The organism is Pararhizobium sp. PWRC1-1, from assembly GCF_049897905.1.
GTDB lineage: Bacteria > Pseudomonadota > Alphaproteobacteria > Rhizobiales > Rhizobiaceae > Pararhizobium.
On record NZ_JAFCXE010000020.1, the window covers coordinates 57,672 to 114,128 of the forward strand.

Genomic DNA, 56,457 nt, shown 5'->3' on the forward strand with positions numbered 1-56,457 from the left:
CCGGAATGCGATCGGCGGCCGCCCGGTCGAAGATGCGACGGCGAGAGGAAAGTGCCGTCTCCTTGTCGCGGTCAGGGCCTGGAAGCCAGGGATTGTCGACGTTGACGAGCGGGTGGTAGGCGAGGTCGGCGGTCAACAGCAACTGGTCGGTTCCGGAGTGAACGAGGAAGGTCGCCATTCCCGGCGTGTGGCCGGATGCAACAATTGTTATCAGCCCCGGTACGATTTCGGCGCCGGCCTCATATAACTCGACATCGTTCATGACCGGTTCGAGGCTGCTCTTGATGGCTGCAGCGAAGCGCAAACGGAATTCCTCCGGGACCGGCATGTAGGACAGATCCGGATCTGTGTGGACGAAGAAATCCCAGTCCGCCTTCGGCAAGAAGACAGTGGCACGGGGGAAAGCCTTGCTGCCGTCAGCGGTCCGGAGATTACCGACATGGTCGGGATGGGTGTGTGAGATGACGATCGTATCGATGTCCGCCGCACCAAGCCCAATTGCTGCCAGGTTTTCGAAAATCCGGCCGCCATTCGGACCCATCGTGGCGCCGGCGCCAGCTTCGATGAGAATCCGTCGGCCGCCGGTTTCGATCAGAAGGGTATTCAGGTTGAGCGTCATATGATCACTGGGTAGGAATGCACGTTGCAGTACGGCCTGAAGCTCTGCTTCAGGCGCATCACTTGCATAGACCCGGGGCGGGCCACCGATGACACCATCGCTCAGGACCGTTGCATTGATTTCGCCGACCCGAAAACGATAGTGGCCGGCATTGCCGCTCATAAATGTTGCTGCCTGCGCATGTGCGACACCGCGACTGCCTGCAACAAACATGCTCGATGCGCCAACGACAGCGGAGAGCATGACAGCGCGCCTCTTGAGAGTGAACGCGTTCATTGGAGTTCCCTTCCTTCATAATGGCTCGTGCCCGGTCCGCCACGTGCCGGACGGCATCTAAGAAGGACCGGCACCAAGGACGCCGATCAGCGCGTTAGAGTTGACGACATATTGAGCATGACACGGGGTCGTCGCGCTGATAAGGCACATAAATTCGATCAGCTTGATTAGGTAAACTTCGCAATGAGCCAGCTCCGTCTCGATAGCTTTGATGTTTTCGCGACCATCGTGCGCTGTGGTGGTTTTCGCGCTGCGGCGCTTGAGCGTGGCGTTTCGTCGTCCGCCTTAAGTCAAACGATCAATGCCCTGGAACAGTCACTGGGCATTCGCCTCCTCAATCGAACAACGAGGAGCGTATCCCCGACGGAGGCAGGGCAGCGCCTTCTGGATCGCCTCGCTCCGGCTTTGGGCGATATCCGGCTTGCGATCACGGAGGTCGATGAGCTGAGGGACAGTCCATCCGGAACGTTGCGGATCAACGCGCCGGCCCCCGCGGTCGATCACCTCCTGTGTCCCCTCCTGTTTGACTTCATGCAGACCTACCCTGCGGTCAAAGTCGAAGTCGTGAGTGACGCCGCGGTGATCGACATCGTGGAACACGGTTTCGATGCCGGCGTCCGTTTTGGCAAGCAGTTGGCGCAAGACATGATTGCAGTTCCATTGGGTCTGCCGCTCCGATATGCGATCGTCGCCTCACCGGACTATATCGAGAGACATGGGCGACCGGTCACGCCACAGGATCTCATTCAACACGACTGCATACGGCGCAGGTTTCCGGGGGGCACGCTGGTGTCTTGGAAATTCGGCAACGGAAACGATGAGATGAACATCAGCCCCGAAGGGCGTCTTACACTCAGTACAGCTCATAACGAGCTTCAGGCGGCACTGGCTGGCAGGGGGGTCGCGCATGTTTTGGAAGACTATGCGAAGCCTCATATCAGCGCTGGAAGACTGATAGAGGTTCTTCCCGATTGGAGTCCGACATTGCCTAGCTGGTTTTTATATTATCCCAGTCGCCGCCTTCCAGGCGCCGCCATGCGAACGTTCCTGGATTGTGTAAAGACCTATAATTGGCGCGCCAACGCGGACGCAATATACCTGGCTGGAGCTCCGCATTTGAAGACCTGAGTTCCGGTAATCGTTAGCCCCAGGACAATATCTGGACCTACGGAGCATGTATCAGATACCGGATTGCTCGCAAGTTGGGCATCGACGTTGGGCTTGATATCGGGCGGGGGCCAGAAGATACGGATTTCTACATCCAGTTCGGCCATGCCTGGGCGCGGACCATGGATTGAACCGGAGTCCGCATTCTTCAAGTAGCTCCTCGATCATCGGCGCTCGGAAATCTGCGGTCATCCCTCGACACAAACGCTCACGGTGTGAAGATCTTTCTGACATTTGAAAGAATCTCGGGCTCGCAATTTGACGATCAGATAAAGCTTACCGATCCTGCACATAATGAGCTTTCCGGTAATGCTGGCAACGACATCCTATTGCTGGCCGCGGGTGCCAATACCCTCGATGGTGGCACTGGCAATGACAGGCCTAAGGGTGGAGCGGGCGCCGAAAAATTCGTCTCCACCGAGGGGACAGATACCCTCGAAGGTGGAACCGGCAGCCGTTGGCGGTGAATGAAGTCTCATCGATCCATCGTGCTGCCCCCCAGAAAGTCATATCATAAAGGTTCAAAAGTGATCGTGAAATTCGTTTTGGGCGGTTGTAATTTCTGCCTGCTCCGGTCCGTAAAGCGGGCCTATGTCCCCGTGCTGCCAAACTGTGCCGGAAAGACGGGGTGACGTACGCGATGCCCGCGCCGATGACGGCAAGTCCTACGCCTTCGAGACTGGAATCCGTTCAGCGGCTTCCAGGGATGGTTCGCGAAGCCGCACGCGTCGCCGGCCGGTACCGCAGCAGTCCCCAAAACCGTTCCAGATCCGCAGAGACAGGTATCATTGCTGCGATGCTGCAGCTTCCAGATCAAGGGCAGCTTGATCGCCAAAGGCAACCAAGTCGCAAAAATGGCCGCCAGTTTAGCCGATATTCCCGGCACAACGAGGCGCCGGCCGGATTTGAATCCGCGCCATGTGCATTGGGCGACGTACTCTGAATCAAACTTAGGCAGAATTTTAAAGAGCGCGACACGATTGGCGCCGGACTTCTGGAGGAATTCCGTCGACACCGGTCCGGGCGCCGCACAGGTAACAGTCACACCGGTACGGCGCAGCTCCTGGTGCAGCGCTTCCGAAAAGGAAAGCACGAAGCTTTTGCTGGCGTAGTACAGCGCCATGTTGGGTCCCGGCACGAACCCCGCTATCGAGCCGAGATTAGTCACCCCACCGCGCCTCCGCGCCACCATGCCGGGCAGGAACCGTAGCGTAAGCGCAGTGAGTGCCCGAATATTGAGATTGATGATCCCGAGCTGATCGTCGACGGGAAGTCAGCAAATCTCCGACGAGACGTCGCGGTGCCGAAAGCTTGAGGGGGCGTCCTCGCATATGCCACCTCTAATAGAGATAAGGGACGAGCCGCTTGGTCCTCGCCATGTAGTCGCGGTACTGGGGGCCGAAAATTTCCAGCATCATGCGCTCTTCCTTGTCCACCCGTAAAAAAAACAGGATTGAGAAGCCGAGGAGACCTGCCAGACCCCCGACCCAATTTGACAGTAAAAAGGCCTGCCCCAGTCCCATTAACATAAAAGACGTATACATGGGGTGTCGGATGAACGCATACGGCCCGCCAGTGACCATCTTGTGCTTGTCGCGAATCTCAAGGGTAATTGACCAGTTTCGACCGAGCGCTTTGTGGGTTCGACGAAATACCCATACTGCGATAGCGAATATTATCCCTCCAACAACCACCGCCCACAGAGGGGCCGGATGGTCCGCGACCTCCGGGGTGCCGGTGGCAACGTAACACCCTGGTATTACCGCAAGTCCGAGGAGGGCCGACACGAGACCGAAAATTTCGACACGGGAACGCTGACTGCTGACAACCTGCACGCGTTTGGCGCGGCGCTCGAAGGGATAACGAATCACATACCACGCGACGATACCCAGCACCCACACGATCTTGCCGAGAGCAGCTACCGATATGCTCACTTAATCACCGGCCTTTCAGCGACCGCGCGATCGACCCGCAGACCGCGCCAAAGCGCATTCAACCACCATTAATCTGTCGAAGCTTTGTAATGAATTGCTGCGGCCTCATCCAGATAACGGGAGTCCTATAGCCCATGGAGCGTGCGATGTCCGCCACAAATGCGTTGCAATTGTAAATCGACGCCTGCCAGACACGGGATTTGGCTTGGAGTTGCCGGATATATGCCACGGTTTTCCTGTATTCCGCTTCTCTCAGCAAAACACGCCAGCTTGCCGACCGGTATGCCTCTTCCAAATCACCGTCGCTTGCTCCAGTTTCAGCCGGCACCGGAACCAAATGACCAAGAATGTAGGGGGTTGTGCTCGTTCCCGCAGGAGCAAGGCCCGCGACTTCGGGGTTGACCATCGCTCCGGCCTTGTCCAAACGTCCGAAGATTACGTAGGAGTGCCCGTAGCTTAGGGCGTAGCGCGAGCGAAATTCGATAAAATAGCGGCCGTCGGTGTTTGCTTTAAAAGCAGCCTTTGGTGCGCCAAATTCGCGTGCGTCCGAAACGAACCGGGGCTGGGGCTTGGAGTCGCAGGATGTCACGGCAATTGCAAGCACGACCATCAATGACAAATGACGTAGCACACGTGTCATCACCACGCTCCATTTCTTGAGCTTATACGAGAACAGAGCTGAAGCGAGCCTTTATCCGACCATTCGGGGACATTGCAGCTTCAAGCTGGCCCAGCGGTGATTGGACGACGTGGGGAGGCGCTCTCCGCCTCTCCACGAATCCCAAGCATACGTCACTTATAGACGGGCGCTTGTTCAGTTTCGACGGCCGGCGGCGGCGCCTTGCCCTTACCTTTACCAATCATTCCGCAGGCGCTCAAACTGGCAACGGAAACCAAGGCGACTAATACGATCAGAGTTCTGCTCATCAAGAAGTCCTTTCCTCAAACGTGGAGATAGGTTATCGAAGGCAACGTTACAGTAATACGAACGATCTACCTAATCGCCTAGTGCAAAAAAACCACACTTGGCATAACTACTGGGAAAACTCTGTCAAAGGACCAACACATCTGTCCCCACGGGTGTGCGCTTGTAGAGGTCAACAATGTCCTCATTCGTTAACCGGATACATCCGCTCGACACTGCCTGGCCTATAGTCCATGGCTCGTTTGTTCCATGAAGTCGGAACATGGAATCGTACCCGTCACGGTAGAGGTAAAGCGCAGCTGCGCCAAGCGGGTTGTGAGGTCCGCCGGAGACGCCGCCGGCATATTGCCGCAAGTGGGGCTTGCGCTGCATCATGTTGGCGGTAGGTGTCCAGGAGGGCCACTCTTCTTTACGACCAACGGACGCTGTACCTTTCAGCGTGCGCCCCTCCTCGCCCACGGCAACGCCGTATCGCATCGCCCAGCCGGCATCCTCAATGGAATAGAGGTACCGTTGGGATGTGTCGACAACGATTGTCCCGACGGGTTCGTTTCCGCTATAGCGTACATGTCGACGTCGGTAACGAGACGCTGGCTTTGCAGCGAATGGGGAATAGATGGCCCCGCCCCATGGCTGTGCCGTCCAACTGCATCCAGATGCCGTTATAGCCAGACAGGCGAGCACAAGCGCTCGACGGGTTATGCGGTCATTGTCCATATCCACCTGCTAGCGATTGAAGAGCTCCATTCGTATTAACAGTCCAGAGCCTCCCGGCCAAGATACGGGTTTTGCTGAAGATGACGGGCCGGACCGAGACCATGGGAGCTGTCACAGTTGTGCTTTGGCCTCCCGGGCGCGCAGCCTCCAGGGCCCCGCCGAGGAAAATCTTTGCAGTTATCGTCTGTCTCTGCTCGATTAGGTAGCAATGCCAACAAGGATTGAAAACCGATGGATCCTTGCCCTGGGATTGAACCCGGCGCCATACTATCTTCCCTTGCCACCACGCAAATAATATGACACGTCGTGTCAACTTAACGTGACGGGTGAGAACGGTGCGTTGAAACTGCCAACCTTGATAATCATCGGCAGCTTCGAAGGGCGGGCGATCTAGCAATGAGCTTCTGGCATTCGATGTCCTGGAAGACTGAAGGAATTCAGGTCGCAGCTCCGGTTCAGTGGCGGCAGTTGGATGGACTGGTCAGCGTCCTATGGGAGGCGGAAAGCCAGGCGGGCGCCAGCGGCTATTATCTAGCGGATGATCCGCGGATCATGTTCTTCTTCAGTGATGTGTCTTCGAATGTCCGGATTTCCAATAGGAATGACGACTTCGCCTGGAATTCGCGATCGATGGCGCGCGCGGTTTACGTGCCCGCCGGGGTTCCGATGTGGACCAGCAGCAATAGTGCGCATCGCTTCAGCCATCTCAATCTTCATCTGCACAAGGACCGGGCGCTCCGTTATCTGACGCCATCAGTCGGCAGTTCGGCAGCGCAGACGGCGATACGCCGTCCGGTGGAACTGCAGGATGTTTCGGCGATCGAAGCGCTGGCGAAGCTGCTCGCCGACGAAATCAGAAACCCGTCGAAACATGCCGTCTATGCCGAGAGCCTCGCCGGGAGCATTGTAGCCGGCCTGTTGGATATTCCCGCAGAGACCGATGAAAAAGCCGCAGGAAGGCTCACACAGGCGCAGATGAACAAGTTGCAATCCCACATCGAGAGGCGTGGCGACTATCGCATGACCGTCGCCGATATGGCTGCAACGGTTGACCTCTCGGAAAGCTGGTTCGCCAGCGTGTTCAAGCAGACGACGGGCAAATCGCCGCTGCAATGGCAACTTTCCAAGCGGATCGATCAGGCAAAGCAGTTGCTCGGAGAAGGCGATCTCCCGGTTGCCACCATCGCCGCGCAACTCGGTTTTTCCGACCAAGCGCACCTGACACGGGTGTTCCGGCAGATTTCCGGCGAAACACCGGCCGCCTGGCGCAAGCTGCACCAGGGCTGAAATTTCCCGCCTGACACTTTTGGCGGGAGGGCGAGAGGTCTCACCAGGTCTGGCGAAGCGTGGCCAGCACTGAGCGGCCGGGATTATAGTACACTGCGCCGGTGTCCTGGCTTGCCACATGCTTTTCGTCGAACGCATTGTTGACATTCAGCTGAAATGTCGTGTTTTCCTGGATCTTGTAGGTGAAAGCCACATCGAAAACGACCGCGCTTTGCGAAGATGTGGTGTTACTGATATTGGTGAAATAGGAGTCCATATAGCGGGCCCCGACCCCGAATGTCATATCGCCGCGGGCGCCCTGGCCCTCCAATGTATAGGTGCCCCAGATCGACGCTAGATGCTTGGGCACGCGCATGAGCCGATTGCCGTCATTGTCGCCGCCGGGCTCATCGATTTTGGAGTCGATATAGCTATAGGCTGCGATCACATTGATGTTGTTCATCACTTCCGCCTTGGCTTCGAGTTCGAAACCGCGATGCCTGACCTTGTCGACCGTTTGCGGCAGGTACGTCACCTGATCAAAGACGGTGATATTGCCCTTGGTCAGGTCGTAGACGGAAGCGGTGATCAGCGCCGGGAAGCCCTCGGGCCGGTATTTGATCCCGGCTTCGTACTGTTTTCCGGTCGTCGGCTCGCTCCCTGAGGCAGGCGGTGAGGCGGACTCGGCGTAGCTGATATAGGGCACCAGTTCCTCGGTCAGCTTGTAGCTCACACCGAACCGCTTCGTGAATTCGCTGTGGTTACCCGAGACCGTAGACCCTGCGATGAGATTTGTCTCGCTGAGATCGAGCCAGTCGTTACGCAGCCCAACGCTCACGGTGAGCTTATCGAAGAAGGTCAAATCCTGCTGCAGATACAGCGCATTGGTCTGCTGGTCGTTGTTCGTGCTGGCATAAGGCACCAGCGAACCAGGCCCACCGGAATAGATCGGGTTTTCCCAGTCGATCGGCGGTGCCGATGTATAGAAGTTGTCGCTATCGGACTCGTATTTATTGTACTCGGCCCCGAAAAGCGTGCGGCTCTCCACGTTGTCGAAATTCGTTTCGTAAACCAGATGCGTGTCAATGATGAACTGCTCGGTTGATTTATCATTGCCGAAGAAATAGCGGTCCGCCACGGTCGACCCGTCGGTCGGCGTGCTGCCGATATACGCACTGCCGAACCCGTCATTCAAATTGCTGTAGCGGGCATTGGAATGGAAACTGAGGCCAGTGCCGAAATCGTGGTCGAACAGGACGCTGTACGTGTTGCGGTTCGTCTCGCTAAAATAATAATCCGGTTCGCCAAAGAACTTGTCCCGGTCGAAATCCGTACCAAGCGGATGGCCACCGCTGCCGGGAACCCCGTCCTTGTCGAGATGATCAAAGACGAATGTCAGGCTTGTCGCGTCGGTGGGGCGCCAGGTTAGGCCGCCCATGATGAAGTTCTCGTCATCCTGCGAATAATCGTACTGGGCGTCCGACCGCTGGAACTTGCCGGTCAAACGATACGACAAGGTGTTGTCCTCGGTGAAATTGTCACCAAAATCGAAGCCCAGTTCCTTATGTGCGAACGAGCCGCCGGTGCCATAGACTTCGCCGAAGCGCTCTTTCTTCGGTGTTTTCGTGACATAATTCACCGATCCGCCCGGCTCGGCCGCGCCGAAGCCTGCGGAACTGGCGCCCTTCAAAACCTCGATACGTTCGAAAGCATAGGGTTCTTCCCGCACGCCTGCGAAAGTCCGGCCAATCGCCAAGCCGTCGCGATAGGTATATGGCGTGAAGCCGCGAATATCGAAATAGTCATAGCGGTCGTCCGAACCGTAGAAATCGGTGGTCACGCCAGCCGTATACTGTACGACCTGCTCGACAGTATCGGCAGCGCGCTCCTGGATTTCCTTGGAGGTGATGACGGATACCGAGGCGGGTGCCGTCAAGATATCTGTCGGCATCTTACCGGCGCCGGTCGTTTCCGTGGCGACGATCGAGCGGGCGTCGTCATCCGTATTCAAGACGCCAGAGGCGGAACTGCGTTGGACTGTGAGCGTATCGAGCGCCGTGGCGCCTCCATCGGCTTCCTGGGCAATCGAATAGCCCGGACCCAGCGCAACGAGTGCCGTGCATGCGAAAAGCAGCGCTGTGCGGTGGCGGATCAGAGCCTGCCGTGATCGAGCGCTTGTTTTATCGATGTCCATTTTTCACAATCCAAACTGACGTAACTGCTGATGACCGGCGGCGCCGATACGGTTGCAGGTGTCGATCGGCATCGCGTCCGGCGCAAGCGACTCACATCGCCCACGTGCCCGGCCAGATAGCATCATACCCGCTGCTCCTATTAACTGGAGCCGCGTTGTCCAGTATTGTACAATTCCCCGGTTTTGTAGGATCCCACGGAAATCTATGCGCAGTTTCCACATCAACGCTGCTTTGCCGTTGACGCCGCCCATCTAAGCTGAGAGTTCAGGTCAACTTATATAGAGTTGAATGGAGTATGGCGATGAAGCTGTTTCGTTTCTGCGTGCAGGCCATGATAGCCTTTGCCTGGATAGTCACGCAGGGTTCCGCGCTGGCTGCAGAAAGCATGTTGTATCCGATCAGCATCAGGCATGCCTTCGGCGCGACGATTATTCAGAAGAAGCCGGAGCGGGTCGCTACTGTCGCCTGGGCGAACCACGAGGTTCCGCTCGCGCTCGGCATCATTCCCGTCGGCATGGCTCGCGCCAATTTTGGCGATGACGACGGTGACGGCATCCTGCCATGGGTGGCGGAGCGTCTGGACGAACTCAAGGGCGAGAAGCCCGTGCTGTTCGATGAGGGTGATGGCATCGATTTCGAGGCTGTGGCAGCGACCCGTCCGGACGTGATCCTAGCCGCCTATTCCGGCCTCAGCCAGGCTGATTACGATACGCTGAGCCAGATCGCCCCGGTAATCGCCTATCCACAGGCACCATGGTCGACCGACTGGCGCGCAATGATCCGGTTCAACAGCGCCGGCGTGGGTATGCGTGCAGAGGGCGATGCGCTGATCGCCGGTATCGAAGCCGACATCAAGAGCACGCTTGACGGACATCCCGAACTCAAGGGGAAGTCGGCCATGTTCATCACACACCTGAGCGCATCCGACCTCAGCATCATCAATTTCTACACCACCAACGACACGCGGGTGAAGTTCTTCGCCGATCTGGGCCTCGCGTCACCGAAGAGCGTCCTTGCCGCATCGCAGCCTGGAAAGTTCGCGGGCTCGGTCAGCGCCGAGCAGATCGATGCTTTCGACGACGTCGACATTCTTGTGACCTACGGCGACCAGACGCTGTTTGATTCCTTGAGAACCAATCCCTTGACCACCCACATGCCGGCCGTCGCGCATCAATCCCTGGTGATGCTCGGCAACAATCCGGTCGGAAATGCGGCCAACCCGACGCCGCTTTCGATCAGATGGGTGCTGGAGGATTACGTGGCGCTGCTGAGCGAGGCGGCCAAGAAATCGCAATGACCGCAGGTACCTTCAATGCATCGGACCGCCGCTGGGTGTCCGCCGCCCGGTCAAACCGGGTGAGAAGCCTCTGGCTTGCCGGACTTGTCGCGATATTGGCGCTTTTGCTCGCGCTCTCGGTCACGATTGGCACGCGCAACGTTGCATGGAGCGATATCTCTGCGGCGCTTGGCGGCATGCTGGACAATATCGGGCAAGCAGCGATAGCGCTGCGCATTCCACGAACCGTGCTGGCCTTGCTCGCGGGTGCTTCGCTCGGGCTTGCCGGTGCGATCATGCAGGGCGTGACCCGCAATCCGCTTGCCGATCCGGGCATTCTCGGCGTCAATATGGGTGCCTCGCTCGCGGTCGTCATCGGGGTCGCCTGGTTCGGGATGTCCTCGGCCCATGCCTATATCTGGACAGCTATCGCAGGCGCTGGGTGCACGGCTGTCTTCGTCTATTCGATAGGGTCGCTCGGAAGAGGCGGCGCAACGCCGCTCAAGCTTGCACTGGCAGGTGCCGCGACCTCGATCGCGTTTGCGTCTCTCGCCATCGCCGTTGTGCTGCCGCGGGGCGACATCGCTGGAGGTATCCAGTCCTGGCAGATCGGCGGCGTCGGCGGCGCGACATACGGGCGCATTGTTCCCGTGCTGCCGTTTCTTGCCGCCGGGTTCGCGATCAGTCTCTTGTCTGCACGAAAACTGAATTCCCTCGCTCTGGGCGACGAACTGGCAGCAGGTCTCGGTGAGCGGGTCGCCGTAGCGCGTGGGGTCGCTTCGCTCGGAGCCATCCTTCTGTGCGGCGCAACGACTGCCGTGTGCGGACCGATTGGCTTTCTGGGGCTGGTGGTGCCGCATCTTTGCCGGACGCTGATCGGCGTCGATCATCGCTGGTTGCTACCGTTTTCCGCGCTGGGCGGTGCGGGCCTGTTGCTCGGCGCCGACATTCTCGGCCGGATCGTCGCCCGGCCCGGCGAGATCGATGTCGGGATCGTCACGGCGCTGATCGGGGCTCCGTTCTTCATCTGGATCGTCCGGCGCCAGCGGGTGAGGGAGTTGTGACGATGCGCTCACCGACAGTCGAATTTCTTGTCACCAACCGCCGCCGCCGTGCTGGCAGGCACGCCGTTTTGCTCGCCCTGCTTTGTGCGCTCGTGCTCGCCGTCTTCGGGATCACCCTGTCGGTCGGGCAATCTTTCACGCCGCCGATGGACGTTATCCGCGTCCTGTTCGGAGAGGATGTACCCGGCACATCCTTTACTGTCGGACAGTTGCGATTGCCGCGCGCCGTCATGTCGATCCTTGCCGGCATGTGTTTCGGGCTGGGCGGCGTCGCATTCCAGATCATGCTGCGCAATCCGCTCGCCAGTCCCGACATCATCGGCATCACCGGGGGCGCTGGAGCCGCCGCCGTTTTTGCGATCGTCGTCCTGTCGATAACCGGGCCGATGGTCTCGATCCTGGCTGTTGCCGCAGGCCTGGGCGTTGCCGTTCTAGTCTACGGACTGGCGTTCCGCAACGGTATTGCCGGCACACGCCTCATCCTTGTCGGGATCGGCGTATCGGCCATGCTGCAGAGCGTGATCGCCTACATCCTGTCGTCTGCGCCCGCATGGAGCCTGCAGGAGGCGATGCGCTGGCTGACCGGCAGCGTCAACGGCGCGCAGCTTTCCCAGGCGCTGCCGCTTCTCGTCGCTCTTGCTGTGTTTGGCGGGCTTCTGCTCAGCCGCACCCGCGATCTCGAAGCGTTGCAACTGGGTGACGATACGGCCGCCGCCCTCGGGGTCCGGGTCGGCAGAACCCGCATGCTGGTCATCGTCTCCGCCGTTGGCATGATCGCGACCGCAACAGCCGTCACGGGACCGATTGCCTTCGTCGCCTTCCTGTCGGGGCCGATCGCAGCGCGCATCGTCCGTGGCAATGGATCGCTCCTCCTGCCATCGGCGCTGGCCGGTGCCATCCTCGTGCTTGCCGGCGATTACGCAGGCCAGCTTCTTTTGCCGAGCCGCTATCCGGTCGGCGTGGTAACTGGCGCTCTTGGCGCGCCCTACCTGATTTTCCTGATCGTCCGCGTCAACCGGACTGGAGGCTCCCTGTGACTGCTCATCTGCTTGCCGCCAACGGGCTATCGGCTGGTTATGACGATCGGGAAATCCTGCGGGATCTGGACCTGACGATCCCTGCGGGAAAGATCACCGTGATCGTCGGGGCCAATGCCTGCGGCAAGTCCACGCTCCTGCGCACCATGTCGCGTCTCATTTCGCCAAGGCAGGGACAGGTGCTCCTGGATGGCAAATCGATTCATCATACTCCCTCGCGCAAACTCGCCCGGACATTGGGGCTTTTGCCGCAGTCACCGGTAGCGCCCGAAGGGATCACCGTCGCCGATCTCGTCAGCCGTGGCCGGCATCCGCACCAGAGCCTGTTTTCGCGCTGGACGCGACAGGACGACGAAGCTGTGGATAGTGCACTTGCGGTGACGAAAACATTCGATCTTGCTGAGCGTCCGGTCGATGAGCTTTCCGGAGGTCAGCGCCAGCGCGTCTGGATCGCCATGGCGCTGGCCCAGCAAACCGACATCCTGCTGCTCGACGAGCCGACGACCTTTCTGGACATCAACCACCAGATCGAGGTGCTCGATCTTCTGACGGATTTGAACCTGGCGCGCGGCACGACGGTGGTCATGGTGCTGCATGATCTCAACCTGGCGGCACGCTATTCGGATTACCTCGTCGCCATGGCGGACGGGCGCGTGCATGCGTTCGGCACACCTGAAGATGTGCTGACGGAGGAGATGGTCCGGCAGGTCTTTGGATTGGAGAGCCGCATCATCACGGATCCGATGTCCGCCCGGCCGATCATGCTGCCGGTCGGCCGCCACCGGATGGCCAGTATTGAAATTGCCGCCGTGACTGGGCAAAAGGAGAAGTGCCAATGAATTCCATTCCATCGTTCAAGCTCTCGGGTACCGCCATCCCCGTCAGCACAGACCATATGCTTGACGAGATCTGCGAGCATTTTGTCGAACATGCCGATGTTGAGCGCAACAGCCACCTGGCAGTTTTGCGAAGCAAGGCTGGGATTGTCAGAATTCGTGCAGACAATGGTACATTGCTGATCGAGCTGGATTGTCCGACGCTGGAAGCGCTTCAGGCGGCCCGCACCGACATTGCGGAACATCTCTTCTACTTCGCCGGTGAGGAACCGCTGGAGTTAAACTGGACGCCGCTGCAATCCCTGCCGGCTCTGCCGAATCTCCATGAAATTACGGTGGTTTCCGCTGTGGATGTGACCCCGCACATGCGCCGGGTCATCTTTTCCTGCGCCGATGTCACGCCTTTTGCCGGCGGTGAAATGCATGTCCGCCTACTCGTTCCACCAAAAGGCAGACTGCCGGTCTGGCCGGGGTTCCGCGAGGATGGGCGCATCGCCTGGCCGGAAGGCGACGACGCGCTTCTGGTCCGGGTTTACACGATCCGCACCGTCGATATCGAGCGCGGGGAAATCTGGATAGACTTCCTGCAGCATCCGATGCCCGGCATATCCACGCCGGGCGCCGATTTTGCACGCAACGCCCGGACCGGAGAGAGGGCGGCACTTCTGGGGCCAGGCGGCGGCGGTCTGCCATCTGCACAATCCATCATTCTGATCGGCGACGAAAGCGCGCTGCCGGCCATTGCCCGCATCGCTGCCGAAGTCCCTGCGGGCACGCAAATGCGCGCTATTATCGAAGTCGAAGACAAGGCAGAAGAGCAGCCTCTCCCGACAAATGGGGAGCTTAAGGTTCGTTGGCTGCACCGATGCGATTATCCAGATCGCCAGGATCGCATTCTTTTGTCGCAAGCCAAAGCCGCTATTGCCTCCAGCGATGCCGAAACGTTCGTCTGGGCGGCCTGTGAAAAGGACGACGTCCGTGCGATTCGAGCTGTCCTCAAGGGTCGGCGGCATGACAACAAGAAAATATACGTTGCTTGGTACTGGGAACGTAGCCTCAAATGAGAACTGAAGATGCGCGCTCACTTCGCCCAGGGGCAATGCAGGACGTGAGAACCGTTCGCCAACCAAATGTGATGCTGTCTGACTTTCCGTCGACTGGATTAAGGACTGGAGCCAATCACGTTTCCATCATCATCAATTGATATCGAGCAGCGGAGTGGAGGGTTGTTGCGACGGCCCAGTACTAAGGTGACGTCTGCACGAGAGAGGCTTCAGAGGTTCGCTGAGGGTGGTCACCGATGGGCAACCCGGAGCCGGCGTGCCGATCGCCTCTGACTGACCGAAATTCAACGCGTCCCCCTGGTCGTCTGGTCTGATCGATCATTCCATACTCCCTTGATTGTCGCTGACTGTGTGAATGATCCGCACGGTTCAATGCAAATGAAGAAGCATTCGCAACTGTCAATTGTCAGAGTTATTGCGCTTGGCTAGCGTCCAGCCATTAATCAGAACAAGAATCTCGTTGTGAAACTGAAAGGCGTCCTGAGGGACGGGGCGTACACGGGACGCATCAGCCCGCCGCGAATCTAAAGATTGTCGCCATTGCCGAAGACCACCCGGATGCACGCCAATTGCACCGCCGGGCAAGGAAATCAACGCTACGGTCTCGCTCTCGACAGTGTCCAATCGCGCTGCGCTGGAACAGCAGGGCGCCGCGCATCGCCACGCCTTTGAAAGCGCCACGGCCCGATTTACCGCAGTTCCCCGCACCACGATCATCTGACTGACATTGATGCCGGCATGGAGGCGTCTGCGAGCGTGGAAGCAAACATGTCGTGCCACCCCCGATGAGATACTTAAGGAAGCGGAAGCGACGCGCACAAGTAGCTAAGGACGGCGTCCGAGATCAATTTCTTGTGCCTGTTGTATGTTCCCGGCTCCGACAGATCTCGGCGGAAGATGGTACCGAAGGTGTGACGGTTGGAAACGCGAAAGAAACAGAACGCACTGATTAGCATATGCAGGTCGATAGGGTCGATGTCGCGCCTGAAGCTTCCATCCTCCTTGCCACGCTGTAGGATCTCCTCGATGGTGCGAATGATCGACACGTTTAGGTCTTTGATCTCGCCAGACCGTTGCATGTGCGCTGCCTGGTGGATGTTTTCGATACTGACCAGCCGAACGAAGTCTGGATTGTGCTCGTCGTGATCGAAGGTGCTTGCCACCAGCGTTTTGAGAGCCGCAACCGGCGCCATGTCGCTGAGTTCGAGGTCCGCTTCAAGGGAGCGGATCTTTCGATAGGCTTTCTCCAAGACGGCAAGGTAAAGATCCTCCTTGCTGCCGAAATAATAATAGATCATTCGTTTGGACGTGCGCGTGCGTTCTGCGATCGCGTCAACGCGCCCACCAGCGAGGCCGTGGGCCGCAAACTCTTCTGTAGCGACGTTAAGAATGTCCTCCTTCGTCTTCTCCGGATCATTCTTACGCGCACTGGGCTTTAGGTTTGGCATTTTTCACAGCATCCAGATCGGCGTTCAGTAAGCAGCGCGCATACTCACCCTGCGGGTATGCGAACCATTTCACCGTCATAGGCGGATCGAGGGTTTGTTTCAACGGGTGGGTATTTGACACGAACTAGTTAGTACAATACCGTTGTTGCCGGAGTGACGATCCGGTCTTGGCCGGAACAACGGGGAGGGCCGCAGGATGCGCCGGAGTGTACGCTGCCCGCGCGGAGCGCGGTGGTAAGGATGAGCAACTCTGCCACGATCCTACGAGCAGGACTGATTGGCTCTGGTATTCAGGCGTCGCTGACGCCCGCCATGCATGTGGCTGAGGGGCACAGCCATGGCCTTGACTACCGCTACGACAAGTTCGACCTTGATCTTTTGCTCGGGGGAGCGGACCATCTCGCAGGATTGATCCAGCAGGCGGAAATTGACGGCTTCACCGGGCTTAACATTACCCATCCCTGCAAGCAGGCTGTCATACCGTTTCTGGATACGCTTTCAGACGATGCTGCCACAATCGGCGCCGTTAATAGCGTGGTGCTTCGCGCTGGCCGCCGCCATGGTCACAATACCGACTGGTGGGGTTTTGCCGAGGCGTTTAGGCAGCGACTTCCAAATGCTGACCTTAATCGCGTCGTTCAACTTGGTGCTGGAGGGGCGGGAGCGGCGACTGTCTATGCGATCCTGACACTGGGTGCCGACGCCGTCACCATCTTTGATCCCGATGTTGGCCGCGTCTCAACGCTCGTTGCCGCCATGGCTGCGCGTTTCCCATCGGCCTGTATTTCTGCCGGTAGTGATCTTGCGGCCGCGATGGCGCAAGCGTCAGGCCTGATCCATTCAACACCCACCGGCATGGCGAACTATCCCGGCCTCCCGTTAAGCGCTGAACTCCTGCACGCCCATCAATGGGTTTCGGAGGTCGTCTACTTTCCCATGGAGACCGCGCTCCTTGCTGCGGCGCGGCGGCGCGGGTGCCAGGTGGTCGATGGCGGTGGCATGGCTGTGTTTCAAGCGGTCGGTGCCTTCCAACTTTTTACGGGCAGAGAAGCGAATGCCCGGCGGATGATGCGCCATTTCATGGAACTCACCGACACTCCAACAGTAAATGAAAATCACCCGGGGGCTGCAGGATGAAGACTTCGATCGCCACGGTTTCGATCAGCGGGGAACTGCCGGACAAACTGGCGGCCATCGCAGCAGCGGGCTTCGACGGCGTCGAGATTTTCGAGAACGATTTCCTCGCCTTCGACGGTAGCCCCGCTGACGTCGGCAAGATGGTACGCGACTTTGGGCTTGAGATAACGCTGTTCCAGCCATTCCGCGACTTCGAGGGTATGCCTGAGCCGCACCGCTCTCGGACCTTCGATCGTGCAGAGCGCAAGTTCGATATTATGCAACAACTCGGTACCGACCTGGTTTTGGTGTGCTCGAACGTATCGCCGGTCGCGCTCGGCGGCATCGATCGGGCCGCTGCCGACTTTCACGAATTGGGTGAACGGGCGGCCAAACGCGGGCTGAGGGTCGGCTATGAGGCCTTGGCTTGGGGACGGCATATCTTTGATCATCGAGACGCCTGGGAGATCGTGCGCCGCGCACAGCATCCAAACATCGGCATCATCCTCGATAGTTTCCATTCGCTCGCGCGAAAAATAGATATCAATTCGATCCGATCGATCCCAAAAGAGAGCATTTTTATCGTCCAACTCGCGGACGCTCCACTGATCGACATGGACCTGCTTTACTGGAGCCGGCATTTTCGCAACATGCCGGGCGAGGGCGATCTTGCGGTCGCGGATTTCACCGCGGCAGTCGCAGAGACAGGTTATGACGGCTATTTCTCACTCGAGATCTTCAACGACCAGTTCCGCGGCGGCTCAGCGACTGCGATCGCAGTAGACGGCCAGAGGTCGCTTGTCTATCTCGGCGACCAAGTGCGTCGGCGCCCGGCATCTTCCGGCCTGACCGTGGCATCAATGCCGGAACGCATTGCTGTGACGGGCGTCGGTTTCATTGAGTTTTCCACTGATGCAGACAACGCGGCCGAGCTCACCGCGATTTTGAAAACGTTAGGCTTCCGCCGCTCCGCGCGGCATCGCTCCAAGCAGGTCGATCTCTACGAACAGGGCGCTATCCGAATTGTCGTCAATACCGAGCACGTCGGCTTCGCCAATGCCGCCTATGCTGTGCACGGCACTTCTGCCTATGCAATCGGCCTGTTGGTGGATGACGCTTCGCAAGCGATGGCGCGGGCGGTGGCACTTGGCGCGGAACCATTCAGCCAATCGGTAGACCAGGGCGAGGTCGAGGTTCCAGCGATTCGCGGTGTTGGCGGCGGGCTGCTTTATCTGCTCGACGCCAAGGCCGACCTCGGTCGCGTCTGGGACATCGAGTTCGTGGCCGTGGACGACGGCAGTGACATCGCGCCCGCCGGGCTTTCCCATGTCGACCACATCGCGCAGACAGTTGCGTATGACGAAATGCTGACCTGGCTTCTCTTTTATACTTCGATCTTTGCGGTCGAAAAGTCGCCGGTCGTCGACATCGTCGACCCATCCGGCGTGGTGCGCAGCCAGGTGATCCAGAACGGGGAGGGGTCTCTGCGCATCACCATGAATGGCGCGGAGAACCGCCGCACACTCGCCGGTCACTTTATCGCAGAGAATTTTGGTTCCGGTGTTCAGCATATCGCCTTTTCCACCAACGACATCTTCGCGGCGGCCGCAGCGCTCCGTGCAAACGGTTTTCAGCCGCTTCATATCTCGCCCAACTATTACGACGACGTCGAGGCGCGCTTTGGTCTCCATCCAGACCTAACCGAGCGGCTAAAAGCCGAGAATATCCTATATGATTGCGACGAGCACGGTGAGTATTTCCAGTTCTACAGCCCGACCTATGGCGAAGGATTTTTCTTCGAGATTGTGGAGAGGCGCAATTATCGCGGTTACGGCGCTGCGAACGCAATCTTCCGCATCGCGGCGCTGAAGAAGGACATGCGCCCCGCCGGCCTGCCGAGGAGCTGAGCGGCGGATGCCATGGTAACAAGGACGATCAGCAACGAACGGGTGGAATGCATCCTGCGCGCCGCCGATCAGCTCGGCGAGACTCCGCTGTGGTGCGACCGTGCGCAGAAACTCTGGTGGATCGACGTCGAGAAACCAAAACTCCAAAGCTTCGATCCGTCCTTTCAGTTTCACGAGATTTTTCCGGATCGTGAGGCAGCGTTTGTCGGCAGCCAGGCGCTGACGCAATCCGGCGGACACCTTTTGGCGCGGGATCTGTCGCTTGTCCTGCGCGCGCCGGATGGCACACTGGCGCCCTTTCTCGATATCGAAACCGGTCTGGACAATCGGCTCAACGACGGTCGGGTGGATCCTTGGGGTCGGCTCTGGATCGGCACGATGGACAACCAGTTACACCGGCCGAGTGGTGCGCTCTATCGGGTTGAACCCAACCGGATCGTGGAGCGCATTTTCGGCGACGTCATAGTCAGCAACGGTGTCGCCTTTTCGCCGGACCGGCGACGGTTCCATTTCACCGACACCCGGCGGTATCAAAGCTGGGTCTTCGATATGGACCCTGACGACGGAACGATTACGAACCGGCGTCTCTTCGCCGACTATTCGGCGACGGGGGAGCGGCCAGACGGTGCCTGTTTCGACGTAGACGGAGGGCTCTGGACAGCTTTTTTTGCTGGTGGCCGAGTGGTTCGCTATGCGCCGGATGGGCACATAGACACCGTCATTCCGCTGCCCGTGAGTAATCCAACCTGCGTTTGTTTCGGGGGGGCAGACTTTCGCACCCTCTACGTCACTACCGCGGCGAAATTCTTGACCGCGGAGCAACGCGGCGCCCAACCCCTAGCCGGAGGATTGTTCGCCGTCGTGGGTGTTGCACAGGGTTTTGCGGAGCATCGCTTCGCCGTCTAAAAACGATTGAAGAGCGCGTATCGCGCCATCTGGGAGGATGATCATGCTGATAACGAAACGGAATTTTCTGACAGGCTCTGTGGCAGCGCTGGCACTGTGTGCATCCGCTTTACCGGCATTCGCTGCAACGAGACTGCGCTTTGCCGATGTGACGACAGCGGATGCGCCGCGCTCGGTGGCCCTTGTCGATATCTTTGCCAAAGAGATTGGCGCGGAATACGAATTCCAGCCGTATTTCAATTCGACGTTGTTTAAGCAGGGGACCGAACTCGTCGCCGTGCAACGTGGCAATCTAGAAATGGCGATGCTGCCTCCTTCTGACTTTGCCAAGCAAGCGCCGGAGTTCGACATTCTGGGCGCGGCCTATGTCGTGCGTGACGCGGCGCACCTCAATGCGATCTTCGAAAGCGACATTGGCGAGGAATTTCGCGGGATCGCCCGAGAAAAGCTGCGTGTCGAGATTCTCGCGCCAGCATACTATGGCGCGCGCCACGTCAACCTCAAGGGCGACCGCAAGATCATGAGGCCCGAAGACCTGGCGGGCGTGAAACTGCGCATGCCCGGCGGCGAGAGCTGGCAGTTCCTGGGACAATCGATCGGCGCCAATCCGATCGCGATGGACTATGCCGAAACCTACACCGGCCTGCAGACCGGCGCGATCGACGCGCAGGACAATCCCCTGCCGAACAACAAATTGATGAAGTTCCACGAGGTGACGAACCAGATCGTGCTGACCGGCCACAATATAGGTTTCGGTCTGCTGCTGGTCAGTTCTGGGGTCTTCGACGCTCTTTCGCCCGAGGCACAACAGCGCATGCGAGATGCCGCGAAGAAAGGTTTTGCATGGAGCACCAAGGAGTACCTGAAGCAGGAGGCCGAACTGGTCGGTTTCTTCAAGCAGCAGGGGCTTGACGTCTACGAGCCTGACGTCGCCGCTTTCCGTGCGTATGCGCAGGAACAGTATCTGAAGTCTTCGCTCTCGGCCTCCTGGCCGGCGGGCATGTTAGACCGCATCAATGGCCTCTAACATGCAGCCGGGATCTCAGCAAATACGACCGCTCTTCATGACATGGTCTATGCCGCTCCTGACATGATGCTTCAATGTGGCGCGCGCGCCGTCGGTGTCGCGCAACATCGCCAGTTCGAAGAGTTGCCGGTGGTCGTCCGTGACCGGCTTGCCGCGGAAGCTCCGGGCCAAAAGGTGATAGCGCAGGAAGCGGTCGAAAGTGGAGGACAGGGCATCCATCAGCACGGCCGAACCACAGGCGGAGGCAAGAGACTGATGAAACTCCCAGTCGTAGCGTACCCAGTCGACGGTCCGCTGGAGATCACCTTCCAAAAGCCGTCGCTCAACTGCGGATAATTTGTGGTGGGCGGAGACGACGCGTGCCTCCCAATCGAGGTCGCCTGCCTCGAAGGACAAGCTGATGGCGTGAGCTTCGAGCAGTAGACGAAGGTCACCGAGGTTTTCCAATTCCCCAACCGAGACCGGCGCCACCTCAAAGCCACGCTGCCCCTCGGCAACGACAAGATTTTCGGAGGCGAGACGCGACAGCGTTTCGCGCAGGGTGGAGACGCTAACGGCATAGCGGTCCTTCAATTGCTCCAGCTTCAGTTTCTGCCCGGGAGCGAGAGAGCCGGCAATAATGTCCCGACGGATAAGACGAAAAGCGAGTTCGCCGGCGGTTTCCTGTCGATCGATTTCGTAGCGGTTCATAGCACCTCCTTCTACGCGATCTATATCTGATAAACAAAGAAATCTATGACAAAAGTTATTTGACAGGGCATATTTGAACAGCAACATTCCCTGGAGACCAATAGACAAGGCGCATTTGACATAAACGAACTATTTCGTACAATATTGGAGATGCCGTGTTCCGGGAGGGAAAACGGTTTGGCGGAGAGCCGACGGCAGAGCCGGACGGCCAGTGGAGGACAATCACATGACGTTCGAATTGACACGACGCTATTTCTTGGGCGCGACAGTCGCCGTCTCTATGGCGTTGGGCCTGCCGGCATTCGCGCAGGACAAGCCGACTCTCAAATTTTCTGCGGTTTTTTCAGAGCAGGACATCCGCGCAGAGATGACCAAGTCCTTCGCCGAAGCGATCAAAGACAATTTCACGCTAGAACCCTTTTACGGCGGTACGCTATTCAAACAGGGTACTGAACTCGTCGCGCTGCAGCGTGGCAACCTGCAAATGGGTAACATCGCTCCGCAGGACATTTCCAACCAGATACCGGAATGGTCGGTCCTGACATCCGCCTATCTCTTCCGCGACGCGGCCCATGTGACGGCGTTCTTCAACAGCGAGACAGGCGCGCAATTCAAGAAAATGGCTGAAGACCAGCTCGGCGTACACATTCTCGGCCCGACTTATTTCGGAGCGCGCCAAGTTGGCCTAAAGTCGGACAAGAAGATTTCCACTCCTGCGGACATGGCCGGAATCAAACTGCGCATGCCAGGTGGTGACGCCTGGCAGTTTCTTGGTACGGCACTTGGCGCGAACCCGACACCGATGGCCTATGCGGAAGTCTACACCGGCCTTCAGACCGGCGCGATCGACGGGCAGGACAACCCGCTTCCGAACGTCAAGAACATGAAGTTTTATGAAGTCATGTCGCAGGTCGTGCTCACGTCGCACCTCATCGGTTACGACCTTCTGACGATTTCCAGCAAGGTCTGGAATGACATGACGCCAGTACAGCAGACTGCCTTCCAGGCCGCTGCCGATAAGGCGATGGCCTGGAGCCAGGAACAGCACCTTGCCCAGGAAAAGGCACTGATGGATGAGTTCAAGGCTGCTGGCCTTAAGATCTACGAGCCGGATGTCGCCGCCTTCCGCAAATTCGCACAGGAAAAGTACCTTGCCTCCGAACTTGCCAAGTCGTGGCCCAAGGGCATTCTTGAAACGGTTGCCGGCCTTTAAGCTGGACAAATGCCCTGCTGCGAGGAGTTGGGCACGGCCACAGGTTTTCTGCCCGACCGCGCATATTCGGCCGGGCAGGACCATGCGAACTAAGGGGGGATCCCATGTCCGAAAGATACAATGCGCTCGGCCAATGGCTGCGGGGTCGAGCGGAGAACATTCTTGCCTTCATGCTTTTCGGTATGTTCGCGGTGTTCCTGCTGCAGATCGTCTTTCGGTACGGCCTCAACCTGTCGATCGGCTGGACGCATGAGGTCAGCGTGGCGCTGTGGATCTGGATCGTGCTCTTCGGCTCAGCTTTCGTCGTGCGCGAAAGCGAGGAGATCCGCTTCGACTTCTTTTGGGCAGGCGCATCTGACCGGGCACGCCGCGTCATGACAATCATCATTGCGGTTGCATTGATCGTGGCGTTCGGTGTCTCGCTGCCGGCGGTCATCGACTATGTGAGCTTTATGAAGGTCGAGAAGACGGCCTATCTGAAGATCCGCTTCGACTATCTCTATTCCATCTACGTCGTTTTCGCCGTGGCGATGATCGTTCGCTACATGTGGCTCGGCATACAGTCCATCCGTGGTAAGGCTCCCGAAGCCTTTGATCCCACCAAGGCGAGCTCCGGCGTATGAACCTTACCAGTCCTTTCTCACTCGCCATCGTCGCCATCACGGCGCTGGCATTTCTTGGCCTGCCCATCGGGCTGTCGATGATGGTCGGCTCCATTTTGTATCTCTTCATGAGCGGTGCGGACATGGGCACGGTCGCCGAGCAATTTCTGAACGGCATGTATTCGAATTATATCATCCTCGCCGTTCCACTTTTTGTGCTGGCAGCCGAGTTCATGAACATCGGCTCGATGACCGAAAGACTGCTGACCTTCTGCAACGTGCTGGTCGGCCGGTTCCGTGGGGGCCTTGCCCAGGTAAATGTCGTGCAGAGCATTGTTTTTGCCGGCATGTCCGGCTCGGCGATCGCCGACGCAGCAGGAAGCGGCAAGATGATGCAGAACATGATGACCAGGGATGGCCGCTATACCCCAAGCTACGCGGCGGCGCTGACGGCGGTAACATCCGTCATCGGGCCGATCATCCCGCCATCAATTCCTATGGTCATCTATGCGCTCGTGTCCGATGCCTCGATCGGATACCTCTTCCTCGCCGGCATGGTACCCGGCCTGCTGATGGCTGCGTTGCAGATGATGCAGGTGGCGATTACAGCCCGCCGCAAGAACTTCCCCGTCGAGGAAGCGGTTCCGCTTCGTGAGATCCCTATGATCACCTGGCGGGCGTTTCCGGCTCTGATGATGCCGGTGGTGCTGCTCGGCTGCATCTACAGCGGCATTACCACGCCGACCGAGGCGGCCGCCCTTGCCTCAGCTTATGCACTGGTCATCTCCATTGTCATCTATCGCAGCATTTCGTTCGCAGCCTTCTACGATGCGCTGAAGGTGAGCTCGAAAACCACCGCGTCCATCGGCATGCTGATCGCTGGCTCGCTGGTCTTTAACTACGTAGTGACGGTGGAGAACATTCCCGACAGTCTGCGCGTGGTCATGACGAGCTGGGACCTGTCGCCGACCGGCTTCCTGATCCTCGTCAACGTCATCCTGCTGCTGCTCGGCTGTGTTCTTGAAGGCACCGCGATCCTTCTCATTATCGTTCCCGTCTTCATCCCGACCGCGCAGGCGCTCGGCATCGACATGGTACATTTCGGGGTAATGGTTGTCGTCAACATCATGCTCGGGCTGATAACTCCACCCTACGGGCTGCTGCTTTTTATTATGACGAACATCTCGGGCGCTCCCGTAAAGGACATCATCGGCGACGCACTGCCGTTCCTCTTCTGGATGATTGTCTGCCTGCTTCTCATCACCTTTATCCCAGACATGGTCCTTTGGTTGCCGAGAATGTTCGGATACCAGGGCTGAGAAACGAGAACATTATGACGGACGTGAAACCACTCTATATTCTTAACGGTCCAAACCTTAACCGGTTGGGAAAGCGCGAACCGGAAATCTACGGTCACACCACCCTGTCCGAAATAGAGGAATGGTGCCGCGAGGCCGCCGGCCAGCGGCCGGTCGAGTTCCGCCAGACAAATAGTGAAGAACGTCTGATCGAGTGGGTCCATGAGGCAATCGATGAAGGTGCGGCGATCATCATTAATCCCGCTGCGTTCACCTTCACCTCGATTGCATTGCTCGACGCGCTGAAAATGTTCAACGGGCCGATCATCGAGTTTCATATTTCGAATGTGCACAAACGGGAACCAATCTACCATCGCTCTTACGTCTCGATGACGGCGACTTCTGTTATGGCGGGGCTCGGTGCCAAGGGCTACCCTGTGGCCGTGAGGGCAATAGAGATGTTGATCGAGGAGACTTCTGACTGAATTGCAGACGTGGACCGTAACCTGGATCCTCAATGGCGGGAACGGCGCAGCCCCCTCCCTTTCGGGACAATGTCGACGCGCAATCGCGATGTGGCTATTCAAATAGCTCGCGGTTTGCAGATTCAATCTCGGGTAGATCCTTAAGAATCCCGTTAAGATGCGCGCGCATGGCATCGGCTGCGCCTTCAGCATTGCGCGCGTCAATCGCTGTCACAATTTTTTCGTGCTGCTCGATGAGGTTGTTCATTGAAGTGGGATTGCGGAGCTGCAGATTGCAGACTCTGTCCATATGCGCCTTGATGTCCGAAATTGCATTCCATGCAAGGCCGCAGCCGGCGCCCTCTGCGATCGCAATGTGAAACTGCTCATCCTCCCGCCGGAAAGCATTGTGGTCGTGCTCGTTCATCGCCACTCTTTGCCGCTGCAAGATGCTGTCGATCTTTTTGCGTGTCCAGGTGTCGAAGCTTTCGCTGGCGCGCCGCGCTACAGCAACTTCAATCGCCTCACGTACAAACCGGGCTTCCATCATCTGACGGGCTGAAATACGGACCACAACGGTTCCCCGATTGGGCCGGATTTCAACGAGCTTGGATTTTGCAAGTGCAATCAGTGCCTCCCGGACAGGTTGCCTGGACACGCCCAGCCGCGAGGCAATCTCCTGCTCTGACAAACGGGATCCGGGCGCAAGGTCGAGACGAATGATCGCCTCGCGCAGGTCACGCTCGATCTGAGCTGCCGTCGTTTCCCCAGTCTCAATTTTCAATGTTTCAAGGTTCATGCTTTTCGCTGCCGCCATCTCGTTGACATCTATTTATAACCACCATACAGTACCATACACATTAGCAGCAACACAAGCGCGGCACTCAATACGCTGGCTGGAATGAGGGAGCCGGGACGGAAATCCCGGTTGGTTGATGACGATACAGAGCAATTTCATAACTCCAGATTCTAGTGATCCGCGCTTGCAGAGTAAATCCCGCTACCGGATGCTTGTCGATGGCAAATCGGTGGATGCGACTTCTGGTAAAACCATCGATCGCGTCAGCCCAGGTCATGCTGGCATCGTGGTCGGCACGTGGCCCGATGCGTCCGCCGATGATGTTCGTGCCGCCATTGCCGCTGCCCGTCGGGCCTTCGATACGGGGCCCTGGCCACGGATGTCGGGGGCTGAACGGTCACGCCTGATGTTCAAGACAGCAGAGCTCATCCTCGCCAATGTGGAAGAGATCGCTCTGATCGAAAGCCTTGAGGTTGGTAAACCGATCGCTCAGGCACGCGGCGAAATCACCTTCTGCGCCGATCTGTGGTCCTATGCGGCCGGCCAGGCGCGAGCGCTGGAGGGCCAGACCCACAACAATATCGGCGACAACCGCCTTGGCTTGGTGCTCAGGGAACCTGTCGGTGTCGTCGGCATCATCACGCCGTGGAACTTCCCCTTCATCATCGCCTCAGAGCGGGTGCCGTGGGCGATTGGCGGCGGCTGCACGGTGGTGCTTAAACCATCCGAGTTCACCTCCGGTACCTCTATCCGAATGGCGGAACTGGCCCGCGAGGCCGGCATTCCCGACGGGGTCTTCAATGTCGTCACCGGTTACGGCGATCCGGCGGGTCAGGTCCTGGCAGAAGATCCCGGGACCGACATGATTGCCTTCACCGGCTCTGTCAGGGTCGGCACCAAGCTCGGCGAAATCGCCGCCCGCAGCGTCAAACGCGTCGGCCTGGAACTGGGCGGCAAGGGGCCGCAGATCGTTTTTGCCGACGCGGACCTGGAAGCGGCGGCTGACGGCATCGCTTACGGCGTCTACCACAATGCCGGCCAGTGCTGCATTTCCGGCAGCCGGCTTCTGGTGCAGGAGGGGATCCGCGACGCGCTGATGGAGCGTCTGCTCGATATTTCCCGCAAGGTCACGTTCGGCGATCCGCTCAACGAGCGGACGAAGATCGGCGCCATGATCTCGGAAGCCCATGCCGCCAAGGTGCATTCCTATGTCGAGGCAGGGCAGGCCGAGGGCGCCGAACTGCTGCTCGGCGGAACGCGGGTCGGGCAGGGTTCCGGGCTCTACTACCCGCCAACCGTGTTTTCCGGCGTCACTCCCGACATGTCGATCGCCCGGGAGGAAATCTTCGGTCCGGTCCTGTCGACGCTGACGTTCAAAACGGCCGATGAGGCGGTCGCCCTGGCAAACGCCTCGGAGTTCGGTCTGTCGGCCAGCGTCTGGTCTACCAATCTGGAAAATGCGCTTCAGAGCATCCGGCGGATTCGGGCCGGACGGTGCTGGATCAACAGCGTCATCGACGGTGCGCCGGAGCTGCCGATCGGCGGCTACAAGAAGAGCGGTCTCGGGAGGGAACTCGGCCGCTACGGTTTTGACGAGTATTCGCAGTTCAAGGGCATTCACGTGACCTTGGGCCGGCCGGATCCTTGGTTCGGGTGACATTGCTCACCGGAAACTGAGGCAGAGGAGGAAAAACTCGGCTGGCGCGATCTTTGGTCGGAGCTCGCCAGCCGAGACATGGGTCTTTTGACCCCTATTGCACATCCAAAGGGAGGATACGCAAATGAAATTGACCAGACTAAAAACCGCAATGCTTGCGGCGTGCGCAGCTATGGCTTTCACATCCACCGCCGTGGCGGCCGACGTCAAGGCGACGATGATCATCTACCTCGATCCGAGTGTCCAGTTCTTTAACCCCGTCGTCAAAGGCGCACAAGATGCTGCGGCACAGTTCGGCGTCGATCTCGACGTACAATATGCCAACAACGATCCGATTCGCCAGAACGACCTGATCGAAAGCGCCACCGTTAGCGGCGTCGACGGCATCGCCGTTGCGATCTCCTCGTCGGACGCTTTCGATGCCAGCATCTGCGCCGCCGTCAAGGCCGGCATCATCGTCATTGGTTTCAATAATGACGATCTCGACGGTGCCAAAGGCAATTGCCGCCAGGCCTATGTCGGTATGGACGAATTCGCCTCGGGTTATGAGCTCGGCAATCGCATGATTGCGCAGTTCGGCCTGAAGGAAGGCGACATGGTCTTCAACCCGCGCGAAATTCCTGAAGCCAGCTTCGCGGTCGCGCGTGGCGGCGGCATCGAAAAGGCGATGAAGGAAAAGGGCATCAAGGTGGAGACGGTCAAGTCCGGTCTCGATCCGGCCGAAGCGCAGAACATTCTCGCTCAGTTTCTCATCGCCAACCCCAACACCAAGGCTTTGTTCGGCACCGGCTCGGTCACCTCGACCGTGGGAGCAGGCGCTATCAAGGATGCCGGCATTAACATTCCGTTCGGCGGCTTCGATCTTGCCGTCGAGATCGTGAACGCGGTGGAATCCGGTGCCATGTTCGCGACAATGGACCAGCAACCCTACCTTCAGGGCTACTATCCGATCGCCCAGATCGCACTGGCGAAGAAATACGGCCTGACGCCGACGGACATCGACACCGGCCAGGGCGCCTTCCTCGACAAGTCGCGCATCAGCTCGGTCAAGCCGCTGATCGGTAGCTACCGATAAGCGTCACGCTTGAAGACCTTCCGGCGAGGGCCGGAAGGTCAATCGCGATCCCTGGAACAGAGTAACGACAGTGACCTACGCCATGACCGACACAGCCGTGCCGAAATCGCGCACGAAAAAACAATCGCTGCTGAAGCAGATCATGACCATGCCGGCCGGAGCCATTCTCCTGGTCTTCGCGACCCTGCAGATTGTCTGCATCGCCGGCGCGCTCGCTTATCCCGACGACTTTCGATACCTCTCGCCGCAAAATTTGACGATCTTGATGAAGGCCATTCCGGTGCTCGGATGCCTGGCGCTCGGCGCCGGCATCCTGATGATTGCCGGCGAGTTCGACCTATCGATCGGTTCGGTCTATACTTTGACAGCTGTCCTGATGGCGAGCCTTGTCGACGGCGGCATGAGCGCCTTCATCGCTGCACCGCTCGGTATTCTGCTGGGCGTAATGATCGGCCTTCTCAACGGCACGATCACCCTGCGCTTCGGTTTGCCGTCTTTCATCGTCACGCTCGGGGGCCTCTTGTTCTGGCGCGGCGCCGTCCTGCTCTATAACGGCGCCGTCCAGGTTCGGTTCGATCCGGAACCTGCTTTTTCCAGCTTATTTGCAGGGACACTTTTCGGCATCAACGCGGCCTTCGTCTGGATCGTCCTGTTTGTCATCGGTTTCTATCTGCTGCTGCACCGTCACAAGTTCGGCAACCATGTGTTTGCCACCGGCGGCAACCCTGCTGCGGCAACCGCGATCGGCATCAATACCGATCGCGTCAAGATGATAGCCTTTGCCATTGCCGGCGGTATGGCGGCGGTTGCAGGCATCCTCGCCACATCGCGAGTCGGCAGCGTACAGCCGGGGCAAGGTGCCGGTCTCGAACTGCAGGCGATTGCCGCTTGCGTCATAGGCGGACTTTCGCTGCGCGGCGGCCGCGGCTCGATCATCGGCATTTTCCTTGGCGTCATGCTGATCCACACCATCACAGATGTTCTCCTTCTCTTGAGAGCGCCAGGCTTCTATCTCGACATGTTCATCGCAACGCTGATCGTTGTCGCTGCCGCCTTCAACCATCTTATCGAACGCCGGGGGGCTGCATGATGTCCGCACCCAATCTTCTCGAACTGCACAATATCTCCAAGAGTTTTGGCGCGCTGACGGCGCTGCGGGATCTGAGCTTCCACATCGGTCCGAACGAAATCGTCGGTCTCCTCGGCGACAACGGCGCCGGCAAGTCGACCACGGTCAACCTGATTTCGGGGATCCATAAGCCGACCTCCGGCCATCTCAGCGTCGACGGCAAAAAGACGATGTTCACCTGCCGCTCCGATTCTGCCGATGCCGGCATCGAGACCATCTACCAGAACACCGCGCTGGTGGATTCGCTGTCGATCACTCGCAACATTTTCATGGGGCGCGAGCGGACCAATGCCTTCGGCTTCCTGAAGCAGGGGGAGATGCGCGATATCGCGATGGAAGTTCTGGAGAAAGCAGTCCACATCTCAGGTATTGATTCGCCTGACAAACTGGTCGGAGACCTCTCCGGCGGTCAGAAGCAGGCCGTCGCCATCGCCCGCGCCGTCTTCTTCAAGCGCCGGGTGCTGCTTCTCGACGAACCGACTTCGGCGCTGTCTGTGCGCGAAACCGAGGCGTTGCTCGCGCAGGTGCTGAAGCTGAAGACGGAGGGCGTGTCGAGTGTACTGGTGACGCACAATCTCTACCACGCCTACCAGGTCTGCGACCGGTTCGTGATCATGAGCCATGGGACAAAGGTGTTCGATGTGAACAAGGCGGATACAAGCATCAGCCAACTTACCGAATATGTCGTCCTCACCTGATCCTTCCATCAAACGCCAAGAGGCAAATGTTGTGACAATCTCCGTAAAAGTGCGCCAGGTCGTAGGTCCAGAAGACACTGCCAGGCGCGACACAAAAGCTCTACGCGAGGCGTTCCTCATCGAAGGGCTTTTTTCAAAAGGCGAGATCAATCTCACCTACAGCCATCTCGATCGGATGATCGTCGGCGGGATCGTTCCGCAAGGGCAAGATCTCGTGATCGATCAGGTGAAGGAAACCGGCACCGGCCAGTTCCTTGAACGCCGCGAGGCCGCTATTCTCAACATCGGCGGCACGGGCACGGTGATGGTCGGCGGCACCGATTATCCGCTCGGTTTTCAGGATGCGCTCTATGTTGGCATGGGGCAGGGCGGGCTGTCGTTTCACAGCGATGATCCTGCCAATCCTGCGGAGTTTTACCTGCTTAGCGCGCCTGCGCACCGTGTCTGCCCGACAGTGTTGATCACGCTTGACATGGCAAAGAAGGTACGCACAGGCTCGGCCGAAGAGGCCAACGCCCGCACAATCAATCAGTATGTGCATCCGGATGTCTGCGAAAGCTGCCAGCTCCTGGTCGGGCTCACCATATTCGAGCCCGGATCCGTTTGGAACACCATGCCGGCGCATGTGCATGACCGGCGCATGGAGGTCTATCTCTATTTCGGCATGGAAGAAGCGACCCGCATCTTCCATTTCATGGGAGAGCCGCATGAAACGCGGCATCTCGTGCTGAAAAGCCATGATGCGGTGCTGTCGCCGGGGTGGTCCATCCATTCCGGTGCCGGTACCGGACGATATTCCTTCATTTGGGCGATGGCCGGGGACAACATGAGCTTCAACGACATGGACAAGGTGCCGATGGAGAGTCTGAAATGAACCCATTTGATCTTTCCGGCCGATGTGCCATCGTCACCGGCGCCAATACGGGCATCGGCCAGGCGATCGCCGTCGGTCTTGCGGGCGCAGGCGCCGACATCATCGGCGTCGGACGCTCGCCGATGGAGGAGACCGCTGCGCTGGTCGAAGCCAGCGGCGGAGCATTTCATTCGCTTCGTGCGGATCTGTCCAAAATGGACGAGGCGCGCGCCGTCATTGATCGCGCCGCTGCCATTCGACAGCACCCGGATATTCTCGTCAACAATGCCGGGATTATACGCCGGGCCGATACGATCGACTTCACCGAGCAAGATTGGGATGACGTCATGGATACCAATCTAAAATCGGTGTTCCTTCTCTGCCAAACTTTTGCGAAAACGGCGATAGCGGAAAAGGCACCTGCCAAGATCATTAATATCGCCTCGCTCCTGTCCTTTCAGGGCGGCATTCGCGTAGCCTCCTATACGGCGGCAAAGAGCGGCCTTGCAGGCCTGACGCGGCTGATGGCAAACGAGTGGGCGGCGCATGGCATCAACGTCAATGCCATCGCCCCCGGCTATGTCGAGACCAACAACACCACGGCGCTGCGGGCGGATGCCGAACGCAATGCCGATATCCTCAAACGCATTCCGGCCGGGCGCTGGGCGCGGGCGGATGATATGTCTGGAGCCGCCGTCTTCCTCGCCTCCCGCGCGTCGGACTATGTACATGGCACCGTCCTTCCCGTAGATGGCGGATGGTTGGCACGATAATGGAGTAACCGATGTCTGATCACACCACATTGCCTGAGGGCCTAGTCTGGACGGAAACATCGCCCGGCAATCGCCGCGCCGTTCTTTCGCACCGCCCGGAAATAATGCTCGTTGCCTTCAGCTTCGACAAGGGCGCAATCGGCGCGCTCCATTCCCACCCGCATACGCAAGTCAGCTACGTGGCCAAGGGCGTTTTCGAGGTGACGGTCGATGGCGTTATGACCACGCTGCCCGCCGGAAGTAGCCTCATCGTCGCCCCCAATCTCGTCCACGGCGTCGTGGCGCTCGAAGAGGGGTTGCTGATCGATACGTTCACGCCAAGGCGAGATGATTTTCTGTAGTGTGAAAGGCATCACTCGTTTGGGTGAGTGCCGATCTCCATCTTGTTGGTAAAACTGGCCGACCGATTGATTGTTGATCGATCGTTATTTGCATCCGTACCAACACCACGATCGACAACGTTGGGTTCGAACGCGAGCGCCATGCGGACAGATATCTGAAGCCACTCCAGGAAATGGAGCGACTGTTCCCGCGCTATCCCGAGGCGCTCGCGCGATGGAGATCGTCAATCTGTGCCGAAGCGGTATCCGGAGGGACGCCGCCGGGCGAGCTGAAGATGATCCGCCACGAACTCGACCTCATCCATAAGATGAAGTACGCGCCGCATCTCCTGACATTCTTTAGCATTTGCAGCGCAACACCTAAACTCAGCGGAGGAGCCCATTGGCCTCTTATCCTGGAGCGTCAACGAGCAGATGCAAGCGAAGGCGTGGGATGTCGAGCGTTTTCTCGTCCTCGAGGTTCAGCGAACGTCGCGGAGGACGCGGCGCGCTCGCTTGCCAATTCTTCGCGGCAAGCCTCGCCGAAATCGAGTAGAAAATTCATCGTGCCCGAACGCGCGAGGTCCCGTATCTCGGACAGGGTGCGATTTGGTGTGAGGTAGGTTTCGACGATCCTTTCCATCGCTAGCTCCGCTGCATCCACCACCGGTCGGGACGAGATCAGGCGCATTTGTGCGACCAGTGCATAAAGCAGGACGAGATCGGAGACATCGTCCTTCTGGTGGCTTAGTGCGTCACCATAGAGCCTCGTGGCTTCGGCTATGAAATCCGAAAACAGCTTCTCACGCTTGGCGGCCTCCAGCTCGCGATGCTTTTCCCTCACCTGTGACCGATGCGTTATCCAGGCGGTGGCGAACGAGGCCAGGCCGCCGATCGCGACACCGACGAGGCCCATTATGGCAGAGATGTATGCGTCCATAAGAATTCTCCTGTCGGAACGAGCGCGACGTGCCCAGGAAGATGACGAGGCCGCCCGCCGCAGGCTCCGTATCCGACGGACTCGTCATCGGTTCTTCTACCCTTCTAGCGGAGGCCCCACCCAGACACCTTCCGGCACTGCGGGAATGCTGTTCACCAGTCCTTCGAGCATCCCCTGGAGGACGTTCTCGGCCAGCTCCTCCATCTTGTCGGCGGGCCCGACCAGGCGGTCCGCCAACAGCAAAGTCAGACCGTGCATCTGGGACCAGAAAACAAGGATTGCCCCATCAATCGTTCGGGTATTGGGCTCGGTGTCTGCAATTTCCCGGCCGAGAGCGCCGTCACAGATCGCGCTCACGATCAGGGCTTTCATGTCGTAAGCAGCAGTCCGTTCGATCACTGGACGGCTCTCGCCCTGTTCGGCAAGGTAGCCGCCGAACATTAACCTGTAGAGCGCCGGGTTGGTGACCCCGCCGAAGACATATGCGCGCGCCATGGCAGCAAGCCTTTGACGAGGGCTGTCGAGTTCGCTGGTCGCTTCGGCCATGCGCTTCGCCAGCAGCTCAAATCCAATTGCCGAGACGGCGGCCAGCAATTCGCGCTTGTCGGCGAAGTGCTTGTACGGAGCATTGTGACTGACGCCCGCCCGACGCGCGAGCTCCCGAAGCGAAAACTCCGTGCTCTGGGACTCGCTGAGAACGTCCAGTGCGGTCTCGACGATCACCCGGTGAAGGTCACCGTGGTGATAGGGCCGCTGTTCCTTGGTGGAAATGTCTTTGGTCATATCCGTCCATCTAGGTTTGTAAGTTGCCTGTGTCAACTTATTTCCCAAATGATGTTGACATTGACCACACTAACCAATAAGTGGGCGTTGTCAACATCATTTGCGCATCAAATTGGAGATTGCAAATGAGCCATGCCGGCGCGAACGCCAGCGGATGGGGCGAGCGCGTCGTGGGCGTCATGCTCTGCAGCAGCGGAATCTGGGGACTACGGGCAGCGCTTGCCGACCGGGCCGAAACTCATTCGCACGGCGAAGCAGCAGCCCATCTCCTCGTGTTCGGGCTCGGTACGATCGCGGCGATGGCGACATTTTCATGTCATTGGCTGGCTCGCAAGTCGGCTGGGTGCCCGAAGCGCCAGAGTGCAAAGCGGGCTCATGTCTTCGTTCTCGACGCTCGCCATTGTCGTCGGAAGAGTGTGGTTTTGCCAGGGCATTTGAGCGATCCATTCCTTGGTCGCAACGCTCCAGCACGGAGCAGCATCTACTTGGCAACAAACATTTCATTTCCGTGGACATGCAGCCCAGACTGCTGCACGGCATGCTCGTCGGATCGGCCGCGGGGCCGACAGCCCGCGCGGATGAGCCGACACCTGCGCTCGACCATCCCGGCGAGAAGGATCAGCGTTGAATTCGATGGAATCACATCGCCGCCCCGTGGCAAGCGACCGGCGAAGCAACCGCCGTGCGCCCCCGTCTTTTCCCGACAGCAAAAATATGACGGCCGCCGCATCGGCGTGAGGGCTAACGTGTTGGGCAGCGTCGAGGCCAGGCAAATGTTGTCCTCTCACGAGCTTTGATCAACCGCGGGTTGTGGGCGATGATTTCCTAGAAGTGACTCGGTTACATCCCTTTGCTCGCCTGGGGGTTGCTCCTGTCAACTTTTTTCGATTGAGCCATGTTGACATTGTCCACTCGCGGGCGTAAGTGGGCGTTGTCAACATGGGCATTGGCCCGCAGCAGCAGCAGATTGGCGACCGACGGACGTCGGCTCCAATCTGGCTGCAAACCGTACCGGAGCAAAAACATGCGGTCCTTTCGATTGCTAGGAATTGGTCTCGTCTGCGCAGTTCTTACTGCCTGCGAAGAGAAAGCCGAGGTGGCGCCGCCGCCGCAACAGGTCCGCACCGTTACGGCGGCGGCGGCCCGGTATCAACCGGGCGCGGAAATCACCGGTGAGGTCAAGGCGCGGGTCCAGACCGAACTCTCCTTTCGGGTCAGCGGCCGAGTTCTTGAGAGAAAGGTGGAGGTCGGATCACATGTCAGAGCCGGCGATGTTCTTGCGCGGCTCAACGACACGGAACAACAGGCGGATGTGAGCGTCGCGCGTGCTGCTTTGGAGTCCGCTCAGGCCGTCGTTGCAGAGAGGAAGCTGGCCTTTGACCGGGCGAGGTCACTCCTTCAGTCGGAGGCTGTTCCGAGGGCGATGTTCGACGATGCGCAAAAGGAACTCTTGAGCGCGCAGGCTTCCTTAGAGGCCGCCGAGGCCGCGCTGGCGATGGCAGAGGACGCGCTGTCCTACACTGAGTTGAAGGCGACCGCGGACGGAATCATCACGGCCCGCGGTATTGAAGCAGGGCAGGTGGTCTCAGCGGCCCAGTCTTCCTTCACGCTCGCACACGATGGTCCGAGAGATGCGGTGTTCGATGTCTTCGAGGCGTTCTTTCTGGATGGCCAGCCGCTCAACGAGGTCGATGTCGCACCGGTCTCCGACCCCTCGCTCGACATCCACGCCAGGATACGCGAGGTCTCTCCCGTCATCGACACGAAGGCCGGCACGATCCGGATCAAGGTGGCGCTCCAGGGGGGCGCGCCATGGCCCCTTGGAACGCCTGTAGTGGGCAAGCTTCGGGCCGCGCCGCGTGACGGGATCGTGCTTCCCTACACCGCGATTGCATCAGCCGAGGGCGAAGCCGCCGTGTGGCTCGTTAACACCCAAAACCAATCTGTTTCGCTCCGCAAGATTTCTGTCGGCCGATACCGCCAGAGCGACTTTGTCGTCACCGGCGGCGTCGCCGAACACGACCTGATCGTCACCGAAGGCGGAAAATTCCTCAAGGAAGGCCAGGCAGTCGCCTGGGAAGGCAAGTGAGATGACCCTCAATCGCATATACACCTCGCTCCCACTTCTTCTGTCCGTGGCGCTACTTGCAGGCTGCGATCAGAACTCAGTCGCAGGAGAGCAGACGGCTCCCCGTCCTGTCAAAGTCGTCACGGCTGCGGCCGAACAGGACAAAGTGGCAAGCTCCCCCGGCGTGGTGCGGGCCCGCATCGAGACCGACCTGGCGTTCCGGACGCTCGGGCGAATGGTGTCCCGTAAAGTCAATGTTGGCGACCTGGTGCACAAGGGCGATGTCCTAGCGGAAATCGATCCTCTCACTTTGCTGCTCGCGGTCAGGAGCGCGGAAGCCGAACTGCGCAACGCCCAGGCGGAGTTGGAGAACGCCGCGACGAACGAAGCGCGCAAGCGAAGGCTCGTCCTGAGCAAAGCGGTGAGCATTGCCGATCACGATCTTGCCGAACAGCAGCTCAAATCGGCTACCGCGAACGCTGCAAAAGCGACGGCCAGCCTCGCTAAGGCGCACGAGCAGCTAGGCTACTCCGAGCTGAAGGCTGAGTTCGATGGTGTCGTGACCGCCACGTCCACAGAAATGGGCCAGACCGTCTCGGCCGGACAGCCGATCTTGAAACTGGCGCGCCTCGAACAGCGCGACGTGGTGGTCGACGTGCCGGAAGCGCAGTTCAGCAACATTCGCGTGGACGACCGCTTCAGCGTCGCCCTTCAGCTCGACAGCAGGATTCAGTCCATCGGCGTCGTCCGCGAGATATCACCTCAAGCGGATACCAATACCCGCACCTATCGGCTGAAGATCGCGATCGATCAGTCGCCGGACATCTTTCGCCTGGGTGCTGTGGTCACCGCGACGCCGCTTGCCGAAGAAAAGAAGCGGACGATTGCGCTACCCCTCTCAGCCATCCGCCATGAAGGCGGTGCCAGCCAGGTCTGGGTGTTGGATCGCTCCACTGCCCAAGTGGCCCTGAGGGCGGTTGAGCTCGATGGCCCCGCATCCGATGCCCGTTCCGTCCTGGTTCAATCGGGGCTGCGGGAAGGGGAAGAGATCGTCATCGCCGGAGTCGATGAACTTACTGATGGACAGAAAGTGAAACTCGGACAGGAGCCACGCCCGTGAATAAATTCAACCTTTCGGACTGGGCGCTCGAGCACCGTTCCCTCGTCTGGTATTTCATGATCATGTTCGCGGTAGCGGGCGCCTTTGCCTATTTTGGACTCGGTCGCGAGGAGGATCCGTCGTTCACGATCAAGACGATGGTCATCCAGGCGCAGTGGCCGGGCGCTTCGGCTGCCGAGGTGACCCAGCAGGTTACAGACCGCATCGAAAAGAAGCTGCAGGAACTCGACAACCTCGAACATACCCGCAGCATCACGACCGCGGGTCAGACGACCGTTTTCGTCGACTTAGTGCCGGAAACGAACGCGCAGGAGGTAAAGCCCACCTGGTCGCGCGTCCGCAATCTGATCGATGACATCAAACACCAATTCCCTCAAGGCGTGGTCGGACCCTTCTTCGACGACCAATTCGGTGACGTCTACGGCAATATCTTTGCCTTCACGGCTGACAGCGGACTTAGCCAGAGGGAACTGCGCGATTTCGCGGAGAATGCCCGTACGCAGATCCTAAAGATCCACGACGTTGGCAAGGTCGACATCGTCGGTGCGCAGGATGAGGTGATCTACCTCGAATTCTCCACCCGAAAGATCGCCGCCCTCGGCATCGACCGCGCCGCGATCATTGCCACACTGCAGGCGCAGAATGCCGTCACCCAGTCCGGCTTTGTGGAAACCGGACCGGAGCGGGTCGCCTTGCGGGTCGGCGGACGGTTCATTTCCGAAGACACCCTGCGCGGTATCAATCTTCGGGTAAACGACCGCTTCTTCCCGCTGACTGACGTCGCCACGATCACCCGCGGCTACGTCGATCCGCCGATGTCACTCTTCCGCTTCAACGGGAAGCCAGCCATTGGGCTCGCTATCGGTATGAAGACGGGCGGTAATCTGCTTGCCTTCGGGGAAACGCTTGAAAAGACGATGACCAAAATCGTAGCGGAGCTTCCGGTCGGCATCTCGGTGGAACAGGTATCTGACCAGCCGAAAGTGGTCGAAGAGGCGGTTGGGGGCTTCACGAAGGCCCTGTTCGAAGCGGTCGCAATCGTGCTCGCGATCAGTTTCATCAGCCTAGGGGTGAGGGCAGGCCTGGTGGTGGCGATTGCGATCCCGCTCGTTCTTGCAATCACTTTCATGGTGATGCTCTACACAGGCATTTCGCTGCAGCGCATCTCATTGGGAGCTCTGATCATCGCGCTCGGCCTCCTTGTCGACGATGCCATGATCGCAGTCGAAATGATGGTGGCGCGACTGGAAATGGGTGACAGTCTCACGAAGGCCGCCACCTACGTCTACACATCCACGGCCTTCCCAATGCTGACCGGCACGCTGGTCACTGTCGCGGGCTTCATCCCCGTCGCTTTCAACAAGAGCAACGCGGGAGAGTTCACCTTCAGCCTTTTTGTCGTCATCGCGGTTTCACTCGTCGTTTCGTGGGTGGTCGCAGTTGTGTTCACGCCCCTCATTGGCGTGACCATTCTACCGAAGACGATGAAGAAGCATGCCGAGCACAAGGGTCGGTTTGCCAAGGTGTTTTCCAGCCTCCTGCAGTTCTGCCTGCGCTGGCGCTGGATGACGATCGTCGCGACGGTCCTTCTTTTTGCTGGATCGATCGTCGGCCTGTCTATGGTGCAGCAGCAGTTTTTCCCGAGTTCCGACCGTCCGGAACTGATCGTCGACTGGAACCTGCCGCAGAACAGTTCGATCGCTGAAACCAGCCGCCAGATGGCCCAGTTCGAACATGACATGTTGGCCGATAACCCTGGCATCGAGCATTGGTCGACATATGTTGGCAGGGGTGCGCCACGCTTCCTTCTTTCCTTCGACGTGCAGCCCGCTGACGTTTCCTTCGGCCAGACGATCATCGTCACCAAAGGACTCGACGTCAGGGACAAGCTGAAGCGGGAGATGGAAGCCTACCTTCAGAAGACTTTTCCGGGAACGGACGCCTACGTGAAGCTTCTGGACATTGGTCCCCCGGTTGGAAAGCCGATCCAGTACCGTGTATCCGGCGAAGATCTGCAGACGGTGCGCAACCTTGCACAGAAGCTGGGGTCGATAGTCGGCAACGATCCCTCCCTCAGGAACCTTGCCTTCAATTGGAACGAGCCTGCCCGTGTCGTGAAGATTGACGTGCTGCAGGACAAGGCCAGACAACTGGGAGTCTCGTCACAGGACATCGCGATGGCGCTCAACACCGTCGTACAGGGAAATGCCGTGACGCAGATCAGGGACAACATCTATCTGGTCAATGTCATCGGCCGTGCCGCAGAAAAGGAGCGTGGCTCGATCGACACGTTGCTTGACCTGCAACTGCAGAGCAGCAGTGGTCAATCCGTTCCGCTGTCATCGGTGGCAACCTTCCACTACGAGCTGGAACAACCGACGATCTGGCGGCGCGACAGAGTTCCGACCATCACGGTCAAGGCCGGGATTGGCGATGCGACGCAGCCGGCGACCGTTGTGAAGGCGCTTGCCGACAAGGTTTCGGCCTTCGAAAAGACGCTGCCGGCCGGGTATTCGGTCGAGGTGGGCGGCGCAGTCGAGGAGAGCATCAAGTCGCAAGGCCCGATCGCGACGGTGGCGCCCGCCATGTTCGTCATCATGGCCACGCTCCTGATGATCCAGCTTCAGAGCTTCCACAGGCTGTTCCTGGTCTTCTCGGTAGCCCCATTGGCGCTGATCGGCGTCGTCGTGGCGCTGCTCGCCAGCAATTCGCCCCTCGGCTTCGTCGCGCTCCTGGGTGTCCTTGCGCTGGTCGGAATCCTCATACGCAACTCCGTGATCCTGATCGTCCAGATCGAGGAGCTGCGTGCCGAGGGGATGTCCGCGTGGAAGGCGGTGGTGGAGGCGACCGAACACCGCATGCGGCCGATCATGCTCACCGCTGCAGCCGCGACGCTCGCCCTGATCCCGATCTCGCACGAGATCTTCTGGGGGCCCATGGCCTACGCTATGATGGGCGGGATCGTTGTCGGTACGGCGCTGACGCTTCTCTTCCTGCCGGCGCTCTACGTCGCCTGGTTCCGGATTCCTCGTGAAGTCGAGCAGAACTGAGATGACAACATTCCTCTTCTTCCCTGGGCGAATTGCCCAGGGTCTCACCGGGCATGGATTCGCCAAGGCGATTGCTGGCCGCGTGGGCCGAGCAGTTCCCGTCCTTCTGGCCTTATCGCTCGTTACATCGGGCTGCGCCAGCCGGGTGCAGGATGTCCTCCAACCTCTCGCCGTGGCCCCGAGGGATACGAGCAGGGTCACCATGCTCGTTGCCACGACACGAAAGCCTTCGGAGGTCCCCGGCAAACTCTATTCGGGCGACCGCGGAACGGCGATCTCGCTGAACAGTGTCGACGTATCCATCCCGCCCGATCGGAACCGCAAGATCGGAGAGGTCCAGTGGCCGTCTCGCATGCCGCCCAATCCGCAAAAGGAGTTTGCGGTTACTCAAATCGCCAAGGTGCAATCCGAGGGCCAGGCGCTCGAATGGTACCGGAAGAATCGAAACAAAAAGCATCAGGTCGTCATTTTCGTACACGGCTTCAACAACACCTATGCGGACGCGGTCTTCCGCTTCGCGCAGATCGTCCATGACTCGGGAACCGACGCCGCACCGATCCTCTTCACCTGGCCGTCAAGGGGACGTACCTTTGACTATCTCTACGACAAGGAGAGTGCCAACTATTCGCGCCGTGCCCTGGAGGATCTGATCCTTCAGGCTGCGAAAAGTCCAGACGTCTCCGATGTGACGATCCTCGCCCATTCCATGGGCGGCTGGCTTGCGGCCGAGGCGTTGCGCGGGGTGGCCATGCGCGAGAAATCAATCCCAACGAAGGTAAAGAACGTTGTCCTCGCATCGCCGGACATCGACATCGACGTGTTCCGTCGCCAGTTTACCGAGATGGGGCCGAAGCGGCCGCACTTTGTGATCCTGACGTCGACACGCGACAAAGCTCTGGAGGTTTCCGGCTGGCTATCGGGCGGTGTCAATCGCCTGGGCGGAACCGATCTCAGACCCTATGCACCTCTTTTCGACGAGCTCGGCGTTTCCGTCATCGACACGAGTACCATCGCGACGAACGATGCCCTTGGCCACAATGCCTTCGCCGACAGCCCCGACATCGTGCGCCTGTTGGGGCGGCGGCTGGCCGGGCAGACCCTGGATAGCGGAAAACCAAACGCCGCAGACCAAATCGGTGTGACTGCGGCAAACTTCGCAGGTTCGGCTGCGCGCCTTGCGGTGGCGGCACCAGTCGCTGTCATCAGCCCGGAGGCGCGAGAGATCCTGAAGAAGGAACTCTCCTCCGACGGTGCGACTATCAAGGATGGGCAGATTGCGTATTGAACCTTCGCCGCCGACGGCAAGGAATTCGTTAGGATCGAAAGATGGAAATCGCCAAGACTGTAAGACTCCCGCCGGGGCCTGAATACTTGTCGCGGATTGTAGCAGCCGGCACGGCCGCGTGCCGGCTTTACGGGCCGTCGAAGACAAACGTCGCGGACATCGCGCGGCTTCTTGGGAAGTCCCCGGCCAGCGTATACAAACTCTTCCCCTCCAAGGCTGCGATATGGGATGCCATCGCCGGAAATTTCCTGGAGACCACCCTGCGCGTCCCCGCGCTTGCCATTGGTGAACGGGGCGACGCGGCGAGCTGCCTCAAGGAAGCCGCTCTCGGTCAACATCGGTTGATGTCAGAGGCACGCGATGGCGATTGCAATATGTTCAGCCTTGTTGTTCTCGCCGCAGAAGGAAGTTGGCCATCGTTCACGCAATACCTCAAGGAACTCCAGGCCGACGTAAGAAAGTTGATCCGCGCCGGGGTCACACGCGGAGAATTCGCGCCAGGTAATGTCGACGTAGCCGCATCGTGCTTTTGCGCCTCGGTCATCTCCCTGTGGGATCCACGGTTAATTGGAGCGCCTTCGAGCGCACACTGTATATCGGCGCATGCCCTCGTTTCGTTTGCAGTGGCGGGACTTCGCAGTCACCCTGGCGTGTCGGCATGCGCGCGCCACTAAAGAGGGGTTGCACGACGAGACTTCGTGCAACTTCGCCGACAGGAACTTCCCGATTGGAGCGTCTGCGGAGACGAGCGTGGCAGCGGACAGTACGAACCCGTGACCGTATAGGACGAGGATTCGCCTCCCTTTTCCGGGTGTACGCGACTACGCCTCCGTGATTTTCAGGTATCCCTGTTGAACGAGCTGGATCGTTCGGCCATTGTATCCGTGTCAATCTTCACGTTCGAAGGAAGGTCGGCATTGCCCAGCGGCGGACTGGCCCAATACGCGACGACTTAAGAGCGGCCAACCGTATCCCATCCCAATTTCACCGTGATCAGTAACACTGATGCTGTTCGATCAGCACGAGGCTTCGAAACGGCCAACAATTTCTCGACGTGGGCACCATCACAAGCCCACGACGTGATGTCAGTGGCACTCCTGCCATCATCAACTTATGGCGCCTGACGCCTAACGCAAACATCACCGTTTCTCGGCGGATCGCCAGGCCGCGAAATCAAGACGGCTCTGCTCATCCGTCGGCGGGTAAAGGCCAATGATGGAGTGTCCCTTCTGCACCTGCGCTAACACGAAATCCTCAAACACCGTCATTTCCGTCGCCTCGTCGGCAATCTCGTCGGCGATTCCGGCGGGGATGACGACAACGCCTTCTCCGTCACCGACGATGATATCGCCCGGCCAGACAGCGACATCGCCGCAGCCGATGGGGCCATTGATATCAAGCGCCTGATGCAGGGTCAGGTTCGTGGGAGCAGACGGGCGGTTGTGATACGAGGCGAAGGGCAGCTCGGCGATCTCGTGGGAATCCCGGAAGCCGCCGTCGGTGACCACGCCCTCCACCCCGCGCACCATCAATCGGCTGACCAGAATGGAGCCGGCGGAGGCAGCCCGTGCATCCTTGCGGCTATCCATGACAAGGACCGCGCCGGCTGGGCATTCCTCGACCGCCTTGCGTTGGGGATGTTCGCGGTCGCGGAAGACCGAAAGCGGGTTCAGGTCTTCCCGGGCCGGAATATAACGCAGAGTAAAAGCTTCGCCGACCATGGTGCGATTGGTGGCGCCGAGTGGCCGGACATCCTGAATGAACTGGTTACGCAGGCCACGTTTGAACAGCGCGGTGCACAGAGTGGCGGTGCTGACCTGGCGCAGCTTTTCACGGGTCGCGGTTGAGAGGGGATGTGTCATGTCGATGTTCCTGAGAGATTTTGGCTGAGGAGATGTCGAGTATGGGCTACCAGCGGGGCACGCGTCGCTCGTAGGCCGGGTCAAATTGCTGCATATACAGCGTGTCGTTACGGTCGTTCATGCCGGCCGATTCATAGAGCGCGGCCAGTTCCTTGAGCTTTGCTTGATCGATCGACACGCCGAGGCCGGGTTTGTCGCAGACTGCAAGCGCGCCGTCCTCAAACTGGAACAATCCTCCTTCGATGATATCGGTGTTGGTCCAGGGATAATGCGTATCACAAGCGTAATGCAGGTTTGGCGTTGCCGCTGCCAGGTGGGTCATTGCGGCCAGCGTGATCCCGAGGTGGGAATTTGAATGCATAGAGACCTGCAGGCCAAATACCGCGCAGAGTTTTGCCAGATGGGTGGAAGCCCGAAGGCCACCCCAGTAGTGATGATCCGACAGAATGATTTTCACGGCATCCTTGCGGACGGCTTCCGCGATCTGGCCGAATTCGAGCACGATCATGTTGGTCGCCAGCGGTATTCCGCATTCATGGGCAACCTGCGCCATCGCCTCCATACCCAACACGGGGTCTTCTAGATATTCGATGACGCCATCCAGCTTTTTGGCGATGTAAAGCGCGGTCTTCACTGTCCAGCCGCCATTGGGGTCGATGCGTAGGGGATGGTGCGGAAATGCTTCCCGCAGTTTCAGCATCGTCTCGATCTCGACATCCGGTGCAAGCACGCCGCCCTTTAGTTTCAGGGACTGGAATCCGTACTGTTCGACAAAACGCCGGGCCTGCCCGACCATGGCGTCCGGTGTCATTACCTCGCCCCACTCGTCCGGCTTCTGGCCGATATGGCCTGCGAACTTGAAGAAGAGATAGGCGCTGAAGGGAACGCGGCCCCGGACGGCGCCGCCCAGAAGATCTGAGACCGGACGTCCGAGCGTCTTTGCCTGAATGTCCATGCATGGAATTTCAAAGGCGCTGAAGACGACATCGGTGACCTTGTGATCGGCGACCGCCGTCTTGGCATTGATGCCACCGCCGTTCGGCAGCGCCCTCAATACGCGGGCCTTCAGGTCGTGCAGGTGAAACGGATCGAGACCAATCAGGCTGCTGGCGGCCTCACGCAGGCCAGTAAGAGCCTTGATGCTTCCATAGCTCTCGCCCAGCCCGACAGTCCCGTCGTCGCATGTCATCTCGATGATAGTGCGCAGCGCGTAAGGTTGGTGCACCCCCTTGCAGTTCAGCAGGGGCTTGTCCGGAATGGCGACCGGGGTCAGGCGGATATCGGCAACTTTCATGAATTCGTCCAGAACCGTTAATATTCCTCTTTCTTACACTTGCATCTTACAAATGCAATGTGATATCTCAGATTAATAACGGAGATATCAGATGAGCATGGATTTTGAAGAGTCGCTGGATACGGTCCTGACGCCGGTCTCGTCGCAAGGAGACGGTAATCTCGTTACCCAGGTTCATCAGGCTCTCCGCACCGCAATCGTTCAGGTGAGGCTTCGCCCAGGGAGCGCGCTCTCCGAAAAGGAAATCGCCCGTTGTCTCAAGGTGAGCAAGACGCCGATCCGCGAGGCTTTGATCCGTCTGGTCGAGGAGAGGCTGGTGACGGTAGTTCCAAAGAGCGGCACCCGGGTGGCCCCGATTGATATCGAGCGGTTCCGCGAGGGCTGCTTTGCAAGGCTCCATATCGAGGTAGCAGCCGTGGCACAGGCGGCCACGCTACGCAAAGACGAGCACATTATCCAGATGAAGGCCAATCTCTCGCGTCAGCGCGACGCGTTGAACCGCGAGGCCTACTGGGACTTTTTTCTTTGCGACGAGCAGTTTCATGGGCTCATTCTGAAGGCTGCCGGTTTGAAGGGTCTCATCCCTATCATGGAGGTAGCAAAGGTGGAGGTGGATCGCATCCGCAGCCTGAAGAACCGGCTTGGCATTCGCCGCACCGAAACCGTCATTCGCCAGCATGAGGAGATTGTCGATGCCATAGCGGCCCGCGATCCCGGGCGGGCGGCGGATGCCATCCGCAATCACCTCGGAGAGGTTGACACCCGTATCTGGGAACTGGGCGAGGATCACGCGCTCTGGAGTTTCATCGAATCCGTCAGCCGCCGTCCGCAAAAGACATCCCTCGGCTTCACCGCCTGAGCCGTTCTCTCCCTAAACACTGTTGTATTTGAAAGGCTGAACTTATGTTCAAAGAAAAAACCGCGATCATCGCCGGAGGTGCGCGTGACATCGGCCGCGCTTGCGCGGAAACGCTGGCGGCTGGCGGCGCCAATGTCGTGGTGGTTTATAAATCCAGTAAAGTGTCTGCGGACGAGGTTGTCGCGACGATAGCGAAGGCCGGTGGGTCGGCCATGGCTATTGCCGCCGACCTCACGAAAGAGGACGAGGTCGCCGCTGTGATTGATCAGACCACGGCACGGTTTGGACAGAAAATCGATATCCTCCTGCACGTGACCGGCGGTATTGTTGCACGTAAAACCGTTGCGGAAATGGATACGTCTTTTTGGCTTTCCGTGCTGGACCTCAATCTGACGTCTTTGTTCCTGATGACGAAAGCCGTTTTGCCGCATATGCCGGACGGCGGGGCCATCGTCACGCTGGCGTCCCAAGCCGGCCGCGATGGCGGCGGTCCGGGCGCTCTTGCCTATGCCACCGCCAAGGGTGGCGTCATGAGCTTTACGCGCGGCCTTGCCAAGGAAGTCGGCCCCGGCATCCGCGTCAACGCGCTCTGCCCCGGAATGATTGACACGACTTTTCACGACAGCTTCACCAAGCCGGAGGTTCGAACCCGGGTTGCCGGTGCAAGCGCACTCAAGCGCGAGGGGAGGCCGCAGGAGGTGGCGGAGTTCGCTGCATGGCTGGCGTCCGATGCGGCGAGCTACGTCACCGGTGGGTGCTTCGATATCAACGGCGGCGTGCTTTTCTCGTAGGCGGATAGCCGTACGGGACAACAGGGCTTCTTTTTGAACAGACGATTGATCGGGAGGATCACTCCAATGCACTTCAGACATGCTTTTCTATCCGCAAGCGTTGCGGCCTTCGTTGCCGTGCTTCCTATTTCCGGCATGGCGGAAACACCCAAAGACCAGCTCGTGATCGGTCTTTCCATGACCAACCTGCTGACGCTGGATCCTGCCGAAGCGGTGGAAACCGAATCCTTCGACGTCCTCAACAACCTCTATGACCGCCTGATCGAAATGGATGCGAAAACCCCGAGCACACTGGTGCCGGGCCTTGCGGAAAAATGGGCTGTCGCGGAAGATGGCACCATCACCTTCACGCTTCGCGACGGCGCGGCATTCCAGTCGGGAAATCCGGTTACTTCGGCGGATGTCGTCTGGTCCCTGAAGCGCGTTATGACGCTTAATCGCGGCCCAGCCTCGTTCCTGCGGGAACTGGGCTATTCAAAGGAAAATCTTGAAACGCTTTTGACCGCGCCTGATGCGCACACGGTCGTCCTCAAGCCGTCCGAGGCGATCAACCCTGAGATCATTCTTTACACGCTGGCGCGAACCGTCGGCAACATCGTCGACAGCAAGACCGCGATGGAGCATCAGGAAGGCGAGGATCTTGGCAAAGCCTGGCTCACCAACACCTCGGCCGGGTCTGGCCCATTCGTGCTCAGGCGCTGGAGCGCCAACGATGCGGTGATCCTGGATCGCAACGAGGCCTACTGGCGCGGTGTGCCGCCGATGCGCCGGATCGTGATCCGGCATATGCCGGAATCTCAAAGCCAGCGATTGCAGATCGAGAACGGCGATATCGACGTCGCACGTTCGCTGTCGGCCTCCGACATCAAGGCTATGGGCAAGAACGATGCGATTGCGATCCAGAAAGTGGCGAGCGGCGGCTTCTATTATCTTGCGGTCAGCACAGCCGATCCGATCTTTGCAAAGCCGGAAGTGCGCCAGATTCTCACCTCGCTGATTGATTATGACGGTATCGGTACGGCGGTGGTTGGAGACTACGGTGTAAAAAGACAGGTCCCGGTACCTGTGGACTATGCTGGCGCGATCCCCGATCCGGGCTACTTAGTCAATGTGGCCAAGGCAAAAGAACAGCTGGCCAAGGCTGGCTATCCCGACGGTTTTGAAACCAGCATGCTCGTGCTTTCGGACTCGCCGTTCGTGGAGATCGCAACCGCCATTCAAGGTACGCTGGCGCAGGCTGGTATTAAAGCCGAAATCACGCAAGGCAATGGTACGCAGGTCTATGGAAAGATGCGTGACCGCAAATTCTCGATGATCGTCGGGCGCAGCGGTGGCCAGATGCCGAACGTGCTCGGTGCCATCCAGGCCTACACCAGTAATTTCGACAACGGCCCGAAAAGCACACAGACCGCGAGCCTTGCTTGGCGTACGTCTTGGGATATCCCCGAATTGACGAGGCTCACCTCTGAGGCCCGGTCCGAAATGAACGCGGAAAAGCGCATTGCCCTTTACAAGGAGCTACAGGAGAAGTTCCTGTCCTCGTCTCCTCCCTTGTTTGCCATCGCCGCCGCCACACAGCCAAGCGCTATCCGCGCTAATGTCGATGGGCTCGTCGATCAGCAATCGCGATCGCCACAGTGGTATTACGTCAGCAAAACCGGGAAGTGATAGAATGCCAGGGAAGGCTTGAAATGTCTGAAAAATTGCTTTCTGCAAAACATGAAATGGGTCAGCGCCTCCGGGCGTTGACCGGCGGTGCTATCGGACCGTTCGTCAGCGTGCTCGTCGCGTTCATTGGTCTTCTCGTCATCATCTTCTTCATCGGGCGCGTCTTGCCAATCGATCCGGTTCTGTCCATCGTTGGGGATCAGGCGGACGCATCTACCTATGAGCAGGTTGCGCGCGAAATGGGGCTCGACAAGCCAATACTCCAGCAATTCATAATCTATGTCTCGGATGCTTTGCAAGGCAACTTCGGCCGGGCGCGTCTCACCGGCAATCTGGTCTGGTCGGATATTCGCGCAGTATTTCCAGCGACCATCGAGCTTGCCACCTGTGCCATCGTCATCGGTGCTCTGGTCGGCATTCCGTTTGGTGTCATTGCTGCGGTCAATCGCGGCAAGACGCTCGATCATGTTTTGCGTATCGTCATGCTGATGGGGCATTCCGCTCCTATCTTCTGGCTCGGGCTGATGGGTCTGTTGGTGTTTTACGCGGCCCTGCATTGGGTTGGCGGATCCGGGCAGCTCAGTCTTTACAACATGGATATTGTGCCGAGGGTCACTGGCTTCATCACCATTGATGCACTCCTGTCCGGCGATACCGATGTCTTTTGGGATGCGATCAATCATCTGGTGCTGCCGGCCGGTATTCTCGGCTATAGTTCGACGGCCTTCATCGGGCGAATGACCCGTAGCTTCATGCTGGACCAACTGACGCAGGAATATATCACGGCAGCGCGGGTGAAGGGCCTGTCACGACGGCAAGTTATCTGGGGACACGCCTTTCGCAATATCCGTGTTCAGCTTCTGACAGTGTTGGCGCTCGCCTATGGTGGATTGCTGGAAGGGACGGTGCTGGTCGAATCCGTGTTTTCGTGGCCGGGCCTTGGCCAGTATTTCACCAACGCGCTCCTGATCGGCGATATGAACGCCGTCATGGCCGCAACCCTGTTGATGGGCTCCATCTTTCTCGGGCTGAACCTTCTCAGCGACATCCTCTACCGGGTCCTCGACCCAAGGACGCGATAATGCACCACATGATCAAAACCGCTCCGCGCGCCGTCACAGCCGAGCCGTTCGAAAACCAGCGTGCGCAGTTGATGGCGTTCTGGCGACTCTATCGCACCGATCTGACCGGTGTGCTTGGCATTACCATCATTGGGCTTCTGCTTGTCGTTGCGATTTTCGCCCCAGCGCTGGCGCCTTACGATCCCTTCGTGCAATCGTTGACGACCGCGCTTCAGCCGCCAAGCTGGGCGCATCCTGCAGGAACCGACGAACTGGGACGCGATATTCTGAGCCGGCTTTTATATGGCGCTCGAACCACGTTGCTGATCGTCATATCCGTGTCGCTGCTCGTTGCCCCCGTCGGTCTTTTGATTGGCGTCTGCTCTGGTTATTTCGGCGGATGGGTGGACAAAATTCTGATGCGTATCGTCGATATCTTCCTGTCGCTTCCCTCGCTCGTGCTGGCTCTGGCTTTCGTCGCAGCCCTTGGCGCGGGAACCGAAAACGCGGTTCTGGCGATTGCATTTACCTCGTGGCCGGCGATCGCCAGGCTTGCGCGGGCCGAAACGCTGAGCATCCGGGCGAACGACTACATCTCGGCGGCCCGGCTTTACGGGGCGACACCGTCAAGGATCATCCTGCGCCATATCGTGCCCTTATGCATGCCGTCGATCATCGTGCGCATCACGCTCAGCATGGCAGGCGTCATTCTAACAGCAGCCGGCCTCGGATTCCTCGGTCTCGGCGCCCAACCGCCCAGCGCCGAATGGGGTACAATGATCTCGACGGGCCGCAAGGTCATGATCGATCACTGGTGGGTAGCGGCCTTTCCGGGGTTTGCCATCCTGATCACCAGCCTTTCCTTCAACCTTGTGGGTGACGCACTGCGAGATGCCCTCGACCCAAGGAAATCCTGACATGAATGACATATCAGCCGCATTACCCCTGCTGCGGGTGCGCAACCTCAATGTCCGCTTCGGCGCGTCGCCGGATGCCGTGCGCGCATTGCGCAACGTCTCCTTCGATCTTGGCAGGGAAAAGCTCGGCGTCGTTGGCGAATCCGGCTCGGGAAAATCGACGCTGGGGCGCGCTCTGCTGAAGCTGTTGCCTCCGAGCGCCAATGTTTCCGCCGGGACGATGCAGTTTTCAAATCTCGATCTTTCCGCAGCGTCGGAGAAGCAGATGCTGAACGTGCGTGGCCGCCAGATCGGCATGATCATGCAGGACCCGAAATATGCGCTAGATCCGACAATGAAAGTCGGCGATCAGATCGGCGAGGCGGTGACACTGCACTTGGGGAAGCGGGGCAGGGCGCGCCGCCGACATGTGCTGGACATGCTCGACACAGTTCAGATCCGCAATCCCGAACGGGTCTACGATCTCTACGCGCATCAGATATCCGGCGGGATGGGGCAGCGGGTGATGATCGCCATGACCCTCGTGGCTGAACCGAAAATCATTATTGCCGACGAGCCGACGTCGGCGCTTGACGTAACAGTGCGGCGCAAACTCCTGGTTCTTCTCGACGGACTCGTGTCTGCGCGTGGCATCGGATTGATCTTCATAACGCATGACCTGGATCTGGCAGAGAGTTTTTGCGACCGTCTGCTGATTATGTATGCAGGACAAATCGTCGAAGAACTGGGTTCAGCCGACCTCAAGAATGCCCAGCATCCCTATACGCGCGGGCTTCTGGCAAGCCTGCCGAGGCTCGACCGCCCGGTCGACCGCCTCTCCGTTCTTGTCCGTGACGCGGCTTGGAGCAAGGATATTTCGCAGAGGACAGGACCATGATTGAAATCAGCAACCTTCATCTGGTTTTCGGTAACGGCCGAAGCCGGGTTCAACCGCTCGACGGCGTTTCCCTGTCGGTCGCCAGAGGCGAAACCTTTGGGATCGTCGGAGAAAGCGGCTGCGGCAAATCCAGCTTGCTGCGTTGTGTCAGCGGCCTTGAAGCCGGCTGGACGGGTGCGATCAGCATTGGAGGGACACCGGTGCCGCGTATTCGCAAAGGCGCCGATTGTCGGATCGTGCAGATGGTCTTCCAGGATCCCTACGGCACTCTGCATCCGCGTCACACCATCGAAACCGCACTTTCCGAACCACTGCGAGCTCAGGGCATGGACAGATCGGCGGGCCGGATCGAGGAGGCGCTGGTGAGCGTCGGTCTCAGCCCCTCTTTTGCTTCCCGTTACCCGCATCAGATTTCCGGCGGTCAACGTCAGCGCGTCGCGATTGCCCGTGCCCTGATCCTGAAGCCCGACGTGATTTTGCTTGACGAGCCGACTTCGGCGCTTGACGTCTCTGTCCAAGCCGAGATCCTCAATCTTCTCGCTGACCTCAAGGACGACCGGGGTTTAACTTTCATTCTCGTCAGTCACGACCTCTCCGTCATCGCGCATATGTGCGACCGGCTCGCCGTCATGAATAACGGCCGGATTCTAGAGGAATTGCGCCCTGAAAACCTACGCACAGGAGAGGTCTCGAATACCTATTCACGTGAGCTTATCGAGAGCAGCCGAGCTTACGCAGGATGATTGCCCGTCCCGGGGTTCAAGAGAGCAATCGCGATTACAAAAGTGTATCAGTTTACCTGACAGTTGACAGCCGAGGTCGGCAAAGGTGTTCTTTGGCGCGGCTCCGCGCGAGTATAGAGCCTGCATCGAAGCAAGCTTCAAATACAAAGGAACATCGTCTATAAATCCAGGATTCAGCTCCTTGGAGAAGGCTGGCTGGGGAAGTATCTGGAGGCTCATAAGATTGAAAAACTCGATAAATGCGCCGTTGTTCGTTGCCTCGGCGATTGAGCAATGGAAGGCGAAGTCGAGTTGATCTAAGGCGGCTTCGTCGTCAAGCGAAGCCTCGAACTGACGTGTGATCGCCCGGTGCTCCGCTCCGATGTGGTGACCGGGAGAAAATTCTCCAAATGAGTACGATTGGTGGGATGGTTGTCTCGACAATGTTACGATTCCGATGCGGTCGTCCGTTTTAAGATGCGGACGTCCCCCTGTCTGGACCTACCATCGTTAAAGAAGGCCGCCGAGCGCTCAGATCGTTGGAGTTCGGCGGCACAGTACATCCATCTACGCAGTGCGAAGTCGGCACATTTCATATTCATATCCCCGTCTCTCGGCAGATGACGACACGCCAGCCGTCAGGGTCTGAATATGTAAAGCTACGACCAGCCCAATAGGGATTTTCTGGTTCAACCGGGGAATGACCCCTCCGCTGGGCGCGTCCTATCGTCATGACTACAATAGCCATGGCTGGCGGCATGCTACCGGCCGCCCTCAGCCTTGTATCGGGCGACTCAAGCTTTCGCCAACCCATGGGCATCGTCGTGATTGGAGCTGCTGATCATACCGGTGGTGTTCACATTTTTCGATGACATGCTGATTTGGCTCAAAGCCAGGTTCCGACAGGGTGAGGTTCAACATGCCAAATGACGGCTGGCGTAGGCGTCGATCTGCGACAACGGTATCGATACGTCATAAGAAGGGGCTCGAGATCGCAACGCGCCAGCGGATGACCGCCGGCGCCGTCTCCTGAAATGTCGCCATCCTAAGCGAGGGGCGCTCGGTGGAACGTTTCCGTTCACTCAGCAGCTGACGTGTGAGGCAGCAACGTTTCTCAAACGATACGGACGCGGCGCGTCACGCTTGATGAGCTCAGAGCCTATGATTAGGGATGATGAAGGTCCCATCGAGGTTGTCGATGTTCTGGCAGTTTAAGACCGGGCACGTCTTGTCATCGCGAGTCGGAATGTTCTTCCACTCCGCATATTGATTGCCGTCGCAGTAGCCACTGTTGCGAACGAATCGGTCATATAGGGGAAGGCCACGAGGCGACGTCCACCGGAAGATCACGGCACCCTGATTGTGGACAGCCGCCCGTGCTCTCTCGCAGCTCATAGACAGCGGGTTAAGGCGCGAGATGGCGAGTGAAGGTGAGGCGGCGGAGGCCGCGATTACAATAGCAAGTGCAAGCTTTTTCATGGCGCTATCCTTGAACGTTGGTTATAGTAACCCTTCCGCGGTTCATCTGGTTCCCGCAGTTCTCTGCCATTTGTGAAGTATCCCACGTCGAGCAACTGGCGCCAATTTCCGTCGCGAGCCGTCTAACCGAAATGAGACCCTCGAAGTTCGGCTTCGTGCCTGGCGCATTCTACGCGGCGCTAGCCTGCGGGGTGTTGGCGCAATGCTGTCGGTTCGCGCAATAGAGCCCCCTTCGAACTGTGTCAGGCCGCTGGTCCGGTCCATGTCAGACGGATGGGTCGTGCGGAAATTGCCATGCTCGTCACTGTAGTCCCGGACAAGTTTGCGCAGCTTGCCACGCCTTTCTCACGCCATGTCATTGGCAATCATCCAGTAGTAACCGTAGAGGTCGGGTATTTCACCATCCTCGAACGAAATTGTGGCGCAGCTCACGGAAATGTTCCGTTTGGCAGCCGGTCGCGTTATTTGATCTGAGCTATCAGCGGTGGCGCAGATTGCGGCGCCTGATTTCGCAATGCTCTCTCGCATGCCGGGGAGATTGTAGTTGGGGTTCGATCTGGCGAGCGAAAAGCTCCACGACCGCTTCCCATTGGGCCTGTGGTCGTCCCCCTTAACGTCATTTTCGCGAAGGGTATCGAGGCCGCGTATGTTCACCCGCACTCGACAGCCTGAAAGGATGAGTGCGACAGCCCGGTTGCGATGTCGGTGGCTGTCTGCGCGTCCTGCTTTGGAATGGGCAGCCCTCACTCAAAGAAGCACTTGAGCAGATATACCGGGAGAGGGCCGGAACTGGCCTTGTAGCCGGACTTTTCTCGGTGAATAGTCGTTATGAAGTTGCAAAAACTTAAGCATCCCCTCATAAATTACTTTCGATTGCGCTGTGATTGATCAAGACGAAGAGGTACAGCTTACTTTCGACAGCATTTCTGCTTTGAACATGAATGTTCGTAACGGAGAACGCTATGGCGCCAGACGTCGGGGTTGATCGACGACACGAGCTTGTCAGATTTGCCGCTAGGCCAGGGACTGACGCCCTGTATTCTTTTTACGATTGGTCATTTCTCTTAGTTGACTGCTCAAAACAGTTCTCGAGCCTGTACGGTTTGGATGAGAACTCCTCTCTCACGCTTCAGCATCTATACCCAGGCATTCTGCGGATCGACGCGGCCGCGTGGCAAGATGTCAGCGATACAATGGGTCATTTGGTTTTCGAGTTACCCGAGGAGAATGAGGTAAAACGAACCTTGTTCATGGTGCCATCACCGCAAGGCATTGCGGCTCTGGAATTCCGAGATATCCCACATGTTCGAAAAGACGACGATCGCGCCGTTCTGCTTCATCAGGCGACCCACGATCCCCTGACAGGTCTGCCTAACAGAAGAGAATTTGGCTCGCAATTGAGTGCTGCTCTAAAGCATCGCGACAGTAGCATACTCGCCTTGATGCAACTTGATCTCGATGACTTCAAGCCGGTCAACGATACGCTTGGGCATGGTGCTGGGGACATTGTTCTGAGGGAAACGGCTGATCGCCTGAAAGCATCTCTGCAACTCGGCGAGACCGCTTACCGCTTGGCCGGCGACGAGTTTGCAGTCATCAAACAGCATTGCGGTACCAGGAAAGCCGGGGAAGACGCGGCCGAGCGCTTGGTGAAAGCTTTTCAGCGACCGTTCGAGGCTTACGGTATCACCTTGTTCGTCGGCGCAAGCGTTGGCGTCGCATTTGCCCCAGAAGACGGTGAGGACACCGAAGGGCTGATGAAAGCGGCCGACGTAGCCCTCTATGCGGCGAAGAAAGACGGGCGGGGCAGAGCGTCCATTTTTGAAGCAGGTATGCTGCAAGTGCTTGAACAGCGGGAACTTCTGCGTAGAAGCTTGAGGCTGGCTTTGCAGCGCGAAGAATTCTTCGTTGAGTACCAACCAATTACAGGGCCGGGTCGAAACATCACCGGCTTCGAAGCTTTGCTACGTTGGCGTCATCCAATGCTCGGAGTGATACCTCCGGTCGCATTCATAACTGTGGCCGAAGCAGATGGGTTGATGCCGGAAATTGGACAATGGGTGCTCGAAACCGCTTGTAGGGCGGCTCTAACATGGCCAGATCACCTGACTGTAGCCGTGAACGTGTCGCCCGCGGAGTTCCTGACGACGGGAATTACCGACCGCATCTCAGCGGTTTTGGACGAAACTGGCCTTCCTTCTGAAAGGTTGGAATTGGAGATAACAGAAACTGTCCTTCTGGAGCGGACAACCAACAACTTGGATACGTTGAACACTCTGAACATCCTGGGGATCAAGATCTCACTGGACGACTTTGGAACCGAGTATTCATCACTCAGCTATCTCAAGAATTTTCCGTTCGATAACATCAAAATCGACAAGTATTTTATCTCCGACTTATCGACAGATTTGAACAGTCAGACGATAGTGAAATCCATCATTGGAATGGCCCATGGGCTGGACATGCGGGTAATTGCCGAGGGAGTGGAGACATTAGAGCAAGAGCTGTGGCTTTGGGATGCCGGCTGCGACCTCATTCAGGGCTACGCCATTAGCAAACCGATGCCAGCGGAAACGGTAGCCAACTACCTTAACAGCGCTTTTCAGACTGATCATATCCAAGGTGGGGTAAGGAATGAATCTTAGAAGTTCCAGCTCAGATGAAACGCCGGATGGCGTCGCCGCAATGCTCGCCGTGGAAATGGATTTCGCAATGTTCAGTTCGGACTGGGCAAACTGCGACCGCCTTTCAGATTATGTTGCCGCAATGATTAGCCGTGATCAATCTGATCCCGTGCGGTACGCCAATGTTTTTTCGTCAGCCGTCAATGAGCTTTTGGAGTATTCGTTTCGAATTGGGACTGGATGCGGCAGGCTGCTTTGCGAAATTAGCAGGATAGGTGAAATTGACCGCGTGGCCTTAAGTTTCCCGAGCGTCGAGGCGGCGCGAAGTCGAGTTTTGAGCCAATTGGCCGCGAGCGTATCGGTAGACGTCGCCCCCAGGTATCTGGAGATGCTGCATGGCTATCACGCCGTCGAGCCGGAGGATGCGCTGCTGGGCCTTAAGGCAAATTTCGACGCTTCCATCACTGCTGGAAGAGGTCGTGATGATTCGCTGACTATCGTCGCCGATATACCGACACAGGGCCTGATTAATTGAAAAGGGTTACAGGTCCAGGGAGTGCCGCTTACGATAACGGAGCGAATGAGCTTTTGCTCACCGGCACGCTGCGTCCCTACAACCCCAACGATCTCAATGAGATCATAGCAGTACTCGAACACGGCATCGCGAGTGCACCAGGCACCTTTTACGTCAACGTCAAAAGACTGG

54 protein-coding genes and 5 pseudogenes (2 of these 59 running past the window's edge) are annotated in these 56,457 nt (G+C 58.5%); 42 read left to right on the top strand and 17 right to left on the bottom strand.

Features of this window, described 5'->3' with window-relative positions; all coding sequences use genetic code 11:
* Positions 1-895: the 5' portion of an MBL fold metallo-hydrolase gene (locus tag ACP7E0_RS25550; protein ID WP_426129001.1), read on the bottom strand. 92 nt of this gene lie to the left of the window's left edge; the window shows 895 of its 987 coding nt (coding positions 1-895); its start codon is at positions 893-895; the stop codon falls past the left edge of the window.
* A gap of 183 nt (positions 896-1,078) precedes the next feature.
* Between ACP7E0_RS25550 and ACP7E0_RS25555 the strand changes: the two genes are divergently transcribed.
* Positions 1,079-2,023, top strand: coding sequence for a LysR family transcriptional regulator (locus tag ACP7E0_RS25555; protein WP_426129003.1), 945 nt, complete (start codon positions 1,079-1,081; stop codon positions 2,021-2,023).
* 254 nt (positions 2,024-2,277) lie between these two features.
* Positions 2,278-2,529 (top strand): hypothetical protein, encoded by a 252-nt coding sequence (locus ACP7E0_RS25560; RefSeq protein ID WP_426129005.1) that lies wholly within the window; start codon positions 2,278-2,280, stop codon positions 2,527-2,529.
* A 198-nt stretch (positions 2,530-2,727) separates the two neighbouring features.
* Here the strand turns inward: ACP7E0_RS25560 and ACP7E0_RS25565 are convergent.
* The 5 genes and pseudogenes from ACP7E0_RS25565 to ACP7E0_RS25585 all read right to left on the bottom strand — a co-directional run.
* Positions 2,728-3,335, bottom strand: a pseudogene (locus tag ACP7E0_RS25565) (SDR family NAD(P)-dependent oxidoreductase); the annotation flags it as partial.
* A gap of 67 nt (positions 3,336-3,402) precedes the next feature.
* Positions 3,403-3,990, bottom strand: coding sequence for a protein-S-isoprenylcysteine O-methyltransferase (locus tag ACP7E0_RS25570; RefSeq protein WP_426129117.1), 588 nt, complete (start codon positions 3,988-3,990; stop codon positions 3,403-3,405).
* 64 nt (positions 3,991-4,054) lie between these two features.
* A complete protein-coding gene (locus ACP7E0_RS25575; protein ID WP_426129007.1) occupies positions 4,055-4,636 on the bottom strand; it encodes a hypothetical protein in 582 nt (193 codons plus the stop codon).
* Positions 4,637-4,788: 152 nt separating this feature from the next.
* Positions 4,789-4,923: an ABC transporter gene (locus tag ACP7E0_RS25580; protein ID WP_426129008.1), complete on the bottom strand. Its 135-nt coding sequence runs from the start codon at positions 4,921-4,923 to the stop codon at positions 4,789-4,791.
* A 124-nt stretch (positions 4,924-5,047) separates the two neighbouring features.
* Positions 5,048-5,638, bottom strand: coding sequence for a L,D-transpeptidase (locus ACP7E0_RS25585; protein ID WP_426129010.1), 591 nt, complete (start codon positions 5,636-5,638; stop codon positions 5,048-5,050).
* Between the two features lie 396 nt (positions 5,639-6,034).
* On the opposite strand from ACP7E0_RS25585, the gene ACP7E0_RS25590 reads away from it, so the two are divergent.
* A complete protein-coding gene (locus ACP7E0_RS25590) occupies positions 6,035-6,925 on the top strand; it encodes a helix-turn-helix domain-containing protein (protein ID WP_426129012.1) in 891 nt (296 codons plus the stop codon).
* 40 nt (positions 6,926-6,965) lie between these two features.
* Here the strand turns inward: ACP7E0_RS25590 and ACP7E0_RS25595 are convergent, their stop codons facing one another.
* Positions 6,966-9,098 carry a TonB-dependent siderophore receptor gene (locus ACP7E0_RS25595; RefSeq protein ID WP_426129014.1) on the bottom strand — a complete coding sequence of 711 codons (2,133 nt, stop codon included), beginning with the start codon at positions 9,096-9,098 and terminating at the stop codon, positions 6,966-6,968.
* Positions 9,099-9,400: 302 nt separating this feature from the next.
* On the opposite strand from ACP7E0_RS25595, the gene ACP7E0_RS25600 reads away from it, so the two are divergent.
* The 6 genes and pseudogenes from ACP7E0_RS25600 to ACP7E0_RS25625 all read left to right on the top strand — a co-directional run.
* A complete protein-coding gene (locus tag ACP7E0_RS25600; RefSeq protein ID WP_426129016.1) occupies positions 9,401-10,396 on the top strand; it encodes an iron-siderophore ABC transporter substrate-binding protein in 996 nt (331 codons plus the stop codon).
* Complete coding sequence (locus ACP7E0_RS25605) at positions 10,393-11,439, top strand: FecCD family ABC transporter permease (protein ID WP_426129018.1); 1,047 nt, start codon at positions 10,393-10,395, stop codon at positions 11,437-11,439. Before ACP7E0_RS25600 ends, ACP7E0_RS25605 begins: the two co-directional genes overlap by 4 nt.
* Before the next feature lie 2 nt (positions 11,440-11,441).
* A complete protein-coding gene (locus ACP7E0_RS25610; RefSeq protein WP_426129020.1) occupies positions 11,442-12,476 on the top strand; it encodes a FecCD family ABC transporter permease in 1,035 nt (344 codons plus the stop codon).
* The gene (locus tag ACP7E0_RS25615; protein ID WP_426129022.1) at positions 12,473-13,315 is read left to right on the top strand and encodes an ABC transporter ATP-binding protein; all 843 of its coding nucleotides are present in this window, start codon (positions 12,473-12,475) and stop codon (positions 13,313-13,315) included. The genes ACP7E0_RS25610 and ACP7E0_RS25615 overlap by 4 nt, the downstream gene beginning before the upstream one ends.
* The gene (locus tag ACP7E0_RS25620; RefSeq protein ID WP_426129024.1) at positions 13,312-14,376 is read left to right on the top strand and encodes a DUF2218 domain-containing protein; all 1,065 of its coding nucleotides are present in this window, start codon (positions 13,312-13,314) and stop codon (positions 14,374-14,376) included. The genes ACP7E0_RS25615 and ACP7E0_RS25620 overlap by 4 nt, the downstream gene beginning before the upstream one ends.
* Before the next feature lie 438 nt (positions 14,377-14,814).
* Positions 14,815-15,114 (top strand): annotated as a pseudogene (locus tag ACP7E0_RS25625) (transcriptional repressor); the annotation flags it as partial.
* A gap of 56 nt (positions 15,115-15,170) precedes the next feature.
* On the opposite strand, the gene ACP7E0_RS25630 reads toward ACP7E0_RS25625, so the two are convergent.
* Positions 15,171-15,824 (bottom strand): TetR/AcrR family transcriptional regulator, encoded by a 654-nt coding sequence (locus ACP7E0_RS25630; RefSeq protein ID WP_426129026.1) that lies wholly within the window; start codon positions 15,822-15,824, stop codon positions 15,171-15,173.
* Positions 15,825-16,064: 240 nt separating this feature from the next.
* Here ACP7E0_RS25630 and ACP7E0_RS25635 point away from each other — a divergent pair, with 240 nt between their 5' ends.
* From ACP7E0_RS25635 to dctP (ACP7E0_RS25650), 4 genes are all read left to right on the top strand, one after another.
* A complete protein-coding gene (locus ACP7E0_RS25635; protein WP_426129028.1) occupies positions 16,065-16,961 on the top strand; it encodes a shikimate dehydrogenase in 897 nt (298 codons plus the stop codon).
* On the top strand, positions 16,958-18,847 hold the full coding sequence (locus ACP7E0_RS25640) for a bifunctional sugar phosphate isomerase/epimerase/4-hydroxyphenylpyruvate dioxygenase family protein (protein WP_426129030.1): 1,890 nt from the start codon (positions 16,958-16,960) through the stop codon (positions 18,845-18,847). The genes ACP7E0_RS25635 and ACP7E0_RS25640 overlap by 4 nt, the downstream gene beginning before the upstream one ends.
* A gap of 12 nt (positions 18,848-18,859) precedes the next feature.
* Positions 18,860-19,753 carry an SMP-30/gluconolactonase/LRE family protein gene (locus ACP7E0_RS25645; protein WP_426129032.1) on the top strand — a complete coding sequence of 298 codons (894 nt, stop codon included), beginning with the start codon at positions 18,860-18,862 and terminating at the stop codon, positions 19,751-19,753.
* A 79-nt stretch (positions 19,754-19,832) separates the two neighbouring features.
* Entirely contained in the window at positions 19,833-20,780 is a 948-nt protein-coding gene (gene dctP, locus ACP7E0_RS25650) for a TRAP transporter substrate-binding protein DctP (protein ID WP_426129034.1), read from the top strand.
* Between the two features lie 15 nt (positions 20,781-20,795).
* Here dctP (ACP7E0_RS25650) and ACP7E0_RS25655 read toward each other — a convergent pair whose 3' ends face one another.
* On the bottom strand, positions 20,796-21,470 hold the full coding sequence (locus ACP7E0_RS25655; protein WP_426129036.1) for a GntR family transcriptional regulator: 675 nt from the start codon (positions 21,468-21,470) through the stop codon (positions 20,796-20,798).
* Positions 21,471-21,696: 226 nt separating this feature from the next.
* On the opposite strand from ACP7E0_RS25655, the gene dctP (ACP7E0_RS25660) reads away from it, so the two are divergent.
* The 4 genes from dctP (ACP7E0_RS25660) to ACP7E0_RS25675 all read left to right on the top strand — a co-directional run bounded on the left by dctP (ACP7E0_RS25660) (position 21,697) and on the right by ACP7E0_RS25675 (position 25,068).
* A complete protein-coding gene (gene dctP / locus ACP7E0_RS25660; protein WP_426129038.1) occupies positions 21,697-22,683 on the top strand; it encodes a TRAP transporter substrate-binding protein DctP in 987 nt (328 codons plus the stop codon).
* Between the two features lie 104 nt (positions 22,684-22,787).
* Entirely contained in the window at positions 22,788-23,306 is a 519-nt protein-coding gene (locus tag ACP7E0_RS25665; RefSeq protein WP_426129040.1) for a TRAP transporter small permease, read from the top strand.
* Positions 23,303-24,604 (top strand): TRAP transporter large permease, encoded by a 1,302-nt coding sequence (locus ACP7E0_RS25670; protein ID WP_426129042.1) that lies wholly within the window; start codon positions 23,303-23,305, stop codon positions 24,602-24,604. The genes ACP7E0_RS25665 and ACP7E0_RS25670 overlap by 4 nt, the downstream gene beginning before the upstream one ends.
* Before the next feature lie 14 nt (positions 24,605-24,618).
* Positions 24,619-25,068 (top strand): type II 3-dehydroquinate dehydratase, encoded by a 450-nt coding sequence (locus ACP7E0_RS25675; RefSeq protein WP_426129044.1) that lies wholly within the window; start codon positions 24,619-24,621, stop codon positions 25,066-25,068.
* A 94-nt stretch (positions 25,069-25,162) separates the two neighbouring features.
* On the opposite strand, the gene ACP7E0_RS25680 is transcribed toward ACP7E0_RS25675, so the two are convergent.
* Complete coding sequence (locus ACP7E0_RS25680; RefSeq protein WP_426129046.1) at positions 25,163-25,864, bottom strand: GntR family transcriptional regulator; 702 nt, start codon at positions 25,862-25,864, stop codon at positions 25,163-25,165.
* 124 nt (positions 25,865-25,988) lie between these two features.
* On the opposite strand from ACP7E0_RS25680, the gene ACP7E0_RS25685 reads away from it, so the two are divergent.
* The 8 genes and pseudogenes from ACP7E0_RS25685 to ACP7E0_RS25720 all read left to right on the top strand — a co-directional run.
* Positions 25,989-27,503, top strand: coding sequence for an aldehyde dehydrogenase family protein (locus tag ACP7E0_RS25685; RefSeq protein WP_426129119.1), 1,515 nt, complete (start codon positions 25,989-25,991; stop codon positions 27,501-27,503).
* A 124-nt stretch (positions 27,504-27,627) separates the two neighbouring features.
* Positions 27,628-28,578, top strand: a complete 951-nt coding sequence (locus tag ACP7E0_RS25690; protein ID WP_426129048.1) for a substrate-binding domain-containing protein — start codon at positions 27,628-27,630, stop codon at positions 28,576-28,578.
* An 82-nt stretch (positions 28,579-28,660) separates the two neighbouring features.
* On the top strand, positions 28,661-29,668 hold the full coding sequence (locus ACP7E0_RS25695) for an ABC transporter permease (RefSeq protein WP_426129050.1): 1,008 nt from the start codon (positions 28,661-28,663) through the stop codon (positions 29,666-29,668).
* Entirely contained in the window at positions 29,668-30,405 is a 738-nt protein-coding gene (locus ACP7E0_RS25700; protein WP_426129120.1) for an ATP-binding cassette domain-containing protein, read from the top strand. The genes ACP7E0_RS25695 and ACP7E0_RS25700 overlap by 1 nt, the downstream gene beginning before the upstream one ends.
* Before the next feature lie 31 nt (positions 30,406-30,436).
* Positions 30,437-31,279, top strand: coding sequence for a 5-dehydro-4-deoxy-D-glucuronate isomerase (kduI, locus tag ACP7E0_RS25705; protein ID WP_426129052.1), 843 nt, complete (start codon positions 30,437-30,439; stop codon positions 31,277-31,279).
* Positions 31,276-32,031, top strand: a complete 756-nt coding sequence (kduD, locus tag ACP7E0_RS25710; RefSeq protein WP_426129054.1) for a 2-dehydro-3-deoxy-D-gluconate 5-dehydrogenase KduD — start codon at positions 31,276-31,278, stop codon at positions 32,029-32,031. Before kduI ends, kduD begins: the two co-directional genes overlap by 4 nt.
* Positions 32,032-32,042: 11 nt before the next feature.
* Positions 32,043-32,372 carry a cupin domain-containing protein gene (locus ACP7E0_RS25715; RefSeq protein ID WP_426129056.1) on the top strand — a complete coding sequence of 110 codons (330 nt, stop codon included), beginning with the start codon at positions 32,043-32,045 and terminating at the stop codon, positions 32,370-32,372.
* An 80-nt stretch (positions 32,373-32,452) separates the two neighbouring features.
* A pseudogene (locus ACP7E0_RS25720) lies at positions 32,453-32,719 on the top strand (PHP domain-containing protein); the annotation flags it as partial.
* 56 nt (positions 32,720-32,775) lie between these two features.
* Here the strand turns inward: ACP7E0_RS25720 and ACP7E0_RS25725 are convergent.
* Complete coding sequence (locus ACP7E0_RS25725; RefSeq protein ID WP_426129058.1) at positions 32,776-33,291, bottom strand: hypothetical protein; 516 nt, start codon at positions 33,289-33,291, stop codon at positions 32,776-32,778.
* Positions 33,292-33,387: 96 nt separating this feature from the next.
* Complete coding sequence (locus ACP7E0_RS25730; protein WP_426129060.1) at positions 33,388-34,074, bottom strand: TetR/AcrR family transcriptional regulator; 687 nt, start codon at positions 34,072-34,074, stop codon at positions 33,388-33,390.
* A gap of 1,024 nt (positions 34,075-35,098) precedes the next feature.
* On the opposite strand from ACP7E0_RS25730, the gene ACP7E0_RS25735 reads away from it, so the two are divergent.
* The 5 genes from ACP7E0_RS25735 to ACP7E0_RS25755 are packed head-to-tail and all read left to right on the top strand — an operon-like array spanning position 35,099 to position 42,271.
* A complete protein-coding gene (locus ACP7E0_RS25735) occupies positions 35,099-36,163 on the top strand; it encodes an efflux RND transporter periplasmic adaptor subunit (protein ID WP_426129123.1) in 1,065 nt (354 codons plus the stop codon).
* A 1-nt stretch (position 36,164) separates the two neighbouring features.
* Positions 36,165-37,262, top strand: a complete 1,098-nt coding sequence (locus tag ACP7E0_RS25740) for an efflux RND transporter periplasmic adaptor subunit (RefSeq protein WP_426129062.1) — start codon at positions 36,165-36,167, stop codon at positions 37,260-37,262.
* On the top strand, positions 37,259-40,312 hold the full coding sequence (locus ACP7E0_RS25745; protein ID WP_426129064.1) for an efflux RND transporter permease subunit: 3,054 nt from the start codon (positions 37,259-37,261) through the stop codon (positions 40,310-40,312). The genes ACP7E0_RS25740 and ACP7E0_RS25745 overlap by 4 nt, the downstream gene beginning before the upstream one ends.
* 1 nt (position 40,313) lies before the next feature.
* Complete coding sequence (locus ACP7E0_RS25750; RefSeq protein WP_426129066.1) at positions 40,314-41,597, top strand: alpha/beta hydrolase; 1,284 nt, start codon at positions 40,314-40,316, stop codon at positions 41,595-41,597.
* A 41-nt stretch (positions 41,598-41,638) separates the two neighbouring features.
* Positions 41,639-42,271, top strand: coding sequence for a TetR/AcrR family transcriptional regulator (locus tag ACP7E0_RS25755; protein ID WP_426129067.1), 633 nt, complete (start codon positions 41,639-41,641; stop codon positions 42,269-42,271).
* 465 nt (positions 42,272-42,736) lie between these two features.
* Here ACP7E0_RS25755 and ACP7E0_RS25760 read toward each other — a convergent pair whose 3' ends face one another.
* A complete protein-coding gene (locus ACP7E0_RS25760; RefSeq protein WP_426129069.1) occupies positions 42,737-43,459 on the bottom strand; it encodes a ribonuclease activity regulator RraA in 723 nt (240 codons plus the stop codon).
* Positions 43,460-43,505: 46 nt separating this feature from the next.
* Complete coding sequence (locus tag ACP7E0_RS25765; protein WP_426129071.1) at positions 43,506-44,753, bottom strand: glucarate dehydratase family protein; 1,248 nt, start codon at positions 44,751-44,753, stop codon at positions 43,506-43,508.
* Between the two features lie 91 nt (positions 44,754-44,844).
* On the opposite strand from ACP7E0_RS25765, the gene ACP7E0_RS25770 reads away from it, so the two are divergent.
* The 7 genes from ACP7E0_RS25770 (at position 44,845) to ACP7E0_RS25800 (ending at position 51,669) form a co-directional block, all read left to right on the top strand.
* Positions 44,845-45,612: a GntR family transcriptional regulator gene (locus tag ACP7E0_RS25770; protein WP_426129073.1), complete on the top strand. Its 768-nt coding sequence runs from the start codon at positions 44,845-44,847 to the stop codon at positions 45,610-45,612.
* Positions 45,613-45,656: 44 nt separating this feature from the next.
* The gene (locus ACP7E0_RS25775) at positions 45,657-46,403 is read left to right on the top strand and encodes an SDR family NAD(P)-dependent oxidoreductase (RefSeq protein ID WP_426129075.1); all 747 of its coding nucleotides are present in this window, start codon (positions 45,657-45,659) and stop codon (positions 46,401-46,403) included.
* Positions 46,404-46,469: 66 nt separating this feature from the next.
* Positions 46,470-48,071, top strand: coding sequence for an ABC transporter substrate-binding protein (locus tag ACP7E0_RS25780; protein WP_426129077.1), 1,602 nt, complete (start codon positions 46,470-46,472; stop codon positions 48,069-48,071).
* Between the two features lie 56 nt (positions 48,072-48,127).
* Complete coding sequence (locus ACP7E0_RS25785; protein ID WP_426129125.1) at positions 48,128-49,153, top strand: ABC transporter permease; 1,026 nt, start codon at positions 48,128-48,130, stop codon at positions 49,151-49,153.
* 71 nt (positions 49,154-49,224) lie between these two features.
* Positions 49,225-50,049 carry an ABC transporter permease gene (locus ACP7E0_RS25790; protein ID WP_426129127.1) on the top strand — a complete coding sequence of 275 codons (825 nt, stop codon included), beginning with the start codon at positions 49,225-49,227 and terminating at the stop codon, positions 50,047-50,049.
* A gap of 1 nt (position 50,050) precedes the next feature.
* Positions 50,051-50,926, top strand: coding sequence for an ABC transporter ATP-binding protein (locus tag ACP7E0_RS25795; RefSeq protein WP_426129079.1), 876 nt, complete (start codon positions 50,051-50,053; stop codon positions 50,924-50,926).
* Positions 50,923-51,669, top strand: coding sequence for an ABC transporter ATP-binding protein (locus ACP7E0_RS25800; RefSeq protein ID WP_426129081.1), 747 nt, complete (start codon positions 50,923-50,925; stop codon positions 51,667-51,669). The genes ACP7E0_RS25795 and ACP7E0_RS25800 overlap by 4 nt, the downstream gene beginning before the upstream one ends.
* A gap of 135 nt (positions 51,670-51,804) precedes the next feature.
* Here ACP7E0_RS25800 and ACP7E0_RS25805 read toward each other — a convergent pair.
* A pseudogene (locus tag ACP7E0_RS25805) lies at positions 51,805-52,005 on the bottom strand (FadR/GntR family transcriptional regulator); the annotation flags it as partial.
* 241 nt (positions 52,006-52,246) lie between these two features.
* Positions 52,247-52,468 (bottom strand): VOC family protein, encoded by a 222-nt coding sequence (locus tag ACP7E0_RS25810; protein ID WP_426129129.1) that lies wholly within the window; start codon positions 52,466-52,468, stop codon positions 52,247-52,249.
* Here ACP7E0_RS25810 and ACP7E0_RS25815 point away from each other — a divergent pair.
* Positions 52,365-52,578, top strand: a pseudogene (locus ACP7E0_RS25815) (efflux RND transporter permease subunit); the annotation flags it as partial. The gene ACP7E0_RS25810 and the pseudogene ACP7E0_RS25815 sit on opposite strands and share 104 nt — an antisense overlap.
* A gap of 222 nt (positions 52,579-52,800) precedes the next feature.
* On the opposite strand, the gene ACP7E0_RS25820 reads toward ACP7E0_RS25815, so the two are convergent.
* On the bottom strand, positions 52,801-53,127 hold the full coding sequence (locus ACP7E0_RS25820) for a hypothetical protein (RefSeq protein WP_426129083.1): 327 nt from the start codon (positions 53,125-53,127) through the stop codon (positions 52,801-52,803).
* Positions 53,128-53,421: 294 nt separating this feature from the next.
* On the opposite strand from ACP7E0_RS25820, the gene ACP7E0_RS25825 reads away from it, so the two are divergent.
* The 4 genes from ACP7E0_RS25825 to ACP7E0_RS25840 form a co-directional block, all read left to right on the top strand.
* Positions 53,422-53,601: a hypothetical protein gene (locus tag ACP7E0_RS25825; protein WP_426129085.1), complete on the top strand. Its 180-nt coding sequence runs from the start codon at positions 53,422-53,424 to the stop codon at positions 53,599-53,601.
* 488 nt (positions 53,602-54,089) lie between these two features.
* A complete protein-coding gene (locus ACP7E0_RS25830; RefSeq protein ID WP_426129086.1) occupies positions 54,090-55,772 on the top strand; it encodes a putative bifunctional diguanylate cyclase/phosphodiesterase in 1,683 nt (560 codons plus the stop codon).
* Positions 55,762-56,286 (top strand): ubiquinone biosynthesis methyltransferase UbiE, encoded by a 525-nt coding sequence (locus ACP7E0_RS25835; RefSeq protein ID WP_426129088.1) that lies wholly within the window; start codon positions 55,762-55,764, stop codon positions 56,284-56,286. The genes ACP7E0_RS25830 and ACP7E0_RS25835 overlap by 11 nt, the downstream gene beginning before the upstream one ends.
* On the top strand, positions 56,283-56,457 hold the start of the coding sequence (locus ACP7E0_RS25840) for a methyltransferase domain-containing protein (protein ID WP_426129089.1). 998 nt of this gene lie beyond the right edge of the window; only the first 175 of its 1,173 coding nucleotides appear in the window; the start codon lies at positions 56,283-56,285; the stop codon falls past the right edge of the window. Before ACP7E0_RS25835 ends, ACP7E0_RS25840 begins: the two co-directional genes overlap by 4 nt.

Coding starts and splice junctions, on each gene's coding strand:
- ACP7E0_RS25715 (WP_426129056.1), top strand. CDS start 32,043: ATGTCTGATCACACCACATTGCCTGAGGGCCTAGTCTGGACGGAAACA.
- ACP7E0_RS25835 (WP_426129088.1), top strand. CDS start 55,762: ATGAATCTTAGAAGTTCCAGCTCAGATGAAACGCCGGATGGCGTCGCC.
- ACP7E0_RS25585 (WP_426129010.1), bottom strand. CDS start 5,638: ATGGACAATGACCGCATAACCCGTCGAGCGCTTGTGCTCGCCTGTCTG.
- ACP7E0_RS25600 (WP_426129016.1), top strand. CDS start 9,401: ATGAAGCTGTTTCGTTTCTGCGTGCAGGCCATGATAGCCTTTGCCTGG.
- ACP7E0_RS25735 (WP_426129123.1), top strand. CDS start 35,099: ATGCGGTCCTTTCGATTGCTAGGAATTGGTCTCGTCTGCGCAGTTCTT.
- ACP7E0_RS25750 (WP_426129066.1), top strand. CDS start 40,314: ATGACAACATTCCTCTTCTTCCCTGGGCGAATTGCCCAGGGTCTCACC.
- ACP7E0_RS25810 (WP_426129129.1), bottom strand. CDS start 52,468: ATGCCCATGGGTTGGCGAAAGCTTGAGTCGCCCGATACAAGGCTGAGG.
- ACP7E0_RS25670 (WP_426129042.1), top strand. CDS start 23,303: ATGAACCTTACCAGTCCTTTCTCACTCGCCATCGTCGCCATCACGGCG.
- ACP7E0_RS25770 (WP_426129073.1), top strand. CDS start 44,845: ATGAGCATGGATTTTGAAGAGTCGCTGGATACGGTCCTGACGCCGGTC.
- ACP7E0_RS25760 (WP_426129069.1), bottom strand. CDS start 43,459: ATGACACATCCCCTCTCAACCGCGACCCGTGAAAAGCTGCGCCAGGTC.
- ACP7E0_RS25725 (WP_426129058.1), bottom strand. CDS start 33,291: ATGGACGCATACATCTCTGCCATAATGGGCCTCGTCGGTGTCGCGATC.
- ACP7E0_RS25555 (WP_426129003.1), top strand. CDS start 1,079: ATGAGCCAGCTCCGTCTCGATAGCTTTGATGTTTTCGCGACCATCGTG.
- ACP7E0_RS25830 (WP_426129086.1), top strand. CDS start 54,090: ATGGCGCCAGACGTCGGGGTTGATCGACGACACGAGCTTGTCAGATTT.
- ACP7E0_RS25630 (WP_426129026.1), bottom strand. CDS start 15,824: ATGCCAAACCTAAAGCCCAGTGCGCGTAAGAATGATCCGGAGAAGACG.
- ACP7E0_RS25755 (WP_426129067.1), top strand. CDS start 41,639: ATGGAAATCGCCAAGACTGTAAGACTCCCGCCGGGGCCTGAATACTTG.
- ACP7E0_RS25635 (WP_426129028.1), top strand. CDS start 16,065: ATGAGCAACTCTGCCACGATCCTACGAGCAGGACTGATTGGCTCTGGT.
- ACP7E0_RS25820 (WP_426129083.1), bottom strand. CDS start 53,127: ATGAAAAAGCTTGCACTTGCTATTGTAATCGCGGCCTCCGCCGCCTCA.
- ACP7E0_RS25620 (WP_426129024.1), top strand. CDS start 13,312: ATGAATTCCATTCCATCGTTCAAGCTCTCGGGTACCGCCATCCCCGTC.
- ACP7E0_RS25765 (WP_426129071.1), bottom strand. CDS start 44,753: ATGAAAGTTGCCGATATCCGCCTGACCCCGGTCGCCATTCCGGACAAG.
- ACP7E0_RS25580 (WP_426129008.1), bottom strand. CDS start 4,923: ATGAGCAGAACTCTGATCGTATTAGTCGCCTTGGTTTCCGTTGCCAGT.
- ACP7E0_RS25825 (WP_426129085.1), top strand. CDS start 53,422: ATGCTCGTCACTGTAGTCCCGGACAAGTTTGCGCAGCTTGCCACGCCT.
- ACP7E0_RS25740 (WP_426129062.1), top strand. CDS start 36,165: ATGACCCTCAATCGCATATACACCTCGCTCCCACTTCTTCTGTCCGTG.
- ACP7E0_RS25785 (WP_426129125.1), top strand. CDS start 48,128: ATGGGTCAGCGCCTCCGGGCGTTGACCGGCGGTGCTATCGGACCGTTC.
- ACP7E0_RS25700 (WP_426129120.1), top strand. CDS start 29,668: ATGTCCGCACCCAATCTTCTCGAACTGCACAATATCTCCAAGAGTTTT.
- ACP7E0_RS25655 (WP_426129036.1), bottom strand. CDS start 21,470: ATGAACCGCTACGAAATCGATCGACAGGAAACCGCCGGCGAACTCGCT.
- ACP7E0_RS25640 (WP_426129030.1), top strand. CDS start 16,958: ATGAAGACTTCGATCGCCACGGTTTCGATCAGCGGGGAACTGCCGGAC.
- ACP7E0_RS25665 (WP_426129040.1), top strand. CDS start 22,788: ATGTCCGAAAGATACAATGCGCTCGGCCAATGGCTGCGGGGTCGAGCG.
- ACP7E0_RS25645 (WP_426129032.1), top strand. CDS start 18,860: ATGGTAACAAGGACGATCAGCAACGAACGGGTGGAATGCATCCTGCGC.
- ACP7E0_RS25795 (WP_426129079.1), top strand. CDS start 50,051: ATGAATGACATATCAGCCGCATTACCCCTGCTGCGGGTGCGCAACCTC.
- ACP7E0_RS25575 (WP_426129007.1), bottom strand. CDS start 4,636: ATGACACGTGTGCTACGTCATTTGTCATTGATGGTCGTGCTTGCAATT.
- ACP7E0_RS25590 (WP_426129012.1), top strand. CDS start 6,035: ATGAGCTTCTGGCATTCGATGTCCTGGAAGACTGAAGGAATTCAGGTC.
- ACP7E0_RS25675 (WP_426129044.1), top strand. CDS start 24,619: ATGACGGACGTGAAACCACTCTATATTCTTAACGGTCCAAACCTTAAC.
- ACP7E0_RS25595 (WP_426129014.1), bottom strand. CDS start 9,098: ATGGACATCGATAAAACAAGCGCTCGATCACGGCAGGCTCTGATCCGC.
- ACP7E0_RS25780 (WP_426129077.1), top strand. CDS start 46,470: ATGCACTTCAGACATGCTTTTCTATCCGCAAGCGTTGCGGCCTTCGTT.
- dctP (WP_426129038.1), top strand. CDS start 21,697: ATGACGTTCGAATTGACACGACGCTATTTCTTGGGCGCGACAGTCGCC.
- ACP7E0_RS25790 (WP_426129127.1), top strand. CDS start 49,225: ATGGCGTTCTGGCGACTCTATCGCACCGATCTGACCGGTGTGCTTGGC.
- ACP7E0_RS25605 (WP_426129018.1), top strand. CDS start 10,393: ATGACCGCAGGTACCTTCAATGCATCGGACCGCCGCTGGGTGTCCGCC.
- ACP7E0_RS25800 (WP_426129081.1), top strand. CDS start 50,923: ATGATTGAAATCAGCAACCTTCATCTGGTTTTCGGTAACGGCCGAAGC.
- ACP7E0_RS25610 (WP_426129020.1), top strand. CDS start 11,442: ATGCGCTCACCGACAGTCGAATTTCTTGTCACCAACCGCCGCCGCCGT.
- kduD (WP_426129054.1), top strand. CDS start 31,276: ATGAACCCATTTGATCTTTCCGGCCGATGTGCCATCGTCACCGGCGCC.
- ACP7E0_RS25730 (WP_426129060.1), bottom strand. CDS start 34,074: ATGACCAAAGACATTTCCACCAAGGAACAGCGGCCCTATCACCACGGT.
- ACP7E0_RS25695 (WP_426129050.1), top strand. CDS start 28,661: ATGACCGACACAGCCGTGCCGAAATCGCGCACGAAAAAACAATCGCTG.
- ACP7E0_RS25775 (WP_426129075.1), top strand. CDS start 45,657: ATGTTCAAAGAAAAAACCGCGATCATCGCCGGAGGTGCGCGTGACATC.
- ACP7E0_RS25680 (WP_426129046.1), bottom strand. CDS start 25,864: ATGGCGGCAGCGAAAAGCATGAACCTTGAAACATTGAAAATTGAGACT.
- ACP7E0_RS25690 (WP_426129048.1), top strand. CDS start 27,628: ATGAAATTGACCAGACTAAAAACCGCAATGCTTGCGGCGTGCGCAGCT.